48 protein-coding genes are annotated in these 56151 nt (G+C 70.6%); 23 read left to right on the forward strand and 25 right to left on the reverse strand.

The features are described 5' to 3' along the window. Nucleotides 1-351 precede the first annotated feature (351 nt). The 6 genes from purL to VGB24_RS10960 form a co-directional block, all read right to left on the reverse strand. The gene (gene purL, locus VGB24_RS10935) at nt 352-2670 is read right to left on the reverse strand and encodes a phosphoribosylformylglycinamidine synthase subunit PurL (RefSeq protein WP_331072978.1); all 2319 of its coding nucleotides are present in this window, start codon (nt 2668-2670) and stop codon (nt 352-354) included. Nucleotides 2671-2719: 49 nt separating this feature from the next. Continuing rightward, nucleotides 2720-3478 (reverse strand): hypothetical protein, encoded by a 759-nt coding sequence (locus VGB24_RS10940; protein WP_331072979.1) that lies wholly within the window; start codon nt 3476-3478, stop codon nt 2720-2722. Nucleotides 3479-3608: 130 nt separating this feature from the next. Then, entirely contained in the window at nt 3609-4307 is a 699-nt protein-coding gene (gene purQ / locus VGB24_RS10945) for a phosphoribosylformylglycinamidine synthase subunit PurQ (RefSeq protein WP_331072980.1), read from the reverse strand. Then, nucleotides 4304-4570, reverse strand: coding sequence for a phosphoribosylformylglycinamidine synthase subunit PurS (gene purS, locus VGB24_RS10950; protein WP_331072981.1), 267 nt, complete (start codon nt 4568-4570; stop codon nt 4304-4306). The genes purQ and purS overlap by 4 nt, the downstream gene beginning before the upstream one ends. Beyond that, on the reverse strand, nt 4567-5445 hold the full coding sequence (gene pssA / locus VGB24_RS10955) for a CDP-diacylglycerol--serine O-phosphatidyltransferase (RefSeq protein ID WP_331072982.1): 879 nt from the start codon (nt 5443-5445) through the stop codon (nt 4567-4569). Before pssA ends, purS begins: the two co-directional genes overlap by 4 nt. After that, entirely contained in the window at nt 5442-6389 is a 948-nt protein-coding gene (locus VGB24_RS10960) for a phosphoribosylaminoimidazolesuccinocarboxamide synthase (RefSeq protein WP_414676724.1), read from the reverse strand. Before VGB24_RS10960 ends, pssA begins: the two co-directional genes overlap by 4 nt. 162 nt (nt 6390-6551) lie before the next feature. Between VGB24_RS10960 and VGB24_RS10965 the strand changes: the two genes are divergently transcribed. Continuing rightward, nucleotides 6552-7586: an NAD(P)/FAD-dependent oxidoreductase gene (locus tag VGB24_RS10965; RefSeq protein WP_331072983.1), complete on the forward strand. Its 1035-nt coding sequence runs from the start codon at nt 6552-6554 to the stop codon at nt 7584-7586. A 1114-nt stretch (nt 7587-8700) separates the two neighbouring features. Here VGB24_RS10965 and VGB24_RS10970 read toward each other — a convergent pair. Together VGB24_RS10970 and VGB24_RS10975 are read right to left on the reverse strand one after the other, a co-directional pair. Then, nucleotides 8701-9108, reverse strand: a complete 408-nt coding sequence (locus VGB24_RS10970; protein ID WP_331072984.1) for a VOC family protein — start codon at nt 9106-9108, stop codon at nt 8701-8703. A gap of 75 nt (nt 9109-9183) precedes the next feature. Beyond that, nucleotides 9184-9585, reverse strand: a complete 402-nt coding sequence (locus VGB24_RS10975) for a YciI family protein (protein WP_331072985.1) — start codon at nt 9583-9585, stop codon at nt 9184-9186. Between the two features lie 220 nt (nt 9586-9805). Between VGB24_RS10975 and VGB24_RS10980 the strand changes: the two genes are divergently transcribed. Next, nucleotides 9806-11092: a PQQ-dependent sugar dehydrogenase gene (locus VGB24_RS10980; RefSeq protein ID WP_331072986.1), complete on the forward strand. Its 1287-nt coding sequence runs from the start codon at nt 9806-9808 to the stop codon at nt 11090-11092. Nucleotides 11093-11426: 334 nt separating this feature from the next. Here VGB24_RS10980 and VGB24_RS10985 read toward each other — a convergent pair whose 3' ends face one another. The 9 genes from VGB24_RS10985 to VGB24_RS11025 all read right to left on the reverse strand — a co-directional run bounded on the left by VGB24_RS10985 (nt 11427) and on the right by VGB24_RS11025 (nt 16274). Then, nucleotides 11427-12014, reverse strand: a complete 588-nt coding sequence (locus VGB24_RS10985) for a TetR/AcrR family transcriptional regulator (protein WP_331072987.1) — start codon at nt 12012-12014, stop codon at nt 11427-11429. Continuing rightward, nucleotides 12011-12532 (reverse strand): PaaI family thioesterase, encoded by a 522-nt coding sequence (locus VGB24_RS10990; protein WP_331072988.1) that lies wholly within the window; start codon nt 12530-12532, stop codon nt 12011-12013. Before VGB24_RS10990 ends, VGB24_RS10985 begins: the two co-directional genes overlap by 4 nt. A 14-nt stretch (nt 12533-12546) precedes the next feature. Next, nucleotides 12547-13782: an acetyl-CoA C-acetyltransferase gene (locus VGB24_RS10995; protein ID WP_331072989.1), complete on the reverse strand. Its 1236-nt coding sequence runs from the start codon at nt 13780-13782 to the stop codon at nt 12547-12549. A 139-nt stretch (nt 13783-13921) separates the two neighbouring features. Continuing rightward, entirely contained in the window at nt 13922-14281 is a 360-nt protein-coding gene (locus VGB24_RS11000; RefSeq protein ID WP_331072990.1) for a nuclear transport factor 2 family protein, read from the reverse strand. A gap of 32 nt (nt 14282-14313) precedes the next feature. Next, nucleotides 14314-14520 (reverse strand): hypothetical protein, encoded by a 207-nt coding sequence (locus VGB24_RS11005; RefSeq protein ID WP_331072991.1) that lies wholly within the window; start codon nt 14518-14520, stop codon nt 14314-14316. Beyond that, entirely contained in the window at nt 14517-14753 is a 237-nt protein-coding gene (locus VGB24_RS11010) for a hypothetical protein (RefSeq protein ID WP_331072992.1), read from the reverse strand. Before VGB24_RS11010 ends, VGB24_RS11005 begins: the two co-directional genes overlap by 4 nt. A gap of 152 nt (nt 14754-14905) precedes the next feature. Then, nucleotides 14906-15403, reverse strand: a complete 498-nt coding sequence (locus VGB24_RS11015; protein WP_331072993.1) for an SRPBCC family protein — start codon at nt 15401-15403, stop codon at nt 14906-14908. A 36-nt stretch (nt 15404-15439) separates the two neighbouring features. Continuing rightward, a complete protein-coding gene (locus VGB24_RS11020) occupies nt 15440-15937 on the reverse strand; it encodes an SRPBCC domain-containing protein (protein WP_331072994.1) in 498 nt (165 codons plus the stop codon). After that, nucleotides 15918-16274: a metalloregulator ArsR/SmtB family transcription factor gene (locus VGB24_RS11025; RefSeq protein ID WP_331072995.1), complete on the reverse strand. Its 357-nt coding sequence runs from the start codon at nt 16272-16274 to the stop codon at nt 15918-15920. Before VGB24_RS11025 ends, VGB24_RS11020 begins: the two co-directional genes overlap by 20 nt. A 569-nt stretch (nt 16275-16843) precedes the next feature. Between VGB24_RS11025 and VGB24_RS11030 the strand changes: the two genes are divergently transcribed. The 4 genes from VGB24_RS11030 (at nt 16844) to VGB24_RS11045 (ending at nt 23373) form a co-directional block, all read left to right on the forward strand. Continuing rightward, nucleotides 16844-17233: a BlaI/MecI/CopY family transcriptional regulator gene (locus tag VGB24_RS11030; protein ID WP_331072996.1), complete on the forward strand. Its 390-nt coding sequence runs from the start codon at nt 16844-16846 to the stop codon at nt 17231-17233. Then, on the forward strand, nt 17230-19227 hold the full coding sequence (locus VGB24_RS11035; RefSeq protein WP_331072997.1) for a M56 family metallopeptidase: 1998 nt from the start codon (nt 17230-17232) through the stop codon (nt 19225-19227). The genes VGB24_RS11030 and VGB24_RS11035 overlap by 4 nt, the downstream gene beginning before the upstream one ends. A gap of 139 nt (nt 19228-19366) precedes the next feature. Then, nucleotides 19367-20557, forward strand: coding sequence for a hypothetical protein (locus tag VGB24_RS11040; RefSeq protein WP_331072998.1), 1191 nt, complete (start codon nt 19367-19369; stop codon nt 20555-20557). Nucleotides 20558-20658: 101 nt separating this feature from the next. After that, nucleotides 20659-23373 (forward strand): DUF5916 domain-containing protein, encoded by a 2715-nt coding sequence (locus VGB24_RS11045; RefSeq protein ID WP_331072999.1) that lies wholly within the window; start codon nt 20659-20661, stop codon nt 23371-23373. A gap of 635 nt (nt 23374-24008) precedes the next feature. Here the strand turns inward: VGB24_RS11045 and VGB24_RS11050 are convergent. The 5 genes from VGB24_RS11050 to VGB24_RS11070 form a co-directional block, all read right to left on the reverse strand. Continuing rightward, the gene (locus VGB24_RS11050; RefSeq protein WP_331073000.1) at nt 24009-24677 is read right to left on the reverse strand and encodes a hypothetical protein; all 669 of its coding nucleotides are present in this window, start codon (nt 24675-24677) and stop codon (nt 24009-24011) included. A 14-nt stretch (nt 24678-24691) separates the two neighbouring features. Beyond that, nucleotides 24692-25834 (reverse strand): zinc-dependent alcohol dehydrogenase, encoded by a 1143-nt coding sequence (locus VGB24_RS11055; protein ID WP_331073001.1) that lies wholly within the window; start codon nt 25832-25834, stop codon nt 24692-24694. A gap of 162 nt (nt 25835-25996) precedes the next feature. Further along, the gene (locus VGB24_RS11060) at nt 25997-27667 is read right to left on the reverse strand and encodes a PAS domain-containing sensor histidine kinase (protein WP_331073002.1); all 1671 of its coding nucleotides are present in this window, start codon (nt 27665-27667) and stop codon (nt 25997-25999) included. A gap of 114 nt (nt 27668-27781) precedes the next feature. Further along, nucleotides 27782-28579 carry an AAC(3)-IV family aminoglycoside N-acetyltransferase gene (gene aac(3)-IV / locus VGB24_RS11065; RefSeq protein WP_331073003.1) on the reverse strand — a complete coding sequence of 266 codons (798 nt, stop codon included), beginning with the start codon at nt 28577-28579 and terminating at the stop codon, nt 27782-27784. A 623-nt stretch (nt 28580-29202) separates the two neighbouring features. Next, entirely contained in the window at nt 29203-31533 is a 2331-nt protein-coding gene (locus tag VGB24_RS11070; protein ID WP_331073004.1) for a CDC48 family AAA ATPase, read from the reverse strand. Between the two features lie 159 nt (nt 31534-31692). Here VGB24_RS11070 and VGB24_RS11075 point away from each other — a divergent pair, with 159 nt between their 5' ends. From VGB24_RS11075 to VGB24_RS11100, 6 genes are all read left to right on the forward strand, one after another. Continuing rightward, on the forward strand, nt 31693-32739 hold the full coding sequence (locus tag VGB24_RS11075) for an ArsO family NAD(P)H-dependent flavin-containing monooxygenase (RefSeq protein ID WP_331073005.1): 1047 nt from the start codon (nt 31693-31695) through the stop codon (nt 32737-32739). Nucleotides 32740-33145: 406 nt separating this feature from the next. Beyond that, nucleotides 33146-33706, forward strand: a complete 561-nt coding sequence (mug, locus tag VGB24_RS11080) for a G/U mismatch-specific DNA glycosylase (RefSeq protein WP_331073006.1) — start codon at nt 33146-33148, stop codon at nt 33704-33706. A gap of 157 nt (nt 33707-33863) precedes the next feature. Then, nucleotides 33864-35684, forward strand: coding sequence for a CIA30 family protein (locus VGB24_RS11085; protein WP_331073007.1), 1821 nt, complete (start codon nt 33864-33866; stop codon nt 35682-35684). After that, nucleotides 35684-36856, forward strand: a complete 1173-nt coding sequence (locus tag VGB24_RS11090; RefSeq protein WP_331073008.1) for a sensor histidine kinase — start codon at nt 35684-35686, stop codon at nt 36854-36856. The genes VGB24_RS11085 and VGB24_RS11090 overlap by 1 nt, the downstream gene beginning before the upstream one ends. Beyond that, nucleotides 36853-37455: a response regulator transcription factor gene (locus VGB24_RS11095; RefSeq protein ID WP_331021980.1), complete on the forward strand. Its 603-nt coding sequence runs from the start codon at nt 36853-36855 to the stop codon at nt 37453-37455. The genes VGB24_RS11090 and VGB24_RS11095 overlap by 4 nt, the downstream gene beginning before the upstream one ends. Then, on the forward strand, nt 37455-38003 hold the full coding sequence (locus VGB24_RS11100) for a nuclear transport factor 2 family protein (protein ID WP_331073009.1): 549 nt from the start codon (nt 37455-37457) through the stop codon (nt 38001-38003). The genes VGB24_RS11095 and VGB24_RS11100 overlap by 1 nt, the downstream gene beginning before the upstream one ends. A gap of 1 nt (nt 38004) precedes the next feature. Here the strand turns inward: VGB24_RS11100 and VGB24_RS11105 are convergent, their stop codons facing one another. Next, nucleotides 38005-39285 carry a radical SAM protein gene (locus tag VGB24_RS11105; RefSeq protein ID WP_331073010.1) on the reverse strand — a complete coding sequence of 427 codons (1281 nt, stop codon included), beginning with the start codon at nt 39283-39285 and terminating at the stop codon, nt 38005-38007. Nucleotides 39286-39467: 182 nt separating this feature from the next. Here VGB24_RS11105 and VGB24_RS11110 point away from each other — a divergent pair, with 182 nt between their 5' ends. The 3 genes from VGB24_RS11110 (at nt 39468) to VGB24_RS11120 (ending at nt 42520) form a co-directional block, all read left to right on the forward strand. Further along, entirely contained in the window at nt 39468-39851 is a 384-nt protein-coding gene (locus VGB24_RS11110) for a BlaI/MecI/CopY family transcriptional regulator (protein ID WP_331073011.1), read from the forward strand. A 3-nt stretch (nt 39852-39854) separates the two neighbouring features. Next, complete coding sequence (locus VGB24_RS11115) at nt 39855-41021, forward strand: M56 family metallopeptidase (RefSeq protein WP_331073012.1); 1167 nt, start codon at nt 39855-39857, stop codon at nt 41019-41021. 389 nt (nt 41022-41410) lie between these two features. After that, the gene (locus VGB24_RS11120) at nt 41411-42520 is read left to right on the forward strand and encodes a hypothetical protein (protein WP_331073013.1); all 1110 of its coding nucleotides are present in this window, start codon (nt 41411-41413) and stop codon (nt 42518-42520) included. 316 nt (nt 42521-42836) lie between these two features. On the opposite strand, the gene VGB24_RS11125 is transcribed toward VGB24_RS11120, so the two are convergent. Beyond that, nucleotides 42837-45431: a TonB-dependent receptor domain-containing protein gene (locus VGB24_RS11125; protein WP_331073014.1), complete on the reverse strand. Its 2595-nt coding sequence runs from the start codon at nt 45429-45431 to the stop codon at nt 42837-42839. 217 nt (nt 45432-45648) lie between these two features. On the opposite strand from VGB24_RS11125, the gene VGB24_RS11130 reads away from it, so the two are divergent. From VGB24_RS11130 to VGB24_RS11155, 6 genes are all read left to right on the forward strand, one after another. Further along, a complete protein-coding gene (locus VGB24_RS11130) occupies nt 45649-46524 on the forward strand; it encodes an aldo/keto reductase (RefSeq protein ID WP_331073015.1) in 876 nt (291 codons plus the stop codon). Nucleotides 46525-46537: 13 nt separating this feature from the next. Beyond that, the gene (locus VGB24_RS11135; RefSeq protein ID WP_331073016.1) at nt 46538-46978 is read left to right on the forward strand and encodes an OsmC family protein; all 441 of its coding nucleotides are present in this window, start codon (nt 46538-46540) and stop codon (nt 46976-46978) included. Then, nucleotides 46978-48141: a hypothetical protein gene (locus tag VGB24_RS11140; RefSeq protein WP_331073017.1), complete on the forward strand. Its 1164-nt coding sequence runs from the start codon at nt 46978-46980 to the stop codon at nt 48139-48141. Before VGB24_RS11135 ends, VGB24_RS11140 begins: the two co-directional genes overlap by 1 nt. 103 nt (nt 48142-48244) lie before the next feature. Continuing rightward, nucleotides 48245-48448, forward strand: coding sequence for a hypothetical protein (locus tag VGB24_RS11145; protein WP_331021973.1), 204 nt, complete (start codon nt 48245-48247; stop codon nt 48446-48448). A gap of 142 nt (nt 48449-48590) precedes the next feature. Then, nucleotides 48591-49037 (forward strand): DUF1801 domain-containing protein, encoded by a 447-nt coding sequence (locus tag VGB24_RS11150; protein ID WP_331073018.1) that lies wholly within the window; start codon nt 48591-48593, stop codon nt 49035-49037. A 402-nt stretch (nt 49038-49439) separates the two neighbouring features. After that, nucleotides 49440-50975: a mercuric reductase gene (locus VGB24_RS11155; protein WP_331073019.1), complete on the forward strand. Its 1536-nt coding sequence runs from the start codon at nt 49440-49442 to the stop codon at nt 50973-50975. A gap of 76 nt (nt 50976-51051) precedes the next feature. On the opposite strand, the gene VGB24_RS11160 is transcribed toward VGB24_RS11155, so the two are convergent. Beyond that, on the reverse strand, nt 51052-53259 hold the full coding sequence (locus VGB24_RS11160) for a S9 family peptidase (protein WP_331073020.1): 2208 nt from the start codon (nt 53257-53259) through the stop codon (nt 51052-51054). A 202-nt stretch (nt 53260-53461) separates the two neighbouring features. Here VGB24_RS11160 and VGB24_RS11165 point away from each other — a divergent pair, with 202 nt between their 5' ends. Beyond that, the gene (locus tag VGB24_RS11165) at nt 53462-54829 is read left to right on the forward strand and encodes an APC family permease (protein WP_331073021.1); all 1368 of its coding nucleotides are present in this window, start codon (nt 53462-53464) and stop codon (nt 54827-54829) included. Nucleotides 54830-55105: 276 nt separating this feature from the next. Further along, complete coding sequence (locus VGB24_RS11170) at nt 55106-55966, forward strand: RNA polymerase sigma factor RpoD/SigA (protein WP_331021968.1); 861 nt, start codon at nt 55106-55108, stop codon at nt 55964-55966. The last annotated feature ends 185 nt before the right edge of the window (nt 55967-56151 follow it).

The raw sequence follows: 56151 nt of genomic DNA on the forward strand, positions 1-56151 counted from the left end.
ACCGCGCTCCGGCAGGTTCGGCGTGCGTGCGGTTGAAGCCCCGAACGGTGACGCGACAGCGGCGCCGGGTCGGGGCTTTCCGCAGTCCCAGCGGCGGGTTCACCCGCTCTTCCGGGGTGAGGGCCCCACGGCAGCCGAGGCCCCGGCTTTCGTGACCGCTGCCGCGCCCAGCCATGTACGCATCCGGGGCTAGATCCTTCGGCCCGTGACGGTTGTACTACGGGCCGGCTCGGCGCGCCTGGGCCTCAGGATGACAGGCTCTCGCGCACGCGGGCTTCGGGTGCGGATCCGGGTTCTCCCCTCTCCGCACGCAGTTTGTGCGGGGAGGGGCCGGGGGAGGGGCGCGCCCTCCTACTCCATCCCGTTCTGCACCACCGACTCCAGCGACGTCTCCACGTCCGCCACGCTCCCCTCCATGCGCCGCGGGATCGCCGACTCGTAGATCTCCGCCAGTTCCGCCGCCGCCGCCTCAATCGACCCGCCGTGCGTGCGAATCACCACGGTCCCGAACGGTGCGCCCACGGTGCCGATCCGCCGTGCGGGAACGCCGTGCTCCGCCGCCATCTCCAGCAGCGCATCCAACTGGTCCTCCCCGCACGAGACCACCACGCGGCTCTGCGCCTCGCCAAAGAGGAGCGCGTTCACCGGCAGGTCGTCGTCCAGATCCACCTCCACGCCCAGCGGCGCGGCCGGGTCGGCAATGGCGGATTCCACGAGGGCCACGGCCAGACCGCCCTCCGCCGTGTCGTGCGCCGACGTTACGCGGCTAGCGTGGATCATGGCCAGCAGCGCGCGCTGCAGCTTCTGCTCGCCTGGGAGGTCCAGCGCCGGCGCGTCGCCCGCCACGCGGCCGTGGATGGTCTTCAGGTACTCGCTGCCTCCCAGCTCGGCCGTGTTGCGCCCCAGCAGCACGATGGCGTCGCCCGCCTGGCGGAACGACGAGGTGGTGACGTGCGCCAGGTCGTCGATCACCCCCACCATCCCAATCGTGGGCGTGGGATAGATGGCGCCGCGCGGGTTCTCGTTGTACAGGCTGACGTTGCCGCCCGTCACCGGCGTTTCCAGCACGGTGCACGCCTCGCCGATTCCGCGCAGCGACTCGGAAAGCTGGTAGTAGACCTCCGGCTTCAGCGGATTGCCGAAGTTCAGGTTGTCCGTCACCGCGCGGGGCAGGGCACCCGAGCACACCAGGTTGCGCGCCGCCTCGGCCACGGCGATCTGCCCACCGCGGTACGGGTTCAGGTACACGTAGCGGGAGTTGCAGTCCACCGTGGCCGCGATCGCCCGGTTGGTGCCACGCAACCGCACCACCGCCGCGTCGCTCCCGGGACCCACGACGGTGTTCGTCCTCACCGTGCTGTCGTACTGCTCGTACACCCACCGCTTGGAGGCAACCGTGGGCGAATCCAGCAGGCGCCGCAGCGTCCACGTGGGATCGGCCTCTTCGGGCTTCAGCTTCAGGGTGGATGGATCGAACGCGCGCGCCTCCACCACCTCCGAGGACTCGATGCCCTCGCGGGTGTACGTGGGGCAGGCATCCACCAGCGGCTCGCCGGGGATGTCGACCACCACCGCACCGTTCTCGCGGATCACGTACCGCCCCGTATCCGTCACGTAGCCGATGGTCTCCGCGTCCAGGTCCCACCGGCCCAGGATGGCGCGGACGTCCTCCTCGCGCCCGTCGTGGGCGACGACGAGCATCCGCTCCTGCGTTTCGCTGAGGAGGATCTCGTACGGCGTCATCCCCGTTTCGCGGACGGGAACGCGGGTGATCTCGATCTCCACACCCGTCCCGCCACGCGCCGCCATCTCCGTGGACGACGAGACGAGCCCCGCGGCGCCCATGTCCTGGATGCCGACGATGTGGCCCGAGCGGATCAGCTCCAGCGACGCCTCCAGCAGCATCTTCTCGGTAAAGGGATCGCCCACCTGCACCATGGGACGCTTGGCCTCGCTCTCCTCCGTCAGTTCCGCGCTGGCGAAGGTGGCGCCGTGGATGCCGTCGCGACCCGTCTTCGATCCCACCGCCATGATGGGGTTGCCCACTCCGGACGCCACGCCGCGGATCAGCTCTTCCTTCTTCATCAGCCCGATGGCCATGGCGTTGACCAGCGGGTTGCCCTCGTACGCGGCGTCGAAGTACACCTCGCCACCCACGGTGGGGATGCCCACGCAGTTGCCGTAGTCGCCAATGCCCTTCACCACGCCCGCCACCAGGTAGCGGACGCGGTCACCCTCGGGCCCGTCGATCTCGCCGAAGCGCAGCGAGTTCAGGCAGGCGATGGGGCGCGCGCCCATGGTGAACACGTCACGCAGGATGCCGCCGACGCCGGTGGCGGCGCCCTGGTACGGCTCCACGGCGGAGGGATGGTTGTGCGACTCGATCTTGAAGGCCACCGCCAGCCCGTCGCCCACGTCGATGACCCCGGCGTTCTCGCCCGGTCCCTGGAGAACCCAGGGCGCCTTCGTGGGCAGCTTGCGCAGGAGGGGGCGGCTGTTCTTGTAGCCGCAGTGCTCTGACCACATGGCGCTGAACACGCCAAGCTCGGTGTACGTGGGCTCGCGGCCCAGGATGTCGAGGATCAGCCCGTACTCGTGTTCGCTGATGCCGTGGTCGGCCACCAGCTCGGGGGTGATGGCCGGGTCTCCGGGGCGGGGCTGTACGGGCACGTCTCTATCCTTCAGTCGTTGGATGTCGAGCGGTCGGTCCGCGCGCCGTTCAGGGCGTGCGCGCGGGCGGCTGGCGCGGCGTGTCGTGGCGGCGGGCGCGGTCCACGGCGGTTTCCTCGTTCCTGCGGTCGCGCTGGTCGCGCTCGGCGGCGCGCTCCACCGAGTCGCCCTGCGTCTCGTCGGGCGTGCCGGTGGTGCGCGGGGCGGTGCTGGTCGCGTCGACGTTGGGCCGATTGGCGGGCGCGCCGCCCGTCGCCACGCCCGTCCCGCCGGTGGTGGTCGGCCCCTGGATGATGATGGTGGACCGCTCGCCCTCGCGCGCCTCCCGTACCTGCACCCCGTCCGCGGCGCCCTGGCCCGTGGGCGTGATGACCATCACGTCTGCCCCGGTGGTAGGCGCGGCGTTCACGTTCACCCCGCCGACGATCACGCGCCCCGGAGCGGACCCCGCCGCGCGTCCGACGGCGCGCCCCCGATCGCCATCCGCGGTGACGGAGCCGGACTGCTCGCCGCCGCCCGCCGCGCCGAGTGCGTCATCCGCGCGCGGGCCGGAGAAGCGGCGGGCGCGGGTGCGCAGCACGGCGGCGACCACGCGGTCCTCGCGGAAGAACACCACGTCGTCGGAGCCGCAGCGGTTGGGGCAGCCGTTGTGGTAGTACCAGTACGTCCACTCGCCGGAGGTGCGCGTGGTCGCCGGAGCGCCGAACGTCTCGCGCACCTGCTCGGGCGTCATCCCCTGCGAGATGACGGACTGGGCCTGCACGGGAGCGCTCGCCAGCAACAGGAGCGCAAGGAAGAGCCTGGTCATGGTCGCCTCCACGGGAAGGTCACGAAGCAACAGCGGCAACAAAAGCCGAGAGCGCACCTGCAAGAATCCCGCACGTTTTCCTGTGCATCCACCCGCCGTTGCAGTCCCCTTCCGATGCGTTCCCCGCTGCCTACCGCGCGACGCTGAGATGCCCCGCCAGCGCCCGGAACACCGGCGCGCCGTCCGTGCTGCCCAGCAGCGGATCCACCGCGCGCTCCGGGTGCGGCATCATCCCCAGCACGTTGCCCGCGGCGTTCACGATGCCCGCGATGTTGCGCACGCTGCCGTTGGGGTTGGCCGCAGGGACGACGTTGCCCTCGGCGTCGCAGTAGCGGAACGCCACCTGCCCGTTTGCCTCCAGCTCATCGAGCACCGCGGGATCGGCGATGTAGCACCCCTCGCCGTGCGCGATGGGAATGCGCAGCACCTGGCCGACCTCGTACTCCGAGGTGAACGGCGGCTCCGCCCGCTCCACCCGGAGATGGACGGCGCGCGAGCGGAACTTCAGCGTGCGGTTGCGCACCAGGGCGCCCGGGAGCAGCCCGCTCTCGCAGAGGATTTGGAAGCCGTTGCAGATTCCGGCGACGGGTCCCCCGGCATTGGCGAACTCGATCACCTCGCGCATGATGGGGCTGTGCGCGGCGATGGCGCCGCAGCGCAGGTAGTCGCCGTAGCTGAAGCCGCCGGGCAGGAACACGGCATCCACGGACTGCAGGTCGTGCTCCTTGTGCCACAGGTACACGGCCTCGGCCTGCAGCAGCTCCTCGACCGCCTTGTAGCAGTCGTAGTCGCAATTGGACCCGGGAAAGGTCACGACGCCGATCTTCATCCCACGCTCTCCGCGGGCGAGACGGTGATCCGGAAGTCCTCCGTAACCGGGTTGGCCAGCAGCTGCCGGCACATCGCCTGCGCCGTCTCGCGCGCCTGGGGTTCGCCCTCCGCCGCCAGGGAGAAGACGATGATGCGGCCCACGTGCACCTCGCCCACGCCGCCGAAGCCGAGCGACGTCAGCGCCCCGCCCACCGCCTTGCCCTGCGGGTCCAGGATGCCGCGCCGCGGCGTTACCCGCACCTCAATGCTGTAATCCGTCACGCCTGGTTCCCGCTGTCCATGGGTTCGCGAAGCCCCGGCTTGGGGCGCATTTCCTCGTATTCCAGCTCCCGCATGTCGTCGGCCTCGCCGTCGTCCACTTCGTCTTCCAGCGGGTCGCGGGCGGGAAGCCGCTCCTCGAACCCGCCCAGCACCGACTTCACCAGCCCGTAGGTGATGTACAGCATGCTGAAGGGAAAGAAGAAGTACGCCGGATAGGTGAACGCCGACACCAGCGAAACGATCGCCAGGAAGATGGCGAAGCGGCCGCTCCAGGTGCGCGTGCCGAACCGCGGCACCACCGGGTACAGCACGTTGCTCACCATCAGCACGCCTAGCAGCATCAGCAGCCACCCGGCCATGCGCACCACCGGCACGTGCGGCAGCCACGCGGCCCAGAACGGCGTCTCGGTGAAGGCGTAGTACGTGGCCAGGCAGGCGCCGGCCGTGGGGGAGGGAAGGCCGTGGAACGCCGCCTTGGCCGTTCCCGCCTGCTCGATGTTGAAGCGCGCCAGCCGGAACACGGCGGCGACGATGTACAGGAAGGCGAGGATCCACGACCACTCGCCGCCGGTGCTGAAGAAGGCGAAGTAGGCGATCAGCGCGGGCGCCACGCCGAAGGAGATGGCGTCCACCAGCGAGTCCAGCTCCTCGCCGAAGGCGCTTCCCGTGGCGGTGAAGCGGGCGATGCGGCCGTCCAGCAGGTCCATGATGGCCGCGCCCACGATCATCCACCCCGCGGTGAAGTACTCGCCGCGCGACGCGTTGACGATGGCCCAGATGCCCAGGAACAGGTTGCCCAGCGTAAAGGCGCTGGGCAGGATCACCACGCCGCGGCGCAGCCGCCGCCGCCGGGGCGACATCGAATCGACCATCATCCGGCGGCTCCGGGGTCGCGCAGGGGAAAGTCGTCCAGGGCCATCCCTGTCAACCGGCGGAAGGCGTCCTGGTAGCGGCGCGAGGTCTCGTCCACCACCTCCGGCGGCAGCGCGGGCGCGGGAGGCGCCTTGTTCCATGCGCCGCGCGCCGTCAGCTCCTCCAGCCAGTCGCGCAGGGGCTGCTTGTCGAGCGACGGCTGGCCGCGGCCCGGCTGGTACCGGTCCGCCGGCCAGAAGCGCGACGAATCAGGGGTCAGCATCTCGTCCATCACGCGGATCGTCCCGTCCGCGTCGCGGCCGAACTCGAACTTGGTGTCGGCGATGATGATTCCCGCGGGTGCCGCCGTTTCCCGCCCCCGCTCGTAGAGCTTCATCGACGCGTCCCGCAGCCGCTCAGCCGCCTTGCCGCCGACGATTTCCTTCATCCGCGCGAAGGGGATGTTCTCGTCGTGGCCGGACTCGGCCTTGGTCGCGGGGGAGAAGAGCGGTGTCTCCAGCCGGTCGGATTCGCGCAGCCCCCGGGGCATCGGCTCGCCGGCCAGCGTGCCCGATTCGCGGTACTCCTTCCACGCGCTGCCGCTCAGGTAGCCGCGCACCACGCACTCCACCGGGAACGGCTCCAGCTTCCTCACCAGCATGCCGCGCCGTGCCCACGAAGCGCGATGGTGTGCCAGGGCGGGGTAGCGGGCGGCGATGTGGTCGGGGTCGATGGACAGGACGTGGTTGGGCACCCGATCGGCGGTGCGCGCGAACCACCAGGCGGAGATCAGGGTGAGGACCTCGCCCTTTCGGGGAACGGGGTCGGGCATCACCACGTCGAAGGCGCTCACGCGGTCGGTGGCCACCATCAACAGCGCGTCGCCCAGGTCGTACACGTCGCGGACCTTTCCGCGCACCCTCAGCGGAAAGGGAAGGTCGGTGCTGACCAGGGTGGCGTTCAGGATCGGGCGCTCCGTCCAGGGTCTCGGGGGCTGGATGAAGCCGGCAAATTATCCCCCGTGCCGGGGCGCGGCAACCGGCCGGCCAGCTTGCGTCCATCCCCGGCCGCTGGTATATGAACGCCGCCCGCGCGCGTGCGTGGGCGGCATCTCAACTGGAGCGGGCGCGTGAGCGACGACGGCATCAAGGACATCACCATCATCGGCGCGGGGCCAACGGGGCTCTTCGCCGCTTTCTACGCGGGCCTGCGCGGCATGTCGTGCCGCATCGTCGACGCGCTGCCGCAGCTGGGCGGGCAGCTGATGGCCCTGTATCCGGAAAAGTACATCTTCGACGTCGGCGGCCTGCCCAAGATCCTGGCCAAGGACCTGGCCAAGAACATGATCGAGCAGGGCACGCAGTTCGGCCCCGAGGTGGTGCTGGAGGCCGAGGTGCAGCAGCTGATCCCCGAGGACGGCCACATTCGCCTGGTGACGCCGCGCGGCGAGTTCCTCACGAAAACGGTGGTGATCACGGCCGGCAAGGGCGCGCTGAACCCGCGCGTGCTGGAGTGCCCGGGGTGGGCGGACCACTACTCCGACACGGGCGGCGTGCACACGCACGTGCGCCAGCCGGAGGACTTTCGCGGCAAGCGCGTGCTGATCATCGGCGGGGGCGACTCGGCGGTGGACTGGGTGCTGGGGCTGCGCGGCATCGCGCGCGAGATCACGCTGATCCACCGGCGCGACGAGTTCCGCGCGCACAAGAGTACGGTGCTCGAGATGCGGCAGGCGGCCGAGCGTGGCGACGTCACCATCCGCACGCCATACGAGGTGGGCGAGATCAGCGGCGAGGGCGGGTGCGTGGCGCGTGTGACGCTGATCAACAACGACACCAAAGAAGCGGAGGAGCTTCACGTGGAGGCCGTCGTCGCGCTCCTGGGCTTCAAGCCGGACCTGGGGCCCATCGGCCGCTGGGGGCTGGAGCTGGAGCGCAACACCATCAAGGTGTCGCAGCTGATGGAGACCAACATCGCCGGCGTGTACGCGGCGGGCGACGTGGTTCACTATCCAGGCAAGCTGGAGCTGATCGCCACGGGGTACGGCGAGGCGGCGGTCGCGGTGAACAACGCGGTGCACTACCTGAACCCCAAGGCCCGCGTGAACCCGGGCCACTCCACGAACCTCAAGCTGTTCAAGCAGGACGACGAGGGGGAAGAGTAGGGCGCCCCTCCCCCGGCCCCTCCCCGCACAAACCGCGTGCGGAGAGGGGAGAACTTCGATCGCGGTTCGATCAGGCGGGGTGCGTACCGCGGCGCCCCCTATCCCCAGCCCTTCCCCCGCAAACCCCGCGGGGGAAGGGAGCCAGTGTGGTGCGCTCCCCGGGCCCTTCGCCGCACCAGGGCGTGTCATCCTGAGGCCCAGGCGCGCCGAATCAGCCCCTGCCACACGCTGTGCGGGCCGAAGGATCTTGCCGCGGACGGGTAATCGGCCGGGCGCGGCAGCGGTCACGAAGGCCAGGGCCTCGGACGGCGGCGGCATTCGACGAGTCCCGGTGTTTGGGCTGGCGATGCTGACCAGGTGAGATGCGCTTCGATGGCTCCGGCGCATTCCGCGGGCGCCCCCCATCCCCAGCCCTTCCCCCGCAAACCCCGCAGGGGAAGGGAGCCAATGTGGTGCGCTCCCCAAGCCCTTCGCCGCACCAGGGCCTGTCATCCTGAGGCCCAGGCGTGCCGAATCAGCCCCTGCCACACCCTTCGCGGGCCGAAGGATCTAGCCGCGGACGGGTAATCGGCCGGGCGCGGCAGCGGTCACGGCGGCCAGGGCCTCGGCTGACGGGCCTTCCGACGAGTGCCGGTGTTGGGGCTGGCGATGCTGACCAGGTGAGATGCGCTTCGAGGGCTCCGGCGCATTCCCCGGCTGCCCTCTCCCCCGGCCCCTCTCCCGCAAGCGGGAGAGGGGAGAATTCGTATGCGCTCCGGCCGGCTTGGTGCACTCGGCCCGCCCATGCAGTCCGCGAAGGCGGACTTCGTGATGTGCCAGCCGCGACTTTAGTCGCCCCAGGACCGCCGAGGCCTCTGCATCGGTGGCCGCTGCCGCGCCCTGACTTCGTGCCGGCCGAGGTTAGATCCTTCGGCCCGCTAACGATGGTGAGCGGGCCGGTGCGGTGCGCCTGGGCCTCAGGATGACAGGCTGTGGTGCGGTGAGGACTTTGGCACGCACCGGCATCGACGGACGCGCACCACACTGGCTCCCTTCCCCCGCGGCTGTTTGCGGGGGAAGGGCTGGGGATGGGGGGCGCCCGCGGAATGCGCCGGGGCCAGTCTGGTGAGGGCCCTTACTTCTTCGACGCTCCGATGGACCAGCTGTGGCCGAACGGGTCCTTCAGCTGCCCGTACCGGTCGCCCCAGAACTGATCGGCGAGGGGCATCGTCACCGTCGCACCCGCGGCCACGGCGCGCTCGAACCACGCGTCGGCGTCGTCCACCTGCAGGTGAAGCGTCACGCCGTTCGGTCCATCCCCCAGGCCCATGCCGTACTCCGGAAACTCGTCCGACATCATCACGTCGGCGCCGTTGATCCGCAGGTGGCAGTGGATGAGCTTGCCGGACTTCTCGTCCGCCTGCCGCATGAGCTCCTGGGCGGCGAACGCCTTCTGGTAGAACGCCGAGGCGTCGCTGGCCCCGCGCACCGTCAGGTAGGGGGTGACGCCGGTGGTCACGGGGGGAGTCGTCGTTTCTGACATGCGGTCCTCGTGGTGTTGGGTGGGTACTGCTCTCTGCATGGACGTCGAACGACGAATCACGGAATCGACACCGTGCTACACGAGCGCCGGGGAGCGCAGGCGGGCCGCGACGTCCTCCGCGGAATCCTGGGCCGCGTCCGGCTGGAACGCCTCGCGCACCTCGGCCGAGCCCTGGCCTGCCACGCGAAGGAAGCGCTCCGCGAGGTCGATGGCGGCCTGCTTCGATTCCACCTGCACCAGCGCGAAGCCGGCGATCAGCTCCTTGGCCTCGGTGAACGGGCCGTCCACCACCACGCGCTTGCCGCCCGTCATCCGGACGCGCGCGCCCTTTTCGCTCGGCTTCAATCCCTCGGTCGCGAGGAGCACGCCGGTGGACGTCAGCTCGTGCATCAGGGTACCCATCTCGTCCAGGTCGATGCACGGAGGCACGTCGACTTCGCTGTCGCCGTCGTTCCTGAACATGATCATGAACCGCATCGTCGTGTCGCTCTCTTGGGGGTGAGTCGGCGGCGTCCGCACGGGCGTCCGCGCGTGCCCCGCCAAACTGGTTTCCCCGCTACGGAAGCGCCAGATCACGACGTGGCCTCTTCCGCGTGCATCCGGCTGGCGGTGCCCGTCGCCCGCATTTTGCACCGGGTCCGCGGCCGGTGGACGTTCCACCTGATCGAACAGACCGCTCAGAGGAATACACAGAGCCATGCAGACGAGAGTCGCGCTCGCCCTTCCCGTGCTCGCCGGCCTGATGGCGGCCTGCGCGCCGCGCACCGATGCGCCGGACACCGCGCCCGCGGAGACCCAGCCGGCCGAAACCCCGGCTACGCAGCCCCCCGTGGCCCAGTCCGCCGACTGCACGCCGCTGGAAACGCGGCCGGCGAACACGCCCAGCAACCAGCCTGCGTTCGCCGGGCAGACGCGCGTGTGCGGGGTGAACTCCAACGTGGCGTATGACGTGGCCGTGGTCGCGCGCGGGCTGCAGAAGCCGTGGTCGGTGGAGCCGCTGCCGGACGGGCGCTTCCTGGTGACGGAAAAGGCTGGGCAGATGCGGATCGTCTCCGCCGCCGGGCAGGTGGGCGCGCCGATCACGGGCGTAACGCCGGTGGACCCGCGCGGCCAGGGCGGACTGCTGGACGCCGCGCTCAGCCCGCGGTTCGCCACGGACCGCACCGTCTTCTGGAGCTTCACCGAGCCGCGTGACGGCGGCAACGGCACCAGCGTCGCGCGCGGGGTGCTTTCGGCGGATGGATCGCGGCTGGAGCAGGTGCGGGTGATCCTGCGCACGCAGCCGACGTACGCCAACAACATGCACTTCGGCTCGCGCCTGGCGTTCGGGCCGGACGGGATGCTGTACGTAACGATGGGCGAGCGGTCGGACCCGCAGACGCGGCCGCAGGCGCAGCAGATGGGCAGCCATCTAGGCAAGGTGCTGCGCATCAACCCCGACGGCTCGGTGCCGCGCGACAACCCGTTCGTGGGGCAGTCCGGCGCGCTGCCGGAAATCTTCTCCACGGGCCACCGCAACATCCAGTCGGCCGCGTTCGACGGGCAGGGCCGCTTCTGGATCGTGGAGCACGGACCGCGGGGCGGGGACGAGCTGAACCTGGTGCAGGCGGGCAAGAACTACGGCTGGCCGATCACCACGTACGGCATGGAGTACTCGGGGCAGGCCATCGCGGGCGCGTCCACCCAGCGCGCGGGGCTGGAGCAGCCGGTGTACTACTGGGACCCGGTGATCGCCCCGTCCGGCGCGCAGTTCTACACGGGCACCGCGTTCCCGGGGTGGCGCGGCAGCCTGTTCATTGGCGGGCTGCGCGAGATGCGGCTGGTGCGGCTGGTGATCCAGGGCGACCGCGTCACGGGCGAGGAGCACCTGCTGACGGACCGCCGCAAGCGCATCCGCGACGTGCGTCAGGGGCCGGACGGCGCACTGTACGTGATCACCGACGAGGACAGCGCCGAACTCTGGCGGATCGCGCCGCGAAGCTGATCCCAGGGCATCACGCAGAAAACGCGGAGACGCAGGCGAAACGAACTCCGCATCGGATTGACAGATGGGCGCAGGCAACTGCGGCGAGCATGCGGGTGAAGCCTCGGGCGGGACGCGACAGCGGCCCGAGCCGGGGCTTTCCGCTGTGCGAGCGGCGGGTTCACCCGCTCAGAGAGGGCTGCGCATCCTGATGCTCGCGGGCGCTTCGCGCCGTGTGTGGCGGATCCCTCAGTCGCTGCAAGGCGTGGTGCTGCCGCAACTTGCGCGTGGCCGCTCCATCGGGATGACAGCGGCGGGCTCGCCCGCTTACGGGCCACGATGCACTCCCGGTAGATCAGCCGTTCGCGAACGCGGCGGTGAAAGCGTCGCGCGAGGCCTGGAGGATGCGGTCGCTGAGCGCGGGATCATCCACGGCACGGGCGAGCATCACGGCCCCGGCCAGCCCCGACATCAGCGCCAGCGCCCGGTCGGTGCGGTCCGCGCCTTCGATCTCCGGAAGCTGTCGGGCCAGCATGGCGATCCCCTGCTGAAAGCTCGCGGTGAACGCCGCGCGCACCTCGGGCGAGTGGCGCGACACTTCCGTCGCCAGCGCCGGCATCAGGCACCCGGCGCCGGGGTCGTCACGATGGGCGGGGCTGGCGTACGCGCCGATGAACGCCGCCAGCCGTTCCTCCGGCGGCGCCTTCCGCGCGACGTCGATCAGCCGGGCAGTGGACTGCTCCAGCGCGCATCCGCATGCCTCGGCCACGAGCTGGTCCTTGTTGCGGAAGTGGGCGTAGAAGCCGCCATGGGTGAGGCCCGCGCGGCCCATCACCTCGCCCACGCTCACTCCCTCCACGCCTTCTTCGCGAAAGGCACGCGCGGCGGCGCTCACGATCTGCTCGCGCGTGCGTTCCTTGTGGCCGCTGGGATAGCGCGTCATCCGCCCTTCTCCGCGCCGGGGCGAAACACCATGCAGGTGGTGGTGGCGTGCGCGTACAGCCGCCCCTCCGCGTCGGTCAGCCGCGCCTCGGCCGTGGCGACGCGCCCGCCGACGTGGATGGTGCGCGCTTCGCAGAGGACGCGGCCCGTGTCGCGGGTGAGCGGGCGCATGAAGTTGATCTTGAACTCCAGCGTAGTGTAGCCCGCGCCCGCCGGAAGGGTGGAGTGCACCGCGCACCCCATCGCCGAGTCGGCCATCGTGGCGGCCAGCCCGCCGTGCACCACGCCGATGGGGTTGTAGTGGTACTCGTCGGGCTCCACGAAGAAGACGACGCGCCCCTCCTCCACTTCCGCCATGCCCATCCCCATGGTGATGAGCATGGGGGGCGGCGGCAGCTCGCCAGCCGCCATCGCCCGCAGGTAGTCCAGCCCGCTCATCCGCGCGCCCGTCTTGGCGCCGGGCAGCGGATCGTGCCAGGTGATCGTCCGCGTGCGGACCGCCGCCTCGTCCACGCTCATCTCCCCCTCCGTTTTCAGACGCGTTCGATGACGGTGGCCACGCCCTGGCCGCCCGCGATGCACAGCGTCACCAGCGCGGTGGCCAGGCCGCGGCGCTCCAGCTCGTCCAGCGCGGTGCCCAGCAGCATGGCCCCGGTGGCGCCCAGCGGATGGCCCAGCGCGATGGAGCCGCCGTTCACGTTCACCCGCTCGGGGTCGATCTCCAGCCGGCGGATGGTCTGCAGCGGCACCGCGGCGAAGGCCTCGTTGATCTCCCACAGGTCCACGTCCGCCGCCTGCATCCCGGCCTTCCGCAGCGCCTTCCGTGCCGTTTCCGCGGGCGCGGTGAGCATGATCACGGGATCTTCGGCAAAGATGGCCATCGAGCGGATGCGGGCGCGCGGCTTCAGCCCGTGCTCGCGCACGTACGCGTCCGACGCCAGCAGCACCGCCGCCGCCCCGTCCACGATGCCGCTGGAGTTCCCGGCCGTGTGAAGGTGCTGGATGCCGCCCTCGCGCGGAAAGCGGGCGAGCGCGATCTCGTCCAGCGTTTCGCCGTTCGGCCCGGCGGGGGTGGCGCCGACGGCCTGGAAGGCGGCGGGAAGCCCGGCCAGCGCCTCCATGGTGGTCTCCGGACGCGGGAACTCGTCCTGCTCGAGGACGACGGCCCCCGTCCCGGGATCGCGCACGGGGAAGAGGGCGCGGCTGAAGCGGCCCTCACGCTGCGCCTCGGCCGTCAGCCGCTGCGAGCGGAGCGCGAACGCGTCCAGCTCCTGGCGGGTGAAGCCCTCCATCGTAGCGATCAGGTCGGCGCTGATGCCCTGCGGCACCTGGGTGTGCTTGCGGCGCAGGTGCTGGTTCATGCCGTCACCTTCGCCGCCGTCGCTGCCCATCGGCACGCGCGACATGCTTTCCACGCCTGCGCCGACGACCACGTCCTGCGCGCCGCTCGTCACGCCCATCGCCGCGAAGTTCACCGCTTGCAGCCCCGATCCGCAGTAGCGGTTGAGCGAAACGCCGCCCACGTGCAGCGGCCAGTCGGCGGCGAGCACCGCGTTGCGCGCGATGTTGGCGCCCTGCTCGCCCACCTGCGACACCACGCCCACCACCACGTCGTCCACGTCGGCGGGATCGATCTCCGTGCGGCGCGCCAGTTCGCGGAGCGTCTGCGCCAGCAGCTCCTGCGGATGGATTTCCGTCAGTGCGCCCTTGCCCTTTTTGCCCCGCCCGCGCGGCGTGCGCACCGTGTCGATGATGTATGCGTCGGCCATGTCGCTTTCTCCTGGTGAGCATCCTCGTTGGATGGCGATCATAATATTATGTACATCATCTCATTCAGGCAAGAAGAACCGGAGAGTGGCGCAACCATCCTCCGGCTCAGTGTGACGACGATTGCGCGCCCTGGCCGAATCAGTCCGTGGAGGACGTGGCGCCAGGGATGAATCCGAAGAACACCTCGATGGAGCGGATCTGCCCGTCCGCGACGCGGAAGAACTCGGCGTTGCGGAAGGTGCCGCCGGGCTTTCCCTCAGTCTCGTAGCGCACGAAAGCCTCGTCGCCCTGCGCGAAGATCGTCATGGGCTCGCGAAAGCGGAACGAGCCCGCGTGGGGAAAGCAGTGCGAAAAGTACGTCGCCCGGCTGATGTGGTCGTCCCACGGGCTGGTGAAGGTGAAATCATCAGCGAGCAGCGCCTCGAGCTGCTCGCGGTCCGCCGCCTGGTAGGCGGAGAAGTAGCGGCGCACCAGGTCCGCTGTCGGAGTGTCGTTCATGGAATGGCTTCGGCGGGTGATTTGGGTGATGATCAATCCTCGAGCGACTGGCCGCGCTCGGCAAGGGCGATGCGGATCAGGCCGAGGGCCTTGGGTCCCATGCCGTGCAGCTTGAGCAGTTCTCTCGCGCTCCGTCCGGCGAGCTGGTCCAGCCGCGTGTAGCCCGCCGCGGCGAGCGCCCGGTGCGCGGGCCTGCCGATGCCGGCGGGAAGATCGCCTTCCCCCGGACCGGCGCTCATCGCGCATCCTCCATCGCGGGACGGCCGTTCCACGCCGCGCACAGCTCGTCGGTAAAGCAGGGGAGCAGGTACTCGGTGCTGGGCTTCACCTGGCACGCGGCGTTTCCGCAGGTAACGCGCAGGCTCTCGCTTAGCCACGGATCGGGCTCGAGCGCCGCCGGGCCGCCGCAGAAGGGGCAGGGGCGCAGGAGGGCGGGGAGGGCCCGCGGGAGATCGGCCGTTCGCTGGGTCATGGTGGCACTCGTTCGCTCGGGTTCGGCGCGGCTCAGGCGCCTGCTGGCCTGCTACCGGTACGTCGAACGACGCCGCGTGGGATCGACACGTGGTTCACCCTTCCCAAACGGCGCGGGAGAGGGGGGGAACTTCGGGTGCTCCATCCATCGCCTCAGCTCGGCCGCATTGTTTCCAGGTACTCCGCCAGGCGCCGCAGCGTCTGCTGCCCCAGCTCCACCGCGCCGAACTTGATGCTGGCCTCGCGCTGCTCGCGGGTGCGCATCAGCATGCGCGAGGTGAGGCGCGTCTTTCCGCCCTCGTCGTCGAAGGTGATCGTCACGAAGAACTGGTGGGGATCGTCATCCACGTCGCTGCCGTGGTCGAACACCAGGCGTTCGGGGCGCACCACCTCGCGGTACTCAATGCGGTTGGGCCAATCCTTCCCGTCCGGCCCGTGCATCATGAACCGCCACCTTCCGCCCACGCGGCAGTCGTGCTCGAACGTGGTGATGGTGAAGCCGTCGGGGCCGTACCACTTCGCCAGGTGCTCGGGCTGCGTGTACGCCTGGAACACCAGCTCGCGCGGCGCGTCGAACACGCGCGTGAGGACGATCACGCGGTCTTCGGTGCCCGTCGCCGCCGTCGTGCTGGCTGCCTCTGCTGTCGTCATCGCTCTTCTCTCTCGTGTGATGGTAAGTGACGGTGATCAGTGGTTCGCCAGCAGGCTGGCCAGACGATCGAGGCCTTCCTTCCAGCCCTGAACTTCGCCGTGGTCCGCCGGCAGGCCGGCCTGGCGGATGGTGACCAGGGAGCCGGCCCCAGCTTCAGCGAAGGTCAAGGCGATGTGCATCTCCGTCGGATAGCCGGGGCGCGGGACAGCCGAGCCCTCGGCATCGGAAAACCAGCAACGGAACGCGATTCTCTCCGGCTCGGCGACTTCGGTGTAGACGCCCTTCACCCAGACACGGGCGTAGTCTTGAAAGCGGTGGCAGTAGTGCAGCGTGCCGCCGGGGCGAACGTCCAGCGTGCATGGGGAAAGGGTGCTGCCCTCGGGCCCGAACCAGCGCGCGAAGTGCTCGGGCGTGGTCCAGGCGCGGTACACCACCTCGCGCGGCGCGCCGAAGCCACGGGTGATCACCAGGTCGCCACCCTCCCACGCCACGCGCATCTCCGCCGGGATGGTGCTACTTGCTGCCGCCGTCATCGCTCTGCTCCCTGCTCTGAAGGGTGCGAAGGTACACGTCCAGCCGGTCGAAGCTCTGCTCCCAGAACCGGCGGTACGGCTCCATCCACTCGTTCACCTCACGAAGGGGCTCCGGCTGCAGGCGGGCCGGACGCCACTGGGCCTCGCGGCCGCGCTCGATCAGCCCCGCGCGCTCCAACACCTTCAGGTGCTTGGAGATGGCGGGCATGCTCATGGCGAACGGTTCCGCCAGCTCCGTCACCGTCGCCTCGCCCTTTGCCAGGCGCGCCAACATCGCCCGCCGCGTCGGGTCGGCGAGGGCGGCGAAGGTGGCGCTAAGGCGATCGGCTTCCGTCATCCGTACTTTCCATCACGGTTAATTAACCTGTGCGGAAAGTAATGCTCGTGTTCGGTATGGTCAAGGGGGATGGTTCCCCGGCTGGGTCGGGCGAATGAATTCGCGGCAACAGACACACGAAGTCCGCCTTCGCGGACTGGCTTGCTCTCGTGGGGGGAGGGCCGTGTGGCGCACCCGGGAGTATGTGGCGGATCCCTCAGTCGCTGCTATCAATTGTGTGTGGTCAGGGATCCACGCGGTCGCTCCATCGGCATGACATCCCGCGCTTCGGCAGGTCCGGTGTGCGTGCGGGTGAAGCCCCGAACGGGACGTGCGAACGGCCCGTGTCGGGGCTTTCCGCTGTTCCAGCCGCGGGTTCACCCGCCCCTGGCTCGGGGTCGTGGGGGCAGATCCATTGGCTTCGGCTCCGTCCGATCCCGTGCCCGCCCTTCTCCCCTCTCCGCACGCAGTTTGTGCGGGGAGGGGCCGGGGGAGGGGCCCTCTCGAAACAAAAGGCTTGACGGCGTGCAAACCTGCTAGTACACTAGCACATGCTAGTGTACTAGCACGTCTACCCGGAGCGAATCCCGATGGAAGCAAGTCCCCCCCTGGACCTTGGCCGGCGCGAGCGGCAGATCATGGAAGTGGTCTACCGCCTGGGCCGCGCCAGCGCGTCCGAAGTCCGCGCCCACCTGGCCGATCCCCCCAGCTACTCCGCCGTGCGCGCCATGCTGCGCATCCTGGAAGAAAAGGGGCACCTGCAGCACGCGCAGGAAGGGATCAAGCACGTGTACTTTCCCACGGCGCCGCACGAGGACGTCCGCGAGTCGGCCATGCGCCACGTGCTGCGCACCTTCTTCGCCGGCTCCACCGCCGCCGCCATGGCGGCGCTGATGGACGCCTCGGAAGAGCCGCCCTCCGACGACGAGCTCGACGCGCTGGCCCGGCTGATCGACCGCGCGCGGGAGCAGGGCCAATGAGCGCCGGCCTGATGCCCGGGGCGGAGTGGCTGCCCCTGCTCGCCGAGCTGGCCGCCAAGGCGACGCTGATCCTGCTGCTGGCCGCCGCCGTCTCCGCACTGCTCTGGCGCGCCTCCGCCGCCGTGCGCCACCTGGTGTGGTGCGTGGCGGTCATCGGCGTTCTCGCGCTGCCCGTGTTCTCGGTGGTGCTTCCCGCCTGGGAGCTGCCGCTGCTGCCGTCCTCCGAGGGCACGGCGCCCGCGCCTCCGGGGATGATGATCGAGCAACCCGGTGTCTACGCGGAGCGGCCGGACAGGGCGCTCCCGGCCGAGCCGATGCCGGTCGTCCACTCCGCCGCCGACGCGTGGCTTCCGGGCGCTGCCGCCGGGCTCGTTGCCGCGGGGGTGCTCGCCGGGCTGCTGTGGCTGGCGCTGGGCTTCTGGGGCGTGGCGCGGATGGGCCGCCGCGCGCAGGTGGTGCACGACCCCGAGTGGCTGCGCAGCGCGCACGAAGCGGCGGAACAGCTGCAGCTGCGTCGTCCCGTGCTGCTGCTGCGGGACCGTGGCGCGGTGATGCCGGCTACGGGCGGGCTGCTGTGGCCCGCGGTGGTGCTCCCCGCCAACGCCGACCAGTGGGCCGACGACCGCCGCCGCGCGGTGCTGGCGCACGAGCTGGCCCACGTGAAGCGCTTCGACACGCTGACGCAGGCGCTGGCGCAGGTGGCGTGCGCGCTCTTCTGGTGGCACCCGGCGGTCTGGTACGCCGCGCGGCGCCTTCGTGTGGAGCGCGAGCGCGCCTGCGACGACCTGGTGCTCCGCACGGGCACCCGTGCGTCGGACTACGCCTCGCACCTGCTGGAGATCGCCCGCGCGCACCGCTCGCCCTGGCTGGCGTCGCCCGCGCTGGTGAGCATGGCGCGGCCGTCACAGCTGGAGTCGCGGCTGCTGTGGGTGCTGGATGCGGCCCGCTCGCGCGGCGTGCCCTCCGCCGGCGCCAAGCTTCTCGCCGTCGCCACGGGGATGTTGATCGTCGGCTCCCTCGCGGCCATGCGCCCCGTCGAGGCGGCCGTTGCACACGCCTCGCTCGTCACCGATGCCCACGTGGAGGTCGATGGGGACGGCGGATTCCGTCCGGGGCGCTCCGACGACGATCGGTCGAAGGAGACTCGCAAGGCCCATGCGGTGAAGAAGTTGAGCCCGGCGGCGGCGCTGGCGCAGACCGACACACCGCCCGCGCGGACCGGAATCGACGACCTGGTCGCCATGCGTGCGGTGGGCGTGGACGCGGAGTACATCGGGCAGATGCGCGACGCCGGCTACACCGGCCTGGGCAGCGACGACCTCGTGTCCATGCGCGCCGTGGGAGTCACTCCGGAGTACGCCCGTGCCATGAACGGCGTCGGCTGGGGGCGGCTGACGGCGGACGAGCTGACGGGGCTGCGGGCGGTGGGGGTGACGGCCGCCTGGGTGGCCGACATGCGCCGCGCCGGGGTGGATCTGCGCTCGGCGGACGAGGCGACCGGAATGCGCGCCGTGGGCGTCGATGCGCAGTTCGTTGCGCAGATGCGCGAGCTCGGCTTCACCAACGCTTCCGCGAGCGACCTGACCGGCATGCGCGCCGTGGGCGTGACGAGGGAGTTCGTCCGCGAGCTGGTGCGCGAGGGCGTGCGCGACGTATCCGCCAACGACGCCACCAGCCTGCGCGCCCTGCGCGTGGACGCCGAGTACCTGGCGGACCTTCGCGCGGCCGGGTTGTCGGGGCTGGACGTGGAAACGCTCTCCGGCCTGCGGGCGGTGGGCGTCACCGGCGCCTACATCCGCGAGCTGGCCAGCGTGGGGCTCACGGGGCTCTCCGCCAGGCGGCTGACGGACCTCCGCGCCCACCGCATCGACGCGGCGTACATCCGCGAGCTGCGGGAAGCCGGCTTCGCCGACCTGAACGCGGACCAGCTGATCCGGCTGCGCGCCAGCGGCGTGGACCGCGACCAGGCCAGGGGCCGGGCCCGAACGCCGTAGGCTGAAGTCGCACAACGGAACCGAGGCGGCGCGCGCCGCCTCGATCCCCCCGAACTTTCTTGCAGGTGGAGCCCGTATGAGGTGGCCATCCACCCCGGCATGCGCCTATCCCTCACCTTTCCATGACAGGAGCTGCCCCATGCGCAGAGCCCTTATCACCACCGCCGCCGCCCTGCTGGCGACCGTCGCCGTCGTCTCCGCCACGGTCCATCGTGCCCCGGCGGCGGAGGCCCCGACCGTGGCGGCGGCCGACAGCACCGAAGGCACCTGGAGCATCGACGCGCGGCACGGCGGCCCGGACCGGCTGCAGCTGAACCTGATGACGGAGAACTCCGTCTGGGGGAACTCCATCGCCCGCGCGGACCTGGACGGCTTGCCCGCGGCGGCGCTGACGGCGGCCGCGTCCACCCCGGTCAGCTTCCGCATCGACCGCGAGCCGGGCGTGTTCGAGTTCGACGGCACTTTCCGCGAGGGCAGGGGATCGGGCCACTTCCGTTTTCGCCCCAACCGCCAGTTTCCGTCCGCCCTCCGCTCGCTGGGCGTGGAGGGCACCGATGACGTCACCGACCGCGAGCTGATGCACCTGGCCCTCGTCGGTGCCTCCGCCGAGGGGGTGCGGCGCCTCTCTGGGGTGGGGCTGGGCACCTTCGACGTCGAAGACGTGATGAAGCTGTTCATCTTCAACATCACGCCCGAGTACGTCCGCGAGATGAGGGCGCTGGGCATCGCCGGCGCCAACACGGTGGAGAACGTAGTGGAGATGCGCATCCACCGGGTGACCCCGGCGTTCGTCCGCGAGATGGAGTCGCTGGGCTTCCGCGACCTGGACCGCGAAGAGCTGCTGAGGATGAGCATCCACGGGGTGAACGCCGAGCAGGTGCGCGAGATGGCGGCCGTGGGCTTCACCGGCCTGTCGGCCGACGACCTCGTGAGCCTCCGCATCCACTCCATCACCCCCGGGTACGTCCGCGGCTTGCGCGGGGCCGGCTTCGAGGGGCTGTCCGCGGATGACGTCACGCAGATGAAGATCCACCAGGTGACGCCCGAGCTGGTGCGCGAACTGGCCGCCCTGGGCTTCCGCGGGCTCGACCGCGACGACCTGATGCAGATGGGCATCCACGGCGTGACGCCCGAGCGCATCCGCGAGTACCGGGCGCTGGGGTTCCAGGACGCCACCGCCGACCAGCTGCTGCGGATGAGGATTCACGGGGTGACCCCGCAGTTCATCCGCGAGGTACGCGAGGCCGGCTTTCGTGACACCTCGCCCGACGCGCTGGTCAGGATGAAGATCCACGGCATTGGCCCCGAGTACGTCCGGCGCAACCGATGAGCCCGGCTCAGCCCGCATCCCAACCATTCGCCGGGCCAGTGCATCCAAGCGTCGACGGATCCGCCGCCCGGCCGCCCCTTCACCAGCAACTTCCGATGACCATGCACCCCTGTCGCCCCCTCGCCGCCCTGCTCGCCGCCGCGCTCGCGCTCGCCGCGCCCGCCGGCGCACAGGGCGGCGCGCACGCCACGGGCGCCGCACCGCGCATGCAGGCCGTGGAGCGCACGGTGGGCATCGTGGTCGACGGCCGCCTGGACGAGGCCGTCTGGCAGTCGGCCGCGCCCGCGACGGACTTCGTGCAGCGGGACCCCCACGAGGGGCAGCCCGCCACGCAGCGCACCGAGGTCCGCGTGGCCTACGACGCCGACGCGCTGTACATCGGCGCGCGGATGTACGATTCGCTCGGCGCGCGCGGCGTCAGCGATCGCCTGTTCCGCCGCGACCAGGTGAACAGCGGCGACTACGTGCAGTTCATCTTCGACACCTACCACGACCACACCGGCGTGACGGCGTTCCTCGTCAACCCGTCGGGGGTGAAGAACGACGCCGGGCAGGCATCGGCCAACGCCGACCCGTCGTGGGACCCGGTGTACTCCGCGGCCGCCCGCATCGATTCGCTGGGATGGGCCGCCGAGCTGCGGATTCCCTTCAGCCAGCTTCGCTTTCCGCGTGACAGCATGCAGACGTGGGGGCTGCAGGTGGAGCGCTTCGTGGAGCGGCTGAACGAGAACTCGTCGTGGAGCTTCTGGCCCAAGCGCGAGAGTGGCGGACCGGCGCGGTACGGCCACCTGGAGGGCATCCGCGCGCCGCGCAACCGGGGCCGGATGGAGCTGCTGCCCTACGCGCTGAGCCGGGCGAGCTACGTGCGGCCCACGCAGCCGGGCAGCCCGTTCCAGAGCGCCAGCGCGTACAGCACGCGCGTGGGCGCCGACCTCAAGTACCAGCTGAGCTCCACCCTTACCCTCGACGCCACCATCAACCCCGACTTCGGGCAGGTGGAGGTAGACCCCGCGGTGGTGAACCTGTCGGCGTTCGAAACCTTCTTCTCCGAGCGGCGGCCGTTCTTCGTGGAGGGGAGCGGGCTGTTCGGCTTCGGCAGCTTTTCGTGCTTCAACTGCTCCAACGTGTCGTCGATGTCGCTGTTCTACTCCCGCCGCATCGGGCGCTCGCCGCAGGGCAGTGTAACCCAGGGAGGCACGGAGTACGTGCAGGCGCCGGAGAACAGCACCATCCTGGGCGCGGCCAAGGTCACCGGCCGCACCTCGGGCGGGCTGCAGGTGGGTCTGCTGAACGCCGTCACCCGTTCCGAGAGGGCGCTGGGGCAGGACACGCTGGGCGGACGGTTCACGGAAGAGGTGGAGCCGGCCAGCAACTACTTCGTGGGCCGGGTGCGGCAGAACCTGCGGGGCGGCAACCTCACGGTGGGCGCCATCGCGACGTCGGTGATCCGCCGGTTCGATTCCGATGCGCTGGAAACCCGCCTTCCGGGGCACGCCGAGGCGGTGGGCGTGGACTGGGACGCGTGGTGGAAGAACCGCACCTACCACCTGATGGGCAACTTCGCCTTCTCCAACGTGGTGGGCGATTCCACCTCCATCCTGCGGCTGCAGAACTCGTCCGCGCGCTACTTCCAGCGGCCGGACCGGCAGAGCGGCGGCAACGGGATGTTCTCGGACCTGCTGGATCCGTCCGCCACCGCGCTGCGCGGCCACGGGGGATACCTGCGCATGGCCAAGGACGCGGGCGAGTGGCAGTGGGAAGGCGCGGTGAACTACCGCAGCCCCGGCTTCGAGGTGAACGACGCCGCGTTCCTGAACCGCGCCGACTACGTGTGGACGCTGGCCAACGTGATGCGCCGGTGGAACACGCCCACCCGGCACTACCGCTCGTGGCAGGCCATCCTGGGCGGACAGCAGGAGTACAACTTCGACGGCGACCGCACCGGGGCGCAGCTGCACTTGTTCACCGGTGGCCAGCTGGCGAACTACTGGAACGTGGCGTTCTACACCGAGGTTCACCCCGGGGTGAACGACGACCGGCTGACCCGCGGCGCCGGGGTGGCGCGCCGGCCGGGCGACTACCTGCTGCACGCCCGGATGAGCACCGACCCCCGCAAGGCGCTGCTCTATTCGCTGAACGGCAACTACATCCAGGACACGGACGGCGGCAGCTTTTCGTCCCTCGCGGGGAGCGTGCGCATCCGCCCCGCGCCGCACGTGCAGCTCACGCTGGGGCCGTCGTACAGCTTTACGCGCAACACGCAGCAGTTCGTGCTGCGGCGCGACGACGCCACGGCCACCCACTTCTTCGGCCAGCGCGCGGTGGTGGCGAACCTGGCGCAGCACCAGCTGTCCATGAACACGCGGCTGAACTGGACGTTCACGCCCACGCTGACGCTGGAATTGTTCGCCCAGCCGTTCGTCTTCGCCGGCGACTACGAGAACTTCAGCGAGTTCACCGGGCCGCGGACGCTGGAAAAGAAGGCGTACGGACAGGACTTCGGCACCATCTGCTTCAACCAGGAGAACAACCGCTACACGGCCGATCCCAACGGCAACTGCTCGGTCGCGAGCGCGGGTTCGGCGCAGGCGTTCTCGTTCGCCAACCCCGACCTGAACGTGCGGTCGCTGCGTGGAAACGCGGTGCTGCGGTGGGAGTACCGTCCGGGGAGCACGCTCTTCCTGGTGTGGCAGCAGCAGCGGTCGGGCGGCGAGACGTACGGCGACTTCGACTTCGGGCGCGACGCCGCCAGCATCTTCCGCGAGCGCGCCGACAACATCTTCGTGATCAAGGCCAGCTACTGGATCGGGCGGTAGGCCGCTGTCGTCGCGGGGAGAACGAATTTGTGAGGGCGGGTGCATCTCCAGCGGAGGTGCACCCCGCCTGCCGAAGCCCGATGTCATCCCGATGGAGCGGCCCCCGCAGTCCCAGCCCTCACACCGTAGTTCGCAGCGACTGAGGGATCCGCCACACACCCCGCGAACCGCACCACGACGTCCGCCACACCAGCGCCCGGTAGGGCCCGGGCAAGAGCTGATGCACTTCGGCGGGTCCGGCGCAGTCTCCGGCTGCCCTCTCCCCCGGCCCCCTCTCCCGCAAGCGGGAGAGGGGGAGAACTGCACCAGGCTTCGGGCGCGCCGCACAGTCCTCCTCACACGAGAACAAGCCAGTCTGCGAAGGCAGACTTCGTGTAGTTGTTGCAGCGAATTCATTCGCCCGGGGACGGAGCCGCGGCCTCCAGGGTCGTGACCGCTGCCGCGCCCAAGCTCGTACGTTTCCGCAGCAAGATCCTTCGCCCCGCGAGGAACCAGGTGCGGGCGAATTCGGCGCGCCCGGGGCACAGGATGACAGAAACGGGTGCGCACCGATGGTTTGGCGCGCACCCGTTTTGAGGTGTTCCCCCCTCTCCGCACGTAGTTTGTGCGGGGAGGGGCCGGGGGAGGGGCCTCCCTCAGCCCGGCCGCGTGAACCGCGGGCGGTCGTCGCCCGAGCCGCGGCTCGCGCCGGCCAGCGCCTTGCCCGCGCGGTACGCCAGGTAGCCGCCCAGCAGCCAGGGCGCCGCCACGATCAGCGGGTCCATCCACTGGTGCTTCAGGTCCACCCGCTGCGACTCCCGCGTCCGCGAGCGGATGCCGTGGCGCTTGAACTCGGCGATCACGCCCGACTCCGAGAGCGGGTTGTCGGGCTGGCCGCGCACCGCCGACTCGACCGAGCTCTCGATCACGTCGATGCGGTCCGCCGCCATCAGCAGCATCCAGTGCGAGGTCTTTCCCTCGCCCAGCGTGTACGCGTACTTGCGGATGGCGCCCGAAATTCCCTTCGGCGGGCACGCCGTGCCGAACACCGGCGGCAGCATCCCGTGCTCCGGCGACATTTCGCGCGGCCACTTTTCCGGCTGCCGCTCGGGAAAGTCCCAGTGCGCGCCCGTGGCCCCGGGATCGAAGTCCTCCATGGGCACGGCCGTGCGCTCGTCGTAGTTCAGGTCTACGCCCCAGCCGGGAACGGTCCGCCGCACCTCTTCCAGGGGCGCCGTCGCCCGCGTGGTCGACGCCCAGTACGGCCGGGGCAGGTCGCTGACCGCGGACGGGACGTTCCGCTCGTGTTCGGTGATATCCGTCATGATCGCTCTCCCGTTCAGTTGGGGACCACGATGGGCTTGATGCAGTTGTCCAGCTTGGCGCTGAACATGTGGTAGCCCTCGGCGATGTGCTCCAGCGGAATGCGGTGCGTGATGATGTCGCTGGGCTTCAGCACGCCGTTCTTCACGTGCTCGAACAGCCGCGGCCAGTGGCGCTTCACGCTGCACTGGTTGGCGCGGATGGTGAGCCCCTTGTTCATGGCGTCGCCGAACTTCACCGCGCTGAACAGCGGCCCGTACGCGCCGACGACCGAAACCGTGCCGCCCTTCCGCACCGAGTCGATCGCCCAGTTCAGCGCGATGGGCGAGCCGCCCTGCAGCTTGAACTTGGCCGCCGTGACGTGCTGGAAGAAGGCCCCGTCGGCCTCGGCGCCCACGGCGTCGATGGCCACGTCCGCGCCCAGGAAGTCGGTGATCTTCTTCATGTGCGTGACGATGTCGTCGTACTCGGCGAAGTTGTACGTCTCGGCGTGGGCGAACTCGCGCGCCTTTTCCAGCCGGTACTCCAGGTGGTCGATGACGATCACCCGGCCCGCGCCCATCAGCCACGCGCTCTTGGCCGCGAACAGCCCCACCGGCCCCGCGCCGAACACGATCACCACGTCGCCTTCCTGGATCTCGCCCAGCTGCGCGCCGAAGTAGCCCGTGGGGAGCGCGTCGGTGAGCAGCACCGCGTCTTCCTCGTCCATCCACTCGGGGATGATGCTGGGCCCCACGTCGGCGAAGGGCACGCGAACGAACTCCGCCTGGCCCCCGTCGTAGCCGCCGGTGGTGTGCGAGTACCCGTAGATGCCGCCCACCGCCGTGGCGTTGGGGTTCACGTTGTGGCAGTTGGCGTACAGCTTCCGCGAGCAGAAGAAGCAGGTGCCGCAGAAGATGTTGAAGGGCACCATCACGCGGTCGCCCCGCTTCAGGTTTTGCACCGACGAGCCCACCTCTTCCACCACGCCCACGAACTCGTGGCCGAACGTCTGGCCCACGCGGGTGTCGGGCATCATCCCGTGGTAGATGTGCAGGTCCGAGCCGCAGATGGCCGCCCGGGTGACGCGCACGATCGCGTCGTTGGGATGCTCGATCGGGGGCATGTCCTTTTCTTCCACACGAATCCGGTACGGCCCCCGGTACACCATCGCTCGCATGCGCTGCCCTCCTGAAAGTGCGTTGCCTGTCGCTTCAGGCGGCGGGGAGGAAGCACGCGCCGTGCCGCACGCCGTGCAACGCCCCGGCTACGACGACGCGAGCCCCGGTGCGATGCTCGCGCCGGGGCTCGTATCCGTCCAGGGCCTGGCCGGTGCCGCCCGTCAGCCTCGCGGCAGCCGTACGGTGAAGGTGCTGCCCTGTCCGGGCGCGCTGTCTACGGACAGCTCGCCCTCCATCGCCCGGGCCAGGTCGCGGCTGATGGCCAGCCCCAGGCCCACGCCCTCGGTGGGGCTGCTCAGCCGGCGGCCCACCTGCTGGAACGGGTCGAAGATGCGCTCCTGCTCCTCGGGCGCGATCCCCACGCCGGTGTCGCGCACGCGCAGGTGCACCCACTGCTCCTCCGCGTCGCACGACAGCACCACCCGGCCGCCGGCGGGGGTGAACTTGATGGCGTTGCCCACCAGGTTCAGCAGGATCTGCCGCATCCGCTCCGCGTCGCCGCGCAGGCACAACGCCGGGTCGCACGGCTCGGTGGCGTACGACACGCCCTTGGCCGCCGCCTGGGGCGACACCAGCGATTCCACGCTGGCGACCAGCTCCATCGCCGACAGCGGGCGAACGTCGAACTCGATGCGTCCCGCCTCCAGCTGGGCGAACGAGAGGATGTCGTTGATGAGCGTCAGCAGGTGGCGCTGGTTGGCGCCGATGCGGGCCAGCGACGTGCGCTGCGCATCGCTGAGCGAGCCGTAGATCCCCAGGTCCAGCAGGTCCACGTATCCGCCGATGGCGTTCAGCGGCGTGCGCAGCTCGTGGCTCATGGAGGCCAGGAAATCGGACTTGGCGCGGTTGGCGGCGTCGGCCTCGGCGCGCGCGGCCTCCGTTTCGCCCAGCAGGCGCTCGCGCTCGCGGTCGGCTCGGATGTGCTCGGTGACGTCGGTGAAGAGGATGGCCACCCGCCGCTGCTCCGGCTCGTCCACGCGAAAGGCGAAGACGTCGAACCAGCGGTGCATGGCCTCGGACCCGTTCTGGAAGCGGATGGGCCGGCCCGTTCTGGCCACCCCGCCGTAGATGCGGAACCAGTCCTCCTCCAGGTCCGGCAGCAGCTCGCGCGCGGACCGCCCCACGGCGTCCGTCAGCCCGGTCTGCTTGCTGAACGCCGGGTTGGCCTCCAGGAACTCGTAGTCCACCGGGTTGCCCGCGTCGTCGAAGATCACGGTGACGACGCAGAATCCCTCGTCGATGGAATCGAACAGGCGGCGGTACCGCGCCTCGCTCTCGCGCAGCGCCACCTCGGCTTCCTTGCGCCCGGTGACGTCCTGCACCGTGCCGAAGCCCTGCGTTGCCCGCGCGTCCGGCCCGTCGCGGTCGAACTCCACCCGTCCCTGGATGCGCAGCCACCGCACCGCGCCGTCGGGATGGACCACGCGATACTCCGTGCTCACCTTCGCACGGACGGCGGGGTCCAGCGCCCCCCCGATCTCGCCGCCCAGGCGGGCGCGGTCGTCGGGGTGCACGCGGTCGATCAACGCCTGCAGGGGTGTGGTGGCGGGGAGGGCGTAGTGCTGCTGGGCGCGCTCATCCAGCGAGAACAGGTTGGAGGACAGGTCGTGGCGCCACGTGCCCAGCTCGGCCGCGGCGGCGGCCATCCGCAGCTGCTCTTCGCTGGCGCGGAGCGCTTCCTGAGCCCGGCCGCGCTCGCCAGCGAGCTGCGCGTGCAGCCGCTCGTTCTCTTCCCGCAGCCGGCGCCAATCCTCCTCGAGCGCCTGGATGCGGGCGAGCAGCTGGTCGCGCTCCGTGGCGGGCGGTTGAAAGGGGGCCGAGGGGTCCATCATGCCGGCGGCGCGATCAGCTGGATGAAGAGTCAGCGAGAAACGCTTGGAGGATACGCCCGGGAAGCCGTCGGCGAAACCCTGTACGCACATTATGCATCGAATCGGCCGCCTCCATCATCCCGTCATGCTGCTCCGCGCCTCGTCGCACTCCTCGCATCCTTCACCGGCGGGATGCAGGAAGATGAGGGGGTCGCGCTCCAGGAATTCAAGCGCAACCCGTACGATGTCCCGCGAGCGGACGAGGCGCGCATCCGCATGGCCGACGCGCCCCTCCGTCTGCAGCCCGCGCTCGCGCAGCCACCTATCCGCCACGCCGAACCGCAGGCAGCAGTGGTCGTTCTCGCGATACGGCACGCGGACCGACCGGCCGTCGCGTTGAACGGTGATGTGCTTCGGCACGCCGTAGGGCACGCCGGCCAGCAGCTCCGCCAGGTGCAGCGTGGTGTTGGCGTCGTGACCCACGCCCACCAGCAGCACGTGGCCATCGCGATCGTACACCCGGCCAATGGGGCTGTCGTGCACGTGCGGCGGCAGCGGGAGGGGCCCGGAGGTAATGGCATCCGCCTCCGGGCCGATCGCCGCGAACGCGAACGGATGCTCGCTCCGCACCACGCCGGGCATCCGCCAGAAGGTGTCGGCTACGATGCCCAGGTCGGACGACGCGGGCGTGGTCCGCGGGTCGAAGGGCTCTTCGTCGCTTCCCGTCCACGAAGGCATCACCAGCGTTCCCCGCGGCCCGAGCGCGGCCCGCAGTGCGGCGATCAGCCCCGCCGGGCCGCCCGCCACCGGCCGCACGGCGCGGAAGGACGTGTGCACGACGAGCACGCCGCCCGGCGCGACGCCGAGTGCGCGGAGCTGATCCGCGAGCTCGCCCGGGGTGAACTCCTTCCGCGTAGTCTGGGGGTGGGTCATGTGCTGGCTGTGCGATTCGAGCGGAAAAGGTCGGTCGGGGTTCGAATGGGTGCCGGTGCATGCCTCGGGAGGGCCCCTCCCCCGGCCCCTCCCCGCACAAACTACGTGCGGAGAGGGGAGAAATTCGATCTGGGTTCGACTGGGTGCCTCGCATGCCGCGGCAGCCCCCCCTCCCGGCCTCTCCCCCGCAAACAGCGCGGGAGAGAGGGGAACTTCGATTGCGATTCGACAGGTCTCGGCACATGCCGTGGGAGCCCTGAATCGCGGTTCGGCTGGCCTCGCGCACTCGACTGCGCGTGCAGTCCGCGAAGGCGGACTTCGTGACGTTCCAGACGCGGTTTCAACCGCTAGGAGGGGGCCCGGCTCTGACGCTTCCCCTCCGCCCGCACCGAACCCCGAAGTGTACCCCCTCTCCCGCGCTGTTTGCGGGAGAGGGTGGCACGCGTGTCAGCGCGGCCGGGTGAGGGCCTCACGGCAGCCGAGGCCTCGGCTTCGGTGACCGATGCCGCGCCCCAGTTTGGACGTGCCCCGGGCTAGATCCCTTCGGCCCGCGAGGCTCGGCGTTCGCGCAGGTACGGTGCACCTGGGCCTCAGGATGACAGGCTCTTGTGCGACTTAGGCCCCTACCGGCTGGCGAACGCCTCCAGCTCCGATCCGCTCATGAAGCCGATGCGCTTGGGCCCGCGCGGACTTTCGCGCTTTAATTGCTCGGCGATCTCCTCATACTCCTTTTCCATCTCCGGCGTCACCGACGCGCGGCTCTCCTTGAGCGCCGTCTCGAAGAACTTCATCGGCACGTCGGGCACGTCCAGGTTCTCGCGCAGCGCGTGGAGGCCCGCGCGGCGCACCAGGTCTTCCAGGTCCGCGCCCGTGTAGCCCTGCGTGCGCTCCGCCAGCGTGTCCAGGTCCACGTCGTCGGCGATGGGCATCTCGCTAGTGTGGATGCCCAGGATCTTCCGCCGCCCGTCGCGGTCGGGAACGGGGATGTACACCAGCTCGTCGAAGCGGCCCGGGCGCAGCAGCGCGGGGTCCAGCAGCGTCGGGCGATTCGTGGCGCCGATCACCACGATGCCGTTGGCCTCTTCGAGCCCGTCCATCTCCGCCAGGATGGTGTTCACCACCCGTTCCGTCACCGCCGGCTCGCCCAGCCCGCCGCCGCCACGCTGCGGGGCCAGCGAATCGATCTCGTCGATGAAGATCACCGTGGGCGCCACCTGCCGCGCGCGCTGGAAGAGGCGCGACACCTGCTGCTCGCTTTCGCCGTACCACTTGCTCAGCAGGTCCGACGACTTGGCGGCGATGAAGTTGGCCTCGGACTCGCGCGCCACCGCCTTGGCGATCAGCGTCTTGCCCGTCCCGGGCGGCCCGTAGAGCAGGAAGCCGCGGGCCGGGCGGATTCCCAGGCGCCGGAACGCGTCCGGGTGCTTCAGCGGCAGCTCCACCCCCTCGCGCAGCTGCATCTGCGCCTGCTCCAGCCCGCCGATGTCCTCCCATCCCACATCGGGTACCTGGATCATGATCTCGCGCACCGCCGAAGGCTGCACCCGCTTCTGCGCGCTGATGAAGTCGTTGCGGCAGACGATCAGCTGCTCCAGGATTTCCTGCGGGATCTCCTCGCGGTCCAGGTCGATGTTGGGCAGGTGGCGCCGCAGCGTTTCGATGGCCGCCTCGCGCGCCAGCGCCGACATGTCGGCGCCCACGAAGCCGTAGGTGATGCGGGCGATCTCGTCCAGGTCCACGTCGTCGTCGAGCGGCATGCCGCGCGTGTGGATGGACAGGATCTCGCGCCGCCCCGCCATGTCGGGCACCCCGATGACGATCTCGCGGTCGAAACGCCCCGGCCGGCGCAGCGCCTCGTCCAGCGCGTTGGGCCGGTTGGTGGCGCCGATCACCACCACGTTCTGCCGCGGCTCCAGCCCGTCCATCAGCGTCAGCAGCTGCGCGACGATGCGGCGCTCCACCTCGCCCGTGGCCTCCTCGCGCTTGGGGGCGATGCTGTCGATCTCGTCGATGAAGACGATGGACGGCGCCTGCTTCTGCGCCTGCTCGAACACGTCGCGCAGCCGCTGCTCGCTTTCGCCGTGGTAGCGGCCCATGATCTCGGGCCCGGCGATGTGAAAGAACTGCGCGTCGGCCTCGCTGGCTACGGCCCGCGCGATCAGCGTCTTGCCCGTGCCCGGGGGGCCGTGCAGCAGCACGCCCTTGGGCGGGTCGATCCCCAGCCGCTGGAAGAGCTCGGGGTGCTTCAGCGGCAGCTCGATCATCTCGCGAACCTGCTCGATGGTCGCGCCCTGTCCGCCGATGTCCTCGTACGTGACGTCGGCGCTGCGCCGCTCCGCGGCCTCCACGTACTCGGGAAGCAGCTCGATCTCCGTCTCCTCCACCACCTGCACCACGCCGCGCGGGGTGGTCGCCACCACGCGAAGCCGCACCTCCTGCAGGCCAAAGGTGGTCTGCTGGAGCAGCGTGCGCAGGATGTCCTCGGGGAGGGGATTCGGGTCCGTAGCCCGCGTTCCGCCGCGCCGGTAGACGGAGGTGGAGATCACGTCGCCCGTCACCACGGGCCGGTGGAAGAGCGTGCGCCGCAGCGCGTCGCCGGAGCCCATCAGCCGCATGTTGGGCTGGGCGGGGGCGATGGTGATGCGGCGCGCGGCCTTCATGTCGGCCTTGCGCACCTGCACGTGGTCGCCGATGCCCGCGTCGGCGTTGGCGCGCTGCAGGCCGTCCAGGCGGATCAGGTCCAGCCCCTCGTCCTCTGGAAAGGGCGGAAGGGCCAGGGCGGCGGTGGTGCGCTTGCCGGTGATCTCCACCACGGCGCCTTCTTCCACGCCCAGCCGGTCGAACGTCTTGCGTCCCAGCCGCGCCACGCCCTTGCCCACGTCCTGTCCCTTGGCGCCCTGCACCTGCACCCGAATGGCCTTGCCGGGCTGTTCCTGCTGCTCCTGATCCGGCATCCGCGCTTGCTCCCGTGTGGTCGTTCCGTGGTGTCGATGCCCGTGCTGGCGGCCCGTCTCGCAAGCGGCGGTCCGCTCGCGCAACCCCTGTTCGCACGGAAACTTGGCTGATACCCTGTCGGCGGGGTGGTGCGATGCGCGACTCGTGCTGTGAGGGCGATGACGGAAGACGTGGACGTGGTGGTGATCGGGGGAGGGCAGGCGGGGCTAGCGGTGGGCTACCATCTGCGCCGGACGCCGCTGTCGTGGGTCGTCCTGGATGCGCAGGACGGGCCGGGCGGAGCGTGGCGGCACGGGTGGAACGGCCTGCGCCTGTTCTCCCCCGCGCGATTCAGCTCGCTTCCCGGATGGGTGATGCCGGGCGGCACCGACGACTATCCCTCGCGCGCGGAGGTGCTGGAGTACCTGGATGCGTACGAGCGGCGCTACGAGTTGCCCGTCCGCCGCCGGGTCGACGTGGACGCCGTCCACCGCGAGGGCGACGGCTTCCGCGTCGTGGCGGATGCGGGTACCTGGCGCGCAAGAGCGGTGGTGAGCGCGACGGGCACGTGGAGCCGGCCGTCCATCCCCGACTTCCCTGGGCGCGGCGAGTTCCTGGGAGTTCAGCTCCACTCCGCCGGGTACGCCACGCCTGATGCCTTCGCGGGCAGGCGGGTGCTGGTGGTAGGCGGCGGCAACTCCGGCGCGCAGATCCTGGCGGAGGTGTCGCGGGTGGCGGATGCTACGTGGGTGACGCTGGCGGAGCCCGGCTTTCTGCCGGACTGGGTGGACGGCCGCTACCTGTTCGACCAGGCGTCGGCGGCGTACCGGGCGCGGCAGGAGGGCAGGGAACCACCGCCGCGCGTGGGGCTGGGCGACATTGTGATGGTGCCGCCGGTGCGCGAGGCGCGGGACCGGGGCGTGCTGCGGTCTGTGCGCCCGTTCACGCGCATGACGGCGGGCGGGGTGGTATGGCCGGACGGGCGCGAGGAGGCGGTGGATGCGGTGATCTGGTGCACGGGGTTCCGCCCCGCGCTGGACCACCTGAGGCCGCTGGACGTGGTCGAGGGAGGGCGGATTGCGGTGGAGGGAACGCGCTCGGTCCGCGAGCCGCGGCTATGGCTGGTGGGTTACGGCGACTGGACCGGCTTCGCCTCCGCCACCCTGATCGCGGTTGGCCGCACGGCCCGCGCGACGGTCACCGAAATCGCGGCAGAACTGGCCTGAGCCGGGGCGCGCCACATGCCGTAACCAGCGCCACGGCAAGCCAGTCCGCGAAGGCGGACTTCGTGTGTTTGTTGCAGAGGATTCATTCGCCCGTGCAGCCCTGGGGCGGCTCGAACCCCTTGGTTCGGCTCGAGTGATTCGGCTCGAGTGATTCGGCTCGGAAACCCTGGATTCCGAGGCGATCCGGGTCCGGAGCTCCGTGCCGCTGCCGCGCCAAAGTTAGTTCGTACCTCAGGCTAGATCCTTCGGCCCGCGAAGTACGGCGTACGGGCGAGTTGGGCGCGCCTGGGCCTCAGGATGACAGGTTGCCGGGGCGTCAAGATAAACGATTGCTCGGGGCCTCTGGATGACAGGGTTGACCGCCGGGCGACAGGATGAGCGGCTTCCATCGAACGAGTGATCCCCGATGCCAGTACGCAGACCTACGAAGGAAGAGATCGCCGCGGCGCTGAACACGACCATCCCCGACGTGATCGCGCCGGGGCTGAAGGTGCTGTTCTGCGGCATCAATCCCGGGCTGTACACGGCCGCCGTGGGCTACCACTTCGGTCGGCCAGGGAACCGCTTCTGGAAGGCGCTGCACGCGGGCGGCTTTACCCCGCGCGTGCTGGACCCGTCCGAGCAAAGTGAGCTGCTGCGGTACGGCTACGGCATCACCAACATCGTGGACCGCGCAACCACCGGCGCGGCGGAGCTCACCCCCGCCGAGCTGGCGGAGGGCGGGCGCAAGCTGGACGAAAAGGTGCGCCGGTTCGCGCCCCGCTGGCTGGCCGTGCTTGGCGTCGGCGCGTACCGGACGGCGTTCAACCGGCCCAAGGCCAAGCTGGGCCCGCAGGCGGAGACGGTGGGCGGCCGGCCGATCTGGATCCTCCCCAATCCCAGTGGCCTGAACGCCAATTACCAGGCTGCCGACTTCGCGCGGCTCTTCCGCGAGCTGCGCGACGCCGCCGAAGCCGACGCGTCATGACAAACGTCACGCCAAAGTCGTGACGAATCCGCGTAGTCCGATCCGGTGCCCGCCGCCACCTTTGAGGCAGGCGATGCGAGAGTGCCGTCGCCACGCGTGAAACCTACTGCAAGGAAACACCATGTCCGCAGGCCACGAACACGCCGTCCCTCGAGGCGTGACCGCCCGCGTCCGCCGCCGGGCCATCACCGCCCTCCTGCTCGCCTCCGTCCTCATCCCGGCCGGCGCGCCCGCCGCGCAGCAGGCGCAGGCGACGCTCATCCGCAACGTGCGCGTGTTCGACGGCGAGCGGGTGCTGCAGGGGCACGACGTGCTGCTGGAGGCCGGCAGGATCGCCCGGGTAGGCCGCGGCGTGCCCGCGCCCGCCGGTGCCGCGATCGTGGACGGAGCGGGGATGACGCTCCTGCCGGGGCTGATCGACGCCCATACGCACACGTTCGGCGATGCGCTGCGCGAAGCCGCCGTTTTCGGCGTGACGACGCACCTGGACATGTTCACCGACGTGGCCACGGCGCGCGCCGCCCGCGTGCAGCAGGACGCCGGGCAAGCGCGGGGACGCGCCGACCTGCTCTCGGCGGGCGTGCTGGTCACCGCGCCGGGCGGGCATGGCACCCAGTTCGGAATGCGCATTCCAACCATCAGCTCGCCCGACTCGGCGCAGGCGTTCGTCGACGCCCGCATCGCCGAGGGGTCGCAGTGGATCAAGATCGTCTTCGACGACGGTGCGGCGTACGGCGCCTCCATCCCATCCATCGACCGGGCGACCATGCGGGCGGTGGTGGAGGCCGCGCACCGGCGCGGGAAGCTGGCCGTCGTCCACGTGAGCGACGCCGCGAGCGCTCGGGCAGCGATCGAGGAAGGCGCGGACGGCCTGGTGCACCTGTTCAACGACCGCGGCCCCGGGGCGGACTTCGCGCGGCTCGCGGCGTCGCGGCGCGCCTTCGTGGTTCCCACGCTCACAGTGATGATGAGCATCACCGGCACGGGAGGCGGGGCCCCGCTGGTGCGCGACGCGCGCCTTGCCCCGTACCTGCTCCCCGCACGCGGCGACGCGCTGGCCCAAGGCTTTCCCCGGCGCGCCGGTGCACCTGTGCGGACGCTGGATTCCGCCTTCGCGGTCATCCGGCAGCTGCGGGCCGCGGGCGTGCCCATCCTGGCCGGCAGTGACGCGCCGAACCCCGGCACCGCCTTCGGCGCGGCGATGCACCGCGAGCTGGAGCTGCTGGTTCAGGCCGGCCTCACGCCCATCGAGGCGCTCCGCGCGGCGACGAGCGTGCCCGCCACGGCCTTTCGGCTGGCAGACCGGGGGCGGATCGCGGTAGGGCTTCGCGCCGACCTCCTGCTGGTGGAGGGAGATCCCACGGTCGACATCACCGCCACCCGCGCCATCCGCACGGTCTGGAAGGAGGGCGTGCCCATCGACCGCGAGAGCCTGGCGCGGAGCGTCACCGCGGCCCGCCAGCGCCAGGACGCCGGGGCCGCCTCGCTCGCGGGCGGGCTGGTCGCCGACTTCGAGTCCGGCGCGCTGGCGGCCGAACTGGGCAACTGGATGCCCTCGGCCGACACGTACGCCGGCGGCACGTCCAGCGGCGAGGTGGCGGTCGTGGAGGGCGGCGCGGGCGGCAGCCGCCATTCGCTTTCGGTCACCGGCACCATCACCCCCGCGCTCGCCTACGCCTGGTACGGGGCCATGTGGATGCCGGCCGAAGCCATGTCGCCCGTCGACCTTTCGTCGCGGCCGGGGGTGGCGTTCCAGGCCCGGGGCGATGGAAAGACGTATCGGGTGATGGTCTTCGCCCGGTCGAAGGGAACCATGCCGCTCATCCGCACCTTCGTCGCGGGGCCGGAGTGGCGGGAGGTGCGGTTCGCCTGGTCGGACTTCGGCATCGACGGGCACGACGTGATGGGCGTGGTGCTGGCGGGCGGCCCGCAGCCGGGGCCGTTCGAGCTGCGCATCGACGACTTCGGCCTGCGCTGATGGAAACCGGCCCGGCCGCCGCCCCGGCATCATCCCCCCGCCGCCGGCTGGTGCCCGCCGGCGGCGGGGTGGGGTGGACGGCGTACGCGTGGCTCATCTACCTGGCGTTCTTTCTGATCGAGCCGGCGGTGCCCCTGCGCCTGGCCCACTCGGCCCGGGCGTACCCGGCGGGGACCGCGCTCGTCGTGGCGGTGTTCCTGGTCTCGTACTTCCGCGGGTTCTGGGTGCAGGGCCGGGCGCTGATGCTGGTGGTCGCCGTCCAGGTGCTGCTGGGCGCCGTGATGACGCCGCTGAACGTGGGCGCCTCGGTGTTCTTCATCTACGCGGCGAGCTTCGCGGGAAACCTGGCGGGACCGCGGGTGGCCGCGCGGGCGATCGTGATCGTGGCCGCCGCAGGGGCGGCGACCTCGTGGCTGGCGCAGCCTCCGCTGTGGTACTGGTTTCCCGCAGTGGGAATGCCCCTGCTGATCGGCTTCGTGAACCTTCACTACGCCCAGGAGGCCAGGGTCAACGCCAGGCTCAAGCTTGCGCACGAGCAGATCCGCCACCTGGCCGCGGTGGCGGAGCGCGAGCGCATCGGCCGCGACCTTCACGACGTGCTGGGGCACACGCTTTCGCTCATCGTCCTGAAGTCGGAGCTGGCGTCCAAGCTGGCCACGCGCGACGTGGAGGCGGCGGCACGGGAGATCCGCGAGGTGGAGCAGGTGGCCCGCAAGGCGCTGCGCGAGGTGCGCGAGGCGGTGCGCGGCTACCGCGCATCCCTCGACGACGAGGCCCGGCAGTCCGCCGCCATCCTGGCCGCGGCCGGCATCCGCGCGACGGTGGACGTGCCGCCGGTGACGCTGGAGCGCGAGGTCGAAGAGTCGCTGGCGCTGGCGCTGCGCGAGGCGGTGACGAACGTGGTGCGCCACTCGGAGGCGCAGGCCTGCAGCGTACGGCTGCGGCGGGAGCCCGGCGGATACGTGCTGGAGGTGGAAGACGACGGACGCGCGGGCGCCGTGACCGAGGGGAGCGGGCTGCGCGGCATGCGCGAGCGCGTGGAGGCGGCGGGTGGAACGATGATGGGCGGTGCCGGCATCGGCGGGCGCGGCGTGCGCATTTCCGTGCGCGTCCCCGACGGGCTTGGCTCGGCCGCGAACGCCGGGACGCGGGAACCGGGAGGCGGGGGATGATTCGCGTGCTCGTGGCAGAGGACCAGGCGATGGTGCTGGGCGCGCTCACCGCGCTTCTCCAGATCGAAAGCGACATCGAGGTCGTGGGCCGTGCGGCGAACGGTGACGAGGCGCTCGCGTTGGTGGAGCGCGACGCGCCCGACGTGGTGCTCACCGACATCGAAATGCCCGGGATGACGGGGCTGGACCTGGCGGCGGAGATCACCCGGCGCAAGCTGCGGACGCGGGTGGTGATCCTCACCACCTTCGCCCGCGCCGGCTATCTTCGGCGCGCGCTGGATGCCGGCGCCTCCGGCTACCTGCTCAAGGACAGCCCCTCCGACGAGCTGGCGAACGCGGTGCGGCGCGTACACGCCGGCGGACGCGCCATCGATCCCACGCTGGCGCGCGAGGCGTGGACGGAAAGCGACCCGCTCACCGACCGCGAGCGGCAGGTGCTGCGGCTGGCCGGCGAAGGGCTCGCCAGCGCGTCCATCGGCGCGTCGCTGTTCCTGTCGGAGGGCACCGTACGCAACTACCTCTCGGCCGCCATCTCCAAGCTGGGAGCCGCCAACCGGGTGGAGGCGGCGCGGCTGGCACGGGAGAAGGGATGGCTCTGATGCGTGCGAAGCTCGGAATCGTGATCGTGTTCCTGCTCGCCGCGTGCGGGCGTCCATGCGGGCCGCGGTTCACCATGGCGCCGCAGCCCGCCGTCCAGGTAGACCCTGCGCCGGTGGTCGTGGTCGAACAGCGGGACGTGGTCTCCGCGCCGTCGGCTCGGTCCGCCGCGCAGGACTCAGCCGAGGTCGCCGCGACCGTGGCGCGCTTCCACCAGGCGCTGGAGGCGGGGGACAGCGCCGCCGCGCTCGCGCTGCTCGCGCCGGACGCGGTGATCCTGGAGTCGGGCGGGGTGGAGGACGTGGCGGAGTACCGCGGCCATCACCTGCCCGCCGACATCGAGTTCGCCCGTGCCGTCCAGTCTACTCGCACACCCGTGCAGATCCGCGTGCGGGGGGACGTGGCGTGGGCGGCCGCGACGAGCGTGGCGCAGGGCCAGTTCCGGGGGCGCGTGGTCAACTCCGCCGGCGCCGAGCTGATGGTGCTCGCCCGCACGCCGGATGGCTGGCGCATCACCGCCATCCACTGGTCCAGCCGCACCCGGCGCTGAGCTAGCGGAAGGTGCCGGGGCTGACGCTGTAGGTCAGGTGGTGGCGCCCGGTGTCGTCGTCCGGGCCCCAGAACCCCAGCTGCTCCGTCCACTTCACCGTCTGCAGCCGCTTTCCGCCCAGCGTCAGGAACCCCGCCGCGCGCGTGGTGACCGCGCCCAGCTTCCGCAGGTCCGCCAGGCCGCGCAGGACCGTCGTCGCACGCTCCGCCACGATGCGCTTGGCCGTCCCCGGGCCGATGCCGGGGACGCGCACCAGGTCCTCGTACGAGGCCGCCTTCACCTCCACCGGAAAGCGCTCCGGGTGGGCGAGCGCCCAGGAGGTCTTGGGATCGTTGCCCAAGGGCAGGTTGCCGCGTTCGTCGAACACCACCTCGTCGGCGCCGAAGCCGTACTGGCGCACCAGGTAATCGGCCTGGTACAGCCGGTTCTCGCGCAGGACGGGGGTTTCGGGAGCGTTCTCCAGCGGGGTGTCGCGGATGGGGCGAAAGGCGCTGAAGTGCGCGTGATGGATGCCGCCCCTGGCATACAGCTCCGTCACCTTGCCCAGCAGCGTGCGGTCGCTGTCGGGCGTGGCGCCCACCACGAACTGCATGGTCATCCCCGAGGCGCCGCCGGGGTGCAGCGGGTCGCCGGGCTTGCCGTCGCGCCGCTCGCCACGTTCGCGCGAAACCAGCCTGCGCGCCTGCTCCAGGCTGGCGAGCGAGGTATCGAGGCTCTTTTCGGGCGCGATCTGCGCAAGCGACGACCCGCAGGGCGCTTCCAGGTTCAGCGACACGCGGCTGGCCAGCGCCGTCAGCCGCTCGATCTGCGCCACCTGCCCACCGGGCACCATCTTCACGTGGACGTATCCCGTAAAGCGGTGCTTCTCGCGCAGCAGCTCCAGCACCTGGATCAGGTCGTCCATCACCTTCACGGGCCGCCCCGGGATGCCCGTGGTGATGAACAGGCCGCTGCACCAGCCGCGGTGGAAGGCATCGAGAAAGATCTTCACCAGCTCTTCGGGCTTCAGCAGCGTGCGCGGCATGGCCCGGTCGCGGCGCATGGGGCAGTAGTGGCAGTTGAAGCTGCACGCGTTGGTCATCAGGATGCGCATCAGCGACAGCTTGCCTTTGCCCGCGACGCGCAGCTCGCGGATGTTCACCGGCCGCAGCGCGCCCACGTCGTTGGCGTGGCGCAGCCGGGGCGGGAGCATCGATCGGTCCTTGCCGGGCGCCCCGTCGCGGTCGTCGCCCGCCAGGCCGATCAGCAACTCCAGCTTCTGCTCCAGCGTCATCGCATCCATCGAATGCTCCTGCTTCGGGTTTTCTTCCTATCCGAATAAAACCCGAAGTTCATGGCCACGCAAGACTCTACACGGATGGAGGGGCGACCGGCGGGTTCGCCGATCCGAAGAGTACGCTTGACACGGGATCAACGACAGGCGTAGTTTGCGCAGCGCGACAAGCCTTGAACCCCAGGGAGTGCGTGTACGACCTGAGCGATTTCCAGCTTCACATCCTGCAGGTCCTCTGGGACCGCGGCGAAGCATCCGCCGCGGACGTGCACCGCGCCGTGGGCCGGACCCGGCGTGTGGCAGTGACGACCGTTTCCACCATCCTGCAGCGGCTCGAGCGGCGCGGCGTGGTCACACATCGGGTCGAGGGGCGGGGCTTCGTCTATCTTCCGCTGGTGGCAGAGCACGAAGTACGGCGGTCCATGATCAAGGATGTGGTGCGACGCCTGTTCCGAGGAGACGCCACCGCCGTAGTTACTCAGGTGCTTGCCGCAAAGGACCTCTCCGAAGGCGACCTGGAACAAATCCAATCCCATATCGACGAAGCGCGCCGTCGTCGGGGCTCCGATGACTGAAGAATGGTAATCCCGGTACTGGCCTGGGCAGGTACCTACCTGCTCCACAGCGCCCTGCTGCTCCTGGCCGCTGAGGCATTGGACCGGTGGATGCCCGCCGGGCGCGACCATGTCAGGGAGACGGCTTGGCGGGGCGCGGTCCTGCTCCCGCTCCTTTCCGTCTCCCTCCCACGGATCGCGATGCTGCGGGGCCCGGCCCAGAACTCGGTAGGGTTGGCCGCGGGCGGTGCCACGCCGAGCCTCGTCCTGAGCAGCGCGATGTCCTGGACTACGCCCGTGATGTTCGTGTGGGCACTCGTCTCTCTCATTCTTGTCACTCGGCTTGTTGCCGGGTATCTGCACCTGCGGCGCGCGGCTGGGCACCTCCGGATGCCCACGGCTGACGAGACGGACCGGATACGGGCAGCCGCGCCGGACGCCTGGCCGAAGGTCCGGCTCGCCGAGGGGGTACTCTCTCCGACCACCTTCCACGCGCAGATCTGGATTCATCCTGCCATGGTTGCGGCGCTCACCCCGGGCGAGTTGAAGGCCGTCCTGGCGCACGAGACGGCGCACCTGGCGCGCCGGGACCCGGCCTGGAGGTGGATCGTCGCGCTTGTCTCCCGGATACTCGTCTTCCAGCCGCTCTTGTGGAGGGCCGAGGCGAGACTTCGTGAACTCTCAGAATGCCTCTGTGATGCCCGCGCCGTTCGGGAGGGCGCCAGCGGGCTCGACTTGGCGAGTGCGCTGGGCAAGGTGGCGCGCTGGCTGAACGAGCCACCGGTTTCTCACGTCGCGGCACTGGTCGGTGACGAGTCATTGACGCTGCGCCGCGTCCGGCGTCTGCTCGGCGGGAACGGGGAGCCGGACCCTGCCCCGCCGCCCGCGCTCCGCGCCGTTCTGCTCGCCGGCGTGACCCTGACGATGTGCGCCGCGGCTCCCGGTGTGCGGGGCCTGGACCACTATACGGTTTTCGGCCGGGACCCAGCCGGCTCCTTCACCGTGACGATCGAGGGGAGCCGGGTCGTGGCCGCTTCCCTCGGCGGAAAGACCCTCGCTGCGGCGGACATCGAGCAGCGCGGCGGATCCGTCCGCCTGCGAAGCGGCGACAGCCCTCCGCTCGATCTGCGCCTCGCTCCGGAGCAGCGTGGTCTACGCTGGGCCCCGCGCCCGCCGCCCTTTTCCCGGTAAGCACGACGCGAGCACCCTTCACCCCCAGCCAAAGGAGCATTGACATGCGATTTTTAACTACACTCGTAGTTCTCTGGGCCGTCGGCACTCCGCTGGGGGCCCAGCCGGGGGCTGATACCCTCCACGCGCTCACCAGGGCATACGTGGGAGTCGAAGCAGTCGGGCCGGTTGCGCCGGACTCGGTCTGGCCGGGGTTCCGGCCGGATACCGTTCCTGTCGTGTTCGTCCTCCGGGGGCGCGGCGCGGTGCTGTTCGGCTGGCGGGGTGCCCCGCCTACCGGGTACGCTGGCGTTCCCAGTGTCCCGAGCGCCCTCTGGATCGGCGAGGCCGCGGCGGGAGCGGCGAGCACGAGCACGGAAATCTCCGGGCGGAGAGCGGCGCAGGTGGTCGTGGGCGAGCTGGATCCGATCGCCCTCGCAGGCACGGCGGTCCACGAGGCGTTCCACGTATTTCAGCGGGCGAATGCGCGGCCGGACCGGCGCTTCGGCCGCGGAGAGAACTCCGCCCTGGTGTCGCGGTACCCGGTCTTCGACGCGCGCGACGAGGCGGCGTTCGCGCTGGAGGCCCGCCTGCTCAGCGAAGCCCTCCGCGCGACCCGCCGCACGGACCGCGTGCGGCTGGCCCAGGAGTTCGTCGCCGCGCGCGAAGCGCGGCACCGTCGGCTGCCAGAGGAGATCGCTCAGTTCGATCGCATGGCCGAGCTCAACGAGGGTCTGGCCGAGTACGCGCTCCTCAGGACCTCCGAGCTCCTGGCGCGGCGCGACGGGGGGCGAGTGTCCCGCCGCACGCTCACCCTGGCGGATTCGCTCCGGACCATCACGGGGGACGTCAGCCGCTCCGTTCGCCTCCGGTTCTACTCGACGGGTCCCGCGATGGCCGTGCTGCTCGACCGGATGGTGGGGCCGTCATGGAAGCGTCGCCTCGTCGAGGACGACCTGACCCTGCAAGAGGCCGTTGCTGAGGCGGCCGGGCTGCGGGAGCGCGAACGGAGCCTTATCGCCGATGCGACCCGGCGGCATCCCGCGCCCGACCTCCTGGCGGAGGCCGAGCGGAACATCGCCGCGCTGCGGGCCCGCCGCCGTGCGCAGATGGACAGCGTTCTCGCCGCGCCCGGCGTCCTGCTCGTGGTCGATGCCAGCCGGATGGCGCAGCGAGACCACGGGAATTGCGGATTCGACCCGCAGAACACGCTGCCGGTCACCCAGCGGATCAAGATTCACATGCGCTGGTTCCGGCCCTGCAACACGAGCAACACGAGCGGCGAGTTCAACACGAAGGTGGTTCACGACGAATCCCTCGGCACGCTGGCGGCGGTCCTGGGCGATGAGAGCGCGGTGGAGGTGACGATCGGGGGAGGGGCCGTGCGGCTCGCGGACGGGGAGCGCCGCGAAGGTCAGAGAGACATCCGCATCGTCGCCCCGTCCGCGAGCTACCAGGCAGGCAAGGGAACGCTCGTTCGCCGGGGACGTGAGTTGAGGCTCGAACTGGAGCCGGACTGACGCTCACGGGGGGGCTCAGCGGGAACCCCGGTCAGCGCCGCCGTTGCGGCTTCAAGCGCCGCGTCGGAGCCGAGGGGCCGACCGGGCGGGTTACCCCGCGGCAAGAACAGCGGAAAGCCCCGACTCCCTTGAGCGGGTGAACCCGCCGCTCGGAAAGCGGAAAGCCCCGACTCGGGCCGCTGTCGCGCCCGGCTCGGGGCTTCACCTGCACATGCACCACACCAGCCGGAGCGCGACCGACTACGCATGCAGTCCGCGAAGGCGGACTTCGTGCCGTTGTAGCCGCGACTTCAGTCGCCCCAGCAGGGCCGGGGGATCAACGGATGACCGACTCCTCCTGCTCCTCTTCCTCGGCCTGGTCGCGGCGGTCGCGCGGGGGGCGGCCGAAGGCGTACGAGAAGCTCAGCGTGGCGCTGCGCGCGCTCCACTGGCTGCGGCCGATCTGCACGTGCGACGGGTCGCTCGTGGTGAAGGAGGAGCGGTACAGGTCGAACGGGTCCGTCACCATCAGGTTGAGCGTCGCCCGGTTGTTCCACAGCTGCTGGCGCAGCCCCACGTGCGTCATCAGCGACGACGACACGCGGCCCTGCGGCACGTCGCGCGCCGGGTTGTACGCCGCCATCGCCTGCATCGCCAGCGTCTCGGTGATGCGCGCGCTCAGGTTGCCGCGCGCGCCCCAGCGGAACGCATCGCCCGAGTAGTCCAGCGCCAGGTTGCTGGCGTTGCGCACCTCGCGCGCGCCGTTGACGCTCACGTTGCCGCTGATCCCCCCGATCGGGCGGACGGACGCGCTCACCGAGGTGCCGTACGATGTAAGCGAGGCCACGTTCTCCCACGTCACCGTCGAGATGCCGGCCGCGTCGACCGTCTTGATCTGCGTCCAGTCGTTGTCCGTGCGGCGGTAGAAGGGCGAAGCGCGCAGCGTTCCGAAGCCGGTGGTCCAGCTGGCGTCCAGGCTCACGGAGCTGGCGTACTGGGGCTCCAGGTCCGGGTTGCCCACCGTGCGGTTCAGCGGATCGGTGGACAGGTTCGTGGGATTCAGGATCTGCGGCCGCGGGCGCCGAATCCGCCGCGAGTACGAAAGGCGCAGGTCGCGCCCGTCGCCCAGGTCCCACCGCACGTTGGCGCTGGGAAACAGGCTCAGGTAGGCGTTGTCGTACTCCTGAACCGCCGCGGGCAGCGTCAGCTTCGTGTCGGCGTGCTCCGCCCGCAGCCCGCCCTGAAGCGTGAACGCGCCCAGCGTGCGTGACGCGGTGCCGTACGCCGAGTGCAGCGTCTGCCGGTAGCCGAACACCATGTTCGTGGCCACGACGCCCGCCTGGCCCTCGTCCGCGAACACCTCCAGCATCCGGTCGTCGTTCGTGTCCTGCACCTCGGCCCGGTATCCCAGCTCCACGCGGCCCTTGGGTCCCCACGGACGTACGTAGTCGGCGCGCAGCTGCCGTTGGCGCTCGGCACCCACGTCGTCGCGCACCCGCAGCTCCACCGGCTCGTCCGCCGCGCTGCCGTCGTTCTCGAAGAGCTCGCGGCGCGTGCGGCTGAACGTGTCGTCCTCGCCCGCCTCGTACTCCACGTCGATGGAAAGCTCGTGCTCACCGCCCATGAACACGCCCCCGCCGCCGCCCCGCGGACCGCCGTGTCCGCCGCCGTACCCACCGGGTCCGCCGGGCCCGCCCGGGCCACCCGGTCCGCCCTGCCCGGGTCCGCCGCGGCCCTGGGCGCCCTCGCCGCCGCGCTCCGTAGTACGCCGGCGGGCGGCCGCGGCAAAGCTGTGGCGGAAGCCAGCCGAAAAGTCGGCCGACACGCTGTTGCGCGAATCGTCCAGGGCGCGGTCGTACAGCTCCAGCGGGGTGCGCGCCTCGTTCATCCGGGTGTAGCGCGTCACGCCGTCCGCGTCGTTCTGGTTGCGCCAGACGGCCCCTTCCGCGTGAAGCGACGAGGCGCGGCTCAACTGGTACTCGGCGGAGAAATCCAGGTTGCCGGACAGTCCCTCGTCTTCGCGCCACCCGTCCTGTTCCAGCAGGGTCACGGGCGAGGCCAGCAGGTTCTGCCGCAGGTCGAAGCTGGTGGTGCGCCGGTCGGAGCGGCGCAGAAAGCCGCCGCCGAACAGGGTCCACGCACCGCTCTGGTAGGTCAGCCGCCCGCCGGCGCCGGCCTCGCCCCGGCTGCTGGCGTTGGTGAAGACGTTGCCGCTCAGCCCCAGGTCTACGTCGCGGTGCAGCACCACGTTCACGATGCCGCCCGCGCCCTCGGCCTCGAACCGCGCGGAGGGGTTGGGGATCACCTCGATGCGCTCGATGCGGTCCGCGGGAAACTGCTGAAGGAACAATTCCAGCTGCTCGCCCTGCATGGGCGCCGGGCGGCCGTTCAGGTAGATCTGCGCCGCGGTGCCGCGAAGCTGCACGCCACCGGTGACGCCCACCTCCAGCTCCGGCACGGCGCGCAGCACGTCGGTGGCCACGCCGCCGCTGGCCACGGGCATGTCGCGCGTCGAGTAGATGGTGCGGTCCGGCGCCACGACCACCGCCGAGCGCTCGGCCACCACCTCTACCTCGCCCAGCAGCAGCACGGACGAGGCAAGGCGGATGGTCCCCAGGTCTGCCGGCGCGCCCGCCGCCACCACCGCGTCGGCGCGATGCGGCGAGTATCCCAGCAGCGCCGCGCGCAGCGAATACCGCCCCGGCGCGGCCTGGATGCGGAAGCGCCCCGCCGCGTCCGTCTGCGCCCCGGCGACGGCCAAGGTGTCGCCCCCCGCGTGAAGGGTCACCCGCACGGAAGCCAGCGGCCGACCGGACGTGGCTTCCACCACCGTCCCGGTGACGGAGCCGGCCTGTGCGTGCGCGGCCAGGGGAAGGGCCGCCAGGGCGGCCGAAAAGGCGAGCATCCGCCCGAAGAACTTGAAAGGACTCATCTTGCTTTCCGCTGTCGGCGCGCCGTCTTGGCAGGGCACGCCGGTGAACGATCCATGTGCAGGGTAGACCACCGGCCCCGCCGTTTCGTTGGCACATCGGCGGCGCCGCATCCGTGGCCCGGTTCCTGACGACATGAAAGGGGACGCGCCGCGGCGGGGCATCTTCCGCGTCGTCGGTGGGTGAGCGCATGGAATCAACCGGACGAGGAGAAGCGGGATGGCGGATCGGCTGGATGCGGCGGCGAGCGGAACGTTCCTGGTGGGCGACATCCCGGTCAACAGGCTGGGCTTCGGCGCCATGCGGATCACCGGGGAAGGGGTCTGGGGCCCGCCCAAGGACGGCGAGGAGTGCATTCGCGTGCTGAAGCGCACGGTGGAGGTGGGCATCGACCTGATCGACACGGCCGATTCCTACGGGCCCAACGTCAGCGAGGAGCTGATCGCCGAGGCGCTGTACCCGTATCCCCGCGGCCTGCTGATCGCCACCAAGGGCGGCTTCACGCGCTCCGGCCCCGGCAAATGGACCGAGAACGGACATCCGAAGCACCTGCGGGCCGCGTGCGAGGGAAGCCTCCGGCGGCTGCGGCTGGACACCATCGACCTGTGGCAGCTTCACCGCATCGACCCCGCCATCCCGGCCGAGGACCAGGTGGGCACCGTGGCAGACCTGCGGCGCGAGGGCAAGATCCGCCACGTCGGCCTCTCGGAGGTGACGGTGGAGCAGATCGAGGCGGCGCGGCGCGAGGTGCCCATCGCCACGGTGCAGAACCGCTACAACGTGGCGGACCGCGAGTGGGAAGGCGTGCTGGAGCATTGCGAGCTGCACGGGATCGGCTTCATCCCCTGGTACCCGCTGGCGGTCGGCAAGCTGGCGGATGAGGGTGGTCCGCTTGCGGAGGCGGCGCGCCGGCGGGGCGTGGCTGCGTCGCAGGTGGCGCTGGCCTGGCTGCTGCGGCGCTCGCCGGTGATGCTGCCCATCCCGGGCACCTCCAAGGTCGCGCACCTGGACGAGAACGTCGCCGCCGCCGCGGTGGAGCTGGCGGACGACGAGTTCCGCCGCATCGGCGAGGCCGCGGGCGGCGAGGAAGCCTGATCCACACACGGGGATGCAGAACGTGGCGAGCAACGACGTGGTCGCCCGCATCGGGCGGGAGCACTATCGCACGGAGATCGAGGTCGGCGGCAAGAGCGTCGTCGTCGACGAGCCCGCCAGCCTGGGCGGGGGCGATTCCGGCCCCACGCCCTACGACATGATCCTGGGGTCCATCGGCGCGTGCACGGCGATGACGGTGCGGATGTACGCCGACCGCAAGGGCTGGCCGCTGGAAAGCGTGACGGTGCGCCTGCGGCAGGCGCGCAGCTACCAGCAGGACTGCGAGGACTGCGGCGCGCAGGCGCTTCCCGGCATCACCATCGAACGGGAGCTGGTGATGGAGGGCGCGCTGGACGACGAGCAGCGCGAGCGGCTGACGCAGATCGCCGACCGCTGCCCCGTGAAGCAGGCGCTGGAGCGCGGCGTCCACGTTCAGCCGGCGCAGCCCGCGTGATGCGCCGGTCCTGGCTCCTCGTCCTCCCGCTCGCGTGCGTGCTGTCGCTGGCGGCGTGCGGCACGGGGGTGGAGCTGGTCGCGGAGAGCGACGGGCCGCCGCCCTGGCGCACGGCGTTCACCGAGCGCGCGGCGTTCGTGGCGGCTCGCGACAGCAACACCCTTCACGTGCTTCCCATCGACAGCGCCGGCCAGCCGAGCGCCGCCGGCCACCTGCGCGTTCCCGGCCGCATCGACGCCATGGCGGCGCGCGGCACCCACGTGTTCCTGGGCATCACCCTTCACCAGAACGCGCTGCAGGCGCCGCTGACACGCGAGTGGATCGACCAGGGCTGGCTGCTCGTCGACGAGCGGTTCTCGTCCGGCGGGGCGTTCCTGGGCGGGAGCAACCTGGTGATCTTCGACGTGGCCGATCCGGCGCGCCCGCGCTTCGTCTCGGCGCTGGTCACCACCCCCATGCCGATGACGGACATCCGCGAGATCGTTCTGCAGGACGGCCGGGCGTACCTGGTGACGGACGTGGGCGTGTGGCTGGCCGACGTCGCCGACGCGGCCGCCCCGCGGCTGGTGGGCCGGATATCCGAAACCGGCGTGGCGGTGGCCGCCGGCCGGCACCTGTACGTGGCCGAAGGCGCGGCGCGGCCGGGGGAGGCGGCCGGAGCGCGGAACGTGGGCGGCGGGATGAAGATCGTGGACGTCTCCAACCCCGCCGCGCCGCGCGTACTGGGCCGGCTGGACGCGCGCGCGCTGGGCACCCGCGAGGACGCGGGCGTGTACGGCGCGGACGTGGACGTGATCGCCGCGGGCGAGCGCCACGTGTACCTGGACGCCGAGGTGCGGGTGGGCGCCCGCACCCGCGACTTCCTGGTGACGGTGGACGTGTCCGACCCCGCCCAGCCGCGCGAGGTGGCGCGCGTGGAGGTGGATTTCCTGGACGGGCTCGTCGTCCGCGGGCGCACGCTGTACGCCTACGGCACCGGCGGGTCGCGCGCGCTGGTGCGGCGCTACGACCTTTCCAACCCCGCGGCGCCGCGCGAAACCGGCCGCTACGACCTGGACGACGCCACCGACATGGAGTCCGTCGGCAACCTGGAGGCGGCGAACGGCCTGTTGTACGTGCAGAACGACGACCTGGGAGTTTCGGTCTTCCGCCTGCCTCAGTGACGCCGGCGGACCGGCGCGAAAAAAAGTACGGGCGTTTCGGGCGCCCGGGTGCTATTATTGCGATGGCCTCTCAGGGTCGGACACCAGGCACCCAGGACGCACCATGCACGGCAACAAGCAGGCGTACCAGGCCGCGTACGAACGCGCGCTCTCCGGCAAGAGCACGCGGAGCCTCCTCGACATGTTGACGTGGCCGTTCGAGGACAACTACAGCCGCCAGTCGCGCGAGCAGGGCGCCCGCGACGGCGCCGCTGCCCGCCTGGCGCAGGGAGCCGCACAAACCTCGAGCGCGCCGACGCAGCACTGAGGCCGTCACGGCCCGGCGCATCGCCGGGCCGTCCTCGTTCCTCCCCCGGGTCCGCTGCACCCGCTCGACGGGTGGGGCCCGATCGGCTATTCTCCGCGTATTCAGACACCCCCGCTGCCACCTCCCACACCCCTGATCGACCATGGCGAGCAGCAAGGCCGCGACCGTCGAAGAGTACCTCCAGGAACTGCCGGAAGATCGCCGCGAGGTCGTCTCCACCGTGCGCGACGTCATCCTCCGCAACCTTCCCGAGGGCTACACGGAAACCATGGCGTGGGGGATGATCACCTACGCCATTCCCCTGGAGCGCTATCCCACGACCTACAACGGCCAGCCGCTGGGATACGCCGCGCTGGCCGCGCAAAAGAACAACTACTCGCTGTACCTGCTGGGCGCGTACATGGACCCGGAGCAGGAGGAGGCGCTGCTCGAGGCGTTCCGGCGGGAGGGGAAGAAGCTGGACATGGGCAAGTCGTGCGTCCGCTTCAAGAAAACCGCCGATCTGCCACTCGACGCCATCGGCGAGCTGATTGCCGCCACCACTCCCGAGCAGTTCATCGCGCGCTACGAGGCCAGCCGCGCGCAGTGACCCGACCAGCGGGTCTCTCACAGTGGCAGAGGCCTCGGCCCTGCTGGGGCGACTGAAGTCGCGGCAACCAAGGCCCAAAGTCCGCCTCCGCGGACTGCACGCGCAGTCGAGTGCGCGATGCCATCCGAAGTGCAATTCAGGTCTCCCCCTCCCCTGCGCAGCGGGGGACGGGGGCTGGGGGGAGGGGGCTCCCGCGGCACGCGAGGCAGCCGATCGACCGTCGACCGAAGTTCTCCCCCTCTCCGCACAGCAGTTCCGTGCGGGGAGGGGGCCGGGGGGAGGGGCCCGCCGCGGCGTGCTCCGGGGTTAGTCGAAACGCGGTCCGTATCGTACTTTCCAGGGAGGAGCCACGTGGCTCCTCCTTGTTGCTATCGATCACGCTCGATCCGCGCCGCCGAAGACATGGCCCACGATCCTACGTCCATCCCCGCGGTGCAGCCGCTGGATTCGCACAACCGCCGGCTGCTGGAGAACGTCCATCCCACCACGTGGACGAATCCCACACCGCCGAAGGGGGGCTACCACCTCGTCGTCGTCGGCGCGGGGACGGCGGGGCTGGTGACGGCGGCCATCGGCGCCGCCGTCGGCGCGCGGGTGGCGCTCATCGAGCGCGCGCTGATGGGGGGCGACTGCCTGAACGTGGGCTGCGTGCCGTCGAAAGCCCTGCTCGCCGCCGCCAGGTCGTGGCACGCGGTGCGGGAGGCGGCGGGGCGGTATGGTGGTCCCGCGGCGGGGGGGAATGGCGATTTCGGCGCGGTGATGGAGCGCATGCGGCGCATCCGCGCCGACCTCAGCCCCGTGGACAGCGCCGCGCGCTTCCGCGACCAGATCGGCGTAGACGTGTACCTGGGTGACGCGCGCTTCGTGGCCAACGACGCGGTGGAGGTGGATGGAAAACGCCTGCGCTTTCACCGCGCCGTAATCGCCACCGGCGGCCGCGCGGCGGTTCCGGATGTCCAGGGGCTGGCGGATTCCGGCTATCTCACCAACGAGACCTTCTATTCGCTTACCGAGCGCCCCGAGCACCTGGCCATCCTCGGCGGCGGCCCCATCGGGTGCGAGATGGCGCAGGCCGTCGCGCGCATGGGCGGGCGCGTGACCCTCATCGAATCCGGCGACCGCCTGCTGAAGAACGACGATCCCGACGCGGGCGAAGTGGTCGCGTCCGCGCTCCGGCGGGACGGTGTCGAGGTCCTGCTGGGTGCGCGCGTGGAGTCGGTGCGCGCGGACGGGGCGGGGAAGACCCTGCGCATCTCGCACGCGGGCGCGGTGCGGCCCGTGGCGGCTTCGCACCTGCTGGTGGCCGCGGGACGCGCGCCGAACGTGGAAGGGCTGGGACTGGAGCAGGCCGGCGTGGGGGTGAGCGAGCACGGGGTTGCGGTCGACGAGCGGATGCGCACCTCCAACCCGCGCGTCTACGCCATCGGCGACGTGGCGTCGAAGTTCAAGTTCACCCACGCGGCGGATGCCCAGGCGCGGATGGTGGTGCGCAACGCCCTCTTCTTCGGGCGCGGCAAGGTCGCGGACCTGGTGATCCCCTGGTGCACGTACACCTCGCCCGAGGTGGCGCACGTCGGCCTCTCGCCGGACGAGGTTCGACAGCGCGGCGACGAGGTGCAGACCATCACCATCCAGATGGAGGAGGTGGACCGCGCGCGCCTGGAAGGCACCACGGAGGGCTTCTTTCGCGTCCACCTGAAGGCGGGTTCCGACACCATCCTGGGCGCCACGCTCGTGGGCGAGCACGCCGGCGATCTCATCACGCAGGTGACGCAGGCGATGACGGCGGGGATCGGGCTGGGAAAGCTGGGCGAAGTGATCTACCCGTATCCCACCAGCGCCGAGGTCATCCGCAAGGCCGCGGACGCCTGGCGCCGCGGCAAGCTGACGCCCACGGCCAAGAAGGCGTTCGGGATCTTCTTCAAGCTGGTGAAGTGAATGACGAACCGCGGAAGGGCATCCAGCCCCTCCGCGGCTCACCGGTTCCTCCGCCTCCGCATGAAACCCTGGCGGATCACAGGTTCGCCAGCACCCAGTCGGTCATCATGGTGAACAGGTGCGCGCTGGTCGGCCCGCCCGAGATGGAGTGGTTGCGGTTGGGGTAGGCCATGAAGGTGAACTGCTTGCCCGCGGCCTGCAGCGCGTTGGCCAGCCGCACGCTGTTCTGAAAGTGCACGTTGTCGTCGCCCGTGCCGTGCACCAGCAGCAGCTTGCCGCGCAGGTTGGCCGCCTCGCCCACCGGGCTGCGGCGGTACCCCTCGGGGTTCTCCTGCGGGGTCCGCATGAAGCGCTCGGTGTAGATGGTGTCGTACAGCCCCCAGTCGGCCACGGGGGCCACCGACACGCCGGCCTTGAAGGGTGCGCCCGGCTGCATCATGCTGAACGCCGTCATGAAGCCGCCGTAGCTCCACCCCCAGATGCCGATGCGCTGCGCGTCTACGTACGGCTGCCGCGCCAGCCACTGGGCCGCCGCGACCTGGTCGACCGCCTCGTGCTCGCCCAGCCGCAGGTACGTCACCTTCTTGAAGTCGCGCCCGCGCCCGCCCGTGCCGCGGTTGTCGACGCTGACCACCAGGTAGCCGTTCTGGGCCATCACCTGGTGCCACAGGTAGCGGTTGCCGCCCCACGCGTCCGTCGCCGTCTGCGAGCCCGGCCCGCCGTAGACGTACATCAGCACGGGGTATCTCTTCGACGGATCGAAGTCGGCCGGGCGGATGATGGTGGCGTTCAGCATCACCCCGTCGGCCCCGGGCACCTGGATGAACTCGGGCTTGCGGATGGCGAGCGCCTCCAGCGTCTGCCGCACGCGGGCGTTGTCGGCCAGGGTGCGGACGTGCGCGCCGTCCGGCCGCCGCAGCGAGATGACGGGCGGCACGCCGGCCTGGGAGTGGAAGTCCAGCCAGTAGGTGCCCGCCGGGCTCAGCGCCGCCACGTGCGTGCCCCGCTCGCGGCTCACCTGCTGCACGCCGCCGCGCCCGTTCAGCCGCACGCGGTACACGTGGCGCTCGGTGGGCCCTTCCTCCGTCGCGCCGAAGTACACCCAGCCGTTCTTCTCGTCGATCCCCAGGACGCTGGTGACCTCCCATTCGCCGCGCGTCAGCTGGCGGGCCGGCGAGCCGTTGCGGTTGTACACGTACAGGTGGTTGAACCCGTCGCGCTCGCTCGTCCACAGGAACTGGCGCCCGCCGTTCAGCCAGCGAAAGTCGTCCCCCACGTCCACCCAGGCGCTGTCGCTCTCGGTGAACAGCACGCGGCTGCGGCCCGTCCCCGCGTCGGCCACCATCACGTCCAGGCGGTTCTGGATGCGGTTGGTGCGCTGGATGACGATCTCCGAGGGCGACGCCGCCCACTCCATCCGGGCCAGCAGCACCGACGGGTCGCTCCCGGTGTCCATCCACCGCGTTTCGCCCCCCTCCGCGCCCACCACGCCGATGCGGGCGATGGGGTTGGGGGTGCCGGCCTTGGGATAGCGAAGCGCCACCGGCTGCGCGTACAGGCTGTCCGTCTCCTGCATCATGTAGAAGGTGCGCACGGAAGACTGGTCGATGCGCCAGTAGGCGATGCGCCGCCCGTCGGGGCTCCACCGCCAGCCGTCCTGCAGCCCCAGCTCCTCCTCGTACACCCAGTCGAAGGTGCCGTTGATGATCTGCTCGCCGCCGTCGCGGGTCAGCCGCGTCTCTCGTCCGGAAGCCAGGTCGGTGACGAAGAGGTCGTTGTCGCGGACGAAGCCCACCTTGCCGCCATCGGGGGAGAACTTGGCGAACTGCTGCCAGCCGGGGGCGGTGGAAACGGGTGTCAGCCGCCGCGCGGCGACGTCCCACACGTAGAAGGTGCCCTTGGTGTTGGCGCGCCAGACAGGCTGCCTGTTGGTGTACACCAGCAGCTTGCGCTCGTCGTCGGACCACTGGTAGTCCTCGATGTCGATGGGCTCGGCCGCCCCCGCGGGCACCAGCAGGGCCGCGTCCACGATCACGGAGCGGGTGCCGGTGGCGGCGTCCTCCACCATCAGGTCGCCGTCGTCGCCCACGAAGGTGAAGCGCTGGCCGTCGTTCATCCACTGCACCGCCGGCAGCGACTGCAGGCGGAACTCGGGCGAGGCGAAGATGCGCTCGATGGAAAGCCGCGACGGGTCCTGCGCCTGCGCGGGCGCCGCCTGGGGGGCAGCCGCCGACAGCGCCAGAACGGCAAGCAGCGCGCGGCGGGTGAGGATAGTGTGTGGCATGGTTCGCGTTGGTGTCGGGACGACGCGCCGCGTACGGAAGGCGCCGCGGGCAATGGCGATACTGGCGATTGATACGGGACGGCGCCAGTGCGGGTTCCCTCGCGCCCGGCACGTCCCTGTTGTCGCGCCGCCCGCACGGACTATCTTGCGTGCAATCCGGCTTCCCGATCCTCCGCCACACACACGATCCGCCACCCCGCACATGAGCGTACCGCAGGCGGCGCCGCACGCCGCGCCCGCAGACCACGACACCGGCACCTTCGTCGACGAGCTTCCGCGCAGGCTGGGCATCTGGAGCGCGGCGGCGGTGCTGGTGGGCTCCACCATCGGCAGCGGCATCTTTCGCGTGCCCGCCCCCGTGGCCGAGCGGGTGGGCACGCTGGGCGCCTTTTCGCTGATCTGGATCGTCGGCGCGCTGGTGGCGCTGATGGGCGCGCTGACCATCGCCGAGCTGGCGGCCATGTTCCCGCGCTCGGGGGGCGTCTACGTCTTCCTTCGCGAGGCGTACGGGCCGCTCCCCGCGTTCCTCTTCGGCTGGACGGAGCTGCTGGTGATCCGCCCCTCGGCGCTGGGCGCCATCGCCATGATCTTCGCCGAGTACGCGGGGCGCATGTTCGGCTACGGGCCGGGGTGGGTGCGCTGGGTGGCGGCGGGCGCCATCCTGGGGCTGGGGCTGGCCAACATCCGCTCTGTGAAGTGGGGTTCGGTGGTGCAGAACCTGAGCACCGGCGCCAAGGTGATCGCCATCGTGGGGCTGGCCTTCGCCGCGTTCCTGCTGGGAGACCGGGGCGGCGGCGCGCTGGCGAACCCCAACGGCCTGGCGCCCACCTCGTGGGTGGGCTTCGGCCTGGCACTGGTGTCGGTGATGTGGGCGTACGACGGCTGGGCGGACCTCACCTTCATGGCGGGCGAGGTGAAGGACCCGGGCCGCACCATGCCGCGCGCCATCATCGGCGGGGTGCTGGCGGTGGCGGCCATCTACCTGACCATCGTGGCCGGCTACCTGTTCGTGATGACGATGCCCGAGATGGCAAAGAGCACGCTGGTGGCGTCGGACGTGGCGCAGAAGATCTTTGGGCCCGTCGGCGCCTCGGTGGTGGCGGGGATGGTGATGATCTCCACCTTCGGCGCCCTGAACGGGTCGACGATGACGGGGCCGCGCATCCTGTACGCCATGGCCGCCGACGGCAACTTCTTCAGCCCCATCGCGGCGGTGCACCCGCGGTGGAAGACGCCGTACGCGGCCATCGGGCTGGCCGCCAGCCTGGGGATCGCGTACGTGCTGGGCCGCAGCTTCCAGCAGCTGGCCGATTCGTTCGTGCTGGGGATCTGGCCCTTCTATGCGCTGAGCGTGCTGGCCGTGTTTCGCCTGCGCCGCACCCGGCCGGACCTGCCGCGCCCCTACCGCACGGCGGGGTATCCCGTGGTGCCGGTGCTGTTCCTGGTGGGCGCCTGCGGCATGCTGCTGAACTCGGCCATCAACGACACGGCCAACTCGGCGCTGGGCTTCGGAATCATCCTGCTGGGCATTCCGGCGTACTACCTGTGGCGCGCCGTGTCGAAGGCCTGAGCGGCTCCGGCGCGCAACTTGCGGCGCCGCGGCGCGCCTTTTTCAGGGCGGAGCGAGCGGAACCTTTCGGAACGGGCAGGCTATCAGGGCCGGAAGCACCGTGCGGAGCGCGCCCGGGAGAAAAGATTGACTTTGGACGCCTTGCGGCCTACATTGACCTGTTATGAGAAAGCATTTCCGGGGGGATACAAACCGCTCCGCGTGAATTGAGAGCAGCGAGCCTCGCACACCACCGGGGCTCGCTGCTCTCGTCATTTTACCCAAAGGACGAGCCACATGTTCTTGAGCTCACGGGCCCTGGATTCGTTCGACCAGTACCTGCAGGACGTCGAAAAATATCCCCTGATCGACGATCCCGCCGAGGAGCGCGCCCTTGCCCACCGGGCGCGCGCTGGAGACAAGCAGGCCGCCGAGCGTCTCGTGACGGCGAACCTCCGTTTCGTGATCTCCTACGTGAAGAAGTACCAGGGCCGCGGCCTTGGGCTGGCCGAGCTGGTGTGCATCGGCAACGAGGGACTCCTGAAGGCCGTGAAGAAGTTCGATCCGGACAAGGGAGTGAAGTTCATCTCGTACGCCGTCTGGTGGATCCGCCAGACCGTGCTGCAGGCCCTGGCCGAGCAGACGCGGTCGGTGCGCATTCCGCTCAACCAGAACAGCAACCTGGTGCGCCTGTCGCGCGTGGAGACGGCCCTTACGCAGCAGCTGGGCCGCTCGCCGACCGACGAGGAGATCGCCGACGACATGGGCGAGCCGGTGGACACCATCCGCGCCCTGCGCCGTGTGGCCGCCAGCGAGCTTTCGCTCGACGCCCCGCTGGACCGCGGCGACCGTGACAGCGCCAGCTTCGGCGAGCGCTTCGCCGGCAGCGAGGCCGAGCAGATCGAGGAAGAGGTAGAGTCGCAGGCGCGGCGCGAGTTCCTGGAAAAGATGTTCGAGAAGTACCTCACCGAGCGCGAGCGCAAGATCCTGTACCTGTACTACGGGCTCGACGAGGGCGAGGAGCGCACGCTCGAGGAGATCGGCTCCATGCTGGGCGTCACCCGCGAGCGCATCCGCCAGATCCGCAACCGCGCGTTCGAGAAGCTGCGCGAAAGCGCGGACGGCGCGGCCCTCGAGGGGTTCTGGGCGTTGTCGTAAGACCATGGCCGCCGGGCTCCACGGCCCGGCAGGTTCCCCCGAAGGAGAGGGGTGGAGACGGATTCCGTCTCTACCCCTCTCTTTTTCTGCCTGAGGACGAACGCACCTGCGCGCCTGAGGCGCATTCGGCCCGCCCCGCCCGCCCCACTCCCTCGCTCGCCCCCGTCCGCGCCCGCGGACCTCCC

Origin of the sequence: Longimicrobium sp. (assembly GCF_036399935.1) — a bacterium.
Lineage (GTDB): Bacteria > Gemmatimonadota > Gemmatimonadetes > Longimicrobiales > Longimicrobiaceae > Longimicrobium.

What these genes read in the sequence shown, in the direction of transcription:
- VGB24_RS10940 (WP_331072979.1), bottom strand. Translation starts at nt 3,478, where the DNA reads ATGACCAGGCTCTTCCTTGCGCTCCTGTTGCTGGCGAGCGCTCCCGTG.
- purQ (WP_331072980.1), bottom strand. Translation starts at nt 4,307, where the DNA reads ATGAAGATCGGCGTCGTGACCTTTCCCGGGTCCAATTGCGACTACGAC.
- pssA (WP_331072982.1), bottom strand. Translation starts at nt 5,445, where the DNA reads ATGATGGTCGATTCGATGTCGCCCCGGCGGCGGCGGCTGCGCCGCGGC.
- VGB24_RS10970 (WP_331072984.1), bottom strand. Translation starts at nt 9,108, where the DNA reads ATGTCAGAAACGACGACTCCCCCCGTGACCACCGGCGTCACCCCCTAC.
- VGB24_RS10975 (WP_331072985.1), bottom strand. Translation starts at nt 9,585, where the DNA reads ATGCGGTTCATGATCATGTTCAGGAACGACGGCGACAGCGAAGTCGAC.
- VGB24_RS10980 (WP_331072986.1), top strand. Translation starts at nt 9,806, where the DNA reads ATGCAGACGAGAGTCGCGCTCGCCCTTCCCGTGCTCGCCGGCCTGATG.
- VGB24_RS10985 (WP_331072987.1), bottom strand. Translation starts at nt 12,014, where the DNA reads ATGACGCGCTATCCCAGCGGCCACAAGGAACGCACGCGCGAGCAGATC.
- VGB24_RS10990 (WP_331072988.1), bottom strand. Translation starts at nt 12,532, where the DNA reads ATGAGCGTGGACGAGGCGGCGGTCCGCACGCGGACGATCACCTGGCAC.
- VGB24_RS10995 (WP_331072989.1), bottom strand. Translation starts at nt 13,782, where the DNA reads ATGGCCGACGCATACATCATCGACACGGTGCGCACGCCGCGCGGGCGG.
- VGB24_RS11000 (WP_331072990.1), bottom strand. Translation starts at nt 14,281, where the DNA reads ATGAACGACACTCCGACAGCGGACCTGGTGCGCCGCTACTTCTCCGCC.
- VGB24_RS11005 (WP_331072991.1), bottom strand. Translation starts at nt 14,520, where the DNA reads ATGAGCGCCGGTCCGGGGGAAGGCGATCTTCCCGCCGGCATCGGCAGG.
- VGB24_RS11010 (WP_331072992.1), bottom strand. Translation starts at nt 14,753, where the DNA reads ATGACCCAGCGAACGGCCGATCTCCCGCGGGCCCTCCCCGCCCTCCTG.
- VGB24_RS11015 (WP_331072993.1), bottom strand. Translation starts at nt 15,403, where the DNA reads ATGACGACAGCAGAGGCAGCCAGCACGACGGCGGCGACGGGCACCGAA.
- VGB24_RS11020 (WP_331072994.1), bottom strand. Translation starts at nt 15,937, where the DNA reads ATGACGGCGGCAGCAAGTAGCACCATCCCGGCGGAGATGCGCGTGGCG.
- VGB24_RS11025 (WP_331072995.1), bottom strand. Translation starts at nt 16,274, where the DNA reads ATGACGGAAGCCGATCGCCTTAGCGCCACCTTCGCCGCCCTCGCCGAC.
- VGB24_RS11030 (WP_331072996.1), top strand. Translation starts at nt 16,844, where the DNA reads ATGGAAGCAAGTCCCCCCCTGGACCTTGGCCGGCGCGAGCGGCAGATC.
- VGB24_RS11035 (WP_331072997.1), top strand. Translation starts at nt 17,230, where the DNA reads ATGAGCGCCGGCCTGATGCCCGGGGCGGAGTGGCTGCCCCTGCTCGCC.
- VGB24_RS11040 (WP_331072998.1), top strand. Translation starts at nt 19,367, where the DNA reads ATGCGCAGAGCCCTTATCACCACCGCCGCCGCCCTGCTGGCGACCGTC.
- VGB24_RS11045 (WP_331072999.1), top strand. Translation starts at nt 20,659, where the DNA reads ATGCACCCCTGTCGCCCCCTCGCCGCCCTGCTCGCCGCCGCGCTCGCG.
- VGB24_RS11050 (WP_331073000.1), bottom strand. Translation starts at nt 24,677, where the DNA reads ATGACGGATATCACCGAACACGAGCGGAACGTCCCGTCCGCGGTCAGC.
- VGB24_RS11055 (WP_331073001.1), bottom strand. Translation starts at nt 25,834, where the DNA reads ATGCGAGCGATGGTGTACCGGGGGCCGTACCGGATTCGTGTGGAAGAA.
- VGB24_RS11060 (WP_331073002.1), bottom strand. Translation starts at nt 27,667, where the DNA reads ATGATGGACCCCTCGGCCCCCTTTCAACCGCCCGCCACGGAGCGCGAC.
- VGB24_RS11070 (WP_331073004.1), bottom strand. Translation starts at nt 31,533, where the DNA reads ATGCCGGATCAGGAGCAGCAGGAACAGCCCGGCAAGGCCATTCGGGTG.
- VGB24_RS11075 (WP_331073005.1), top strand. Translation starts at nt 31,693, where the DNA reads ATGACGGAAGACGTGGACGTGGTGGTGATCGGGGGAGGGCAGGCGGGG.
- mug (WP_331073006.1), top strand. Translation starts at nt 33,146, where the DNA reads ATGCCAGTACGCAGACCTACGAAGGAAGAGATCGCCGCGGCGCTGAAC.
- VGB24_RS11090 (WP_331073008.1), top strand. Translation starts at nt 35,684, where the DNA reads ATGGAAACCGGCCCGGCCGCCGCCCCGGCATCATCCCCCCGCCGCCGG.
- VGB24_RS11095 (WP_331021980.1), top strand. Translation starts at nt 36,853, where the DNA reads ATGATTCGCGTGCTCGTGGCAGAGGACCAGGCGATGGTGCTGGGCGCG.
- VGB24_RS11100 (WP_331073009.1), top strand. Translation starts at nt 37,455, where the DNA reads ATGCGTGCGAAGCTCGGAATCGTGATCGTGTTCCTGCTCGCCGCGTGC.
- VGB24_RS11105 (WP_331073010.1), bottom strand. Translation starts at nt 39,285, where the DNA reads ATGGATGCGATGACGCTGGAGCAGAAGCTGGAGTTGCTGATCGGCCTG.
- VGB24_RS11115 (WP_331073012.1), top strand. Translation starts at nt 39,855, where the DNA reads ATGGTAATCCCGGTACTGGCCTGGGCAGGTACCTACCTGCTCCACAGC.
- VGB24_RS11125 (WP_331073014.1), bottom strand. Translation starts at nt 45,431, where the DNA reads ATGAGTCCTTTCAAGTTCTTCGGGCGGATGCTCGCCTTTTCGGCCGCC.
- VGB24_RS11130 (WP_331073015.1), top strand. Translation starts at nt 45,649, where the DNA reads ATGGCGGATCGGCTGGATGCGGCGGCGAGCGGAACGTTCCTGGTGGGC.
- VGB24_RS11135 (WP_331073016.1), top strand. Translation starts at nt 46,538, where the DNA reads ATGCAGAACGTGGCGAGCAACGACGTGGTCGCCCGCATCGGGCGGGAG.
- VGB24_RS11140 (WP_331073017.1), top strand. Translation starts at nt 46,978, where the DNA reads ATGCGCCGGTCCTGGCTCCTCGTCCTCCCGCTCGCGTGCGTGCTGTCG.
- VGB24_RS11145 (WP_331021973.1), top strand. Translation starts at nt 48,245, where the DNA reads ATGCACGGCAACAAGCAGGCGTACCAGGCCGCGTACGAACGCGCGCTC.
- VGB24_RS11150 (WP_331073018.1), top strand. Translation starts at nt 48,591, where the DNA reads ATGGCGAGCAGCAAGGCCGCGACCGTCGAAGAGTACCTCCAGGAACTG.
- VGB24_RS11155 (WP_331073019.1), top strand. Translation starts at nt 49,440, where the DNA reads ATGGCCCACGATCCTACGTCCATCCCCGCGGTGCAGCCGCTGGATTCG.
- VGB24_RS11160 (WP_331073020.1), bottom strand. Translation starts at nt 53,259, where the DNA reads ATGCCACACACTATCCTCACCCGCCGCGCGCTGCTTGCCGTTCTGGCG.
- VGB24_RS11165 (WP_331073021.1), top strand. Translation starts at nt 53,462, where the DNA reads ATGAGCGTACCGCAGGCGGCGCCGCACGCCGCGCCCGCAGACCACGAC.
- VGB24_RS11170 (WP_331021968.1), top strand. Translation starts at nt 55,106, where the DNA reads ATGTTCTTGAGCTCACGGGCCCTGGATTCGTTCGACCAGTACCTGCAG.